The organism is Streptomyces sp. NPDC002643 (assembly GCF_053592555.1).
The window spans coordinates 1-54,872 of the sequence record NZ_JBSFVY010000035.1 but is presented as its reverse complement, the minus strand read 5'-3'; the positions used below and the strand labels follow the sequence as shown (position 1 = coordinate 54,872).

Sequence of the window (54,872 nt, the reverse complement as noted above, 5' to 3'; positions counted from 1 at the left end):
GATCGAGTCCGCGCTGGTGGACCGGCCGGAGGAGCGAGCCGTCGACACACTCCCCGAAGAGGTCTGGAACGCGGTCTACGAGGTCAACCTCAAGGCCGTCTGGCTCGCCACGAAGTTCGCCGCGCCCCATCTGCGGCGCTCCACCCGCGGACCCGCGATCGTCAACACGGCCTCGGTGGCCGGGCTCACCGGCCGTCCCCTGGCACCGGTCTACGGCACCACCAAGGCGGCCGTCATCCACCTCACCAAGGTCACCGCCGTCGATCTGGCACCCGTGCGCTGCAACTGCTTCTGCCCCGGGGTCATCGAAACGCCACTGGCGCGGGGCTTCTTCGAGGCGTCCGGCCAAGGAGACGCCATGGAGCGGGAGGTGACCGCGCCGCAGCTCGTGCGGCGGCTCGGACGGCCGGAGGAGGTGGCGAAGCTGGCCTGCTTCCTGGCTTCCGAAGACGCCGCGTTCATCACCGGCGCCTCGTACGTCATCGACGGCGGGGCGCTCGCGTGGCGCGGGATCGGTGAGTGACCCCTTGGGACACCACGTACATGGCGGCCCCGCGCGGCGGGGGTGTTCACCCCGCATGTCCCGCGCCGGTGGGAAGGGCTCGGTCTGGGTCTGCGCGGTCAGGTGGTCGTCTTCGAGGCCGCCGGGGCACTCGATGCCGGGCCCGTACCGGGGAGAACCCGGCGACCCCGAAGGGCGACCGTGTTCCTGGTCGGTTCGGGCGATCCGGGCTTGAAGGTGGTGAGGGCGCATCGGCACCCTCGACCGGGTCGGCTCGGCGGTGTCCGCGCTGCTGCGCTGCGGCCTGTCCGTCGACGTTCCGTGTGTCTGAGAGAGGGTGTGAGCAGCGGTGAGGGAAGCCCGGCTCTCGGGAAAGGTGGCGCTGGTGACGGGTGCCACCGGGGGCATCGGTGAGGCGATCGTACGGCGGCTGGCGGCCGAGGGGGCGACCGTCGTGGTCACCGACCTCGACGGCGAGCGGTGCGAGACATTCGCCGGTGAACTGCCGGGCGATGCCGTGGGGTTGCGCCTGGACGTCACCGACGAGACGGCCTGGGAGACGGTCGTCGCCCAGGTGACCGACCGCCTGGGCAGCCTGTCGGTGCTGGTCAACAACGCGGGGATCGCGGCGATGGGCACGGTGGAGACCGAGACCCGGGAGACCTGGGACCGGGTGATCGGGGTGACGCAGACCGGGGTCTGGCTCGGCATGAAGCACGGTGGTCCGGCCATCGAGCGCTCCGGCGGCGGCTCCGTCGTCAACATCGCCTCGGTCTTCGGTACGGTCGGCGGTTTCGGCGCCCAGTTCTCGTACCACGCGGCCAAGGGCGCCGTACGGCTGATGACCAAGAACGCCGCGCTGCACTGGGGCGGGCGCGGTGTGCGGGTCAACTCGCTGCACCCCGGCTTCATCGAGACGCCCCTGTCGCGGGAGCTGTGGCGGGGCACGCCACGGCTGACCGCGATGATCGAGGGCACCCCGCTCGGCCGGCTGGGCACGACCGAGGAGGTGGCGGCCGCCGTGGCGTTCCTCGCCTCGGACGACGCGGGTTTCATGACCGGCTCGGAGCTCTACGTCGACGGAGGCTGGACCGCGCGGTGAGACGGCCCCGCCGCTACGCCGACGCCGGTGCCGGGACCGATACGCGGTCGTCGCCGCCCGTGCCGGAGGCGACCCGCGCGTAGCGGTCCACGCCGTCCACCGAGGCGCGGCCGACCAGGCCGCGGGCCACGAGGACGTCCAGATGCGCCGCGGTCTCGTTGACGGCCAGCATCCGGTTGAAGGGGTTCAGGTCCTCGAAGGGCACCTTCCGACGGGTCCAGCCGAGTTCCCGGGCCACGGCGTGTGCGTCGAGGGTGCGCCCACCGAGGACGGCGAGGGTCTCGCCGAGCCGGTCGTCGTGGTGGTCCAGCAGCTCCGCGACCCTGCGGTGGACGCTGTCACCGACGGGTCCGTGCGCGGGCAGCAACCGGGCGTCCGCGAGCGTGGTCATCAGGCGCAGCGAGTCGAGGTAGTCGCCCAGCGGCAGTCCGGGGCCGTCGCCCAGTTCGAAGCCGATGGACGGGGTGATGTGCGGCAGCACATGGTCCCCGGAGAACAGCAGCCCCCGTGCCTCGTCGAGGTAGACCACATGTCCCCTGGTGTGGCCGGGCGTGGGCACGACGCGCAGGGTGCGGGCCCCGAACCGGAGTTCCTCCGCCTCCAGCCAGCGGTCGGGTGCCTCCCACACGGCGGGGTCGAAGCCTCCGTGGTCCATCGCCTCGATACGGTCGGCCAGCTCCCGGGCGCCCGCCCTGCGCAGGGTCCGCAGCGATCCGACGGGCTGGTCGGTGCGCAGTTCGCCGAGCAGTTCCAGGCCGCGCCGCTCGCCGGAGCCGAGGTAGACGCGGGAGCCGAGCAGGCGGCGCAGTTCCACGGCCTGGGTGTAGTGGTCGCGGTGGATGTGGGTGACCAGGACGTGGGTGATCTCGGCGAGGTCGTGGCCGAGGCCGGCCAGGGCGTCCTCCAGCGCCTTGCGGGACTCGGGGATCGACCAGCCGCCGTCGATCAGCACCAGGCCGTCGTCCTCTTCCAGCACGTAGACGTTGACGGCCCGCAGCCCGTCCTCCGGCAGCGGGAGCGGTACGCGGTGCACCCCGGGCCGCACGGTCTGGGCTCCGCCCCGCGCCCACTGTCCACGGTCGAAACGGGTCGTCATACGTCTCCCAGTTCATGTTGTTCGGGGTGCGCCTCTTCTTCGGGGTGCGCGTCGGAGAGCCGCGCGTGCAAGGCGCGTACGAGTTCCCCGGCGCCCCCTCGGTCCAGCTTGCCGACCCTGGTCTGCGGCAACTCGCCCACGGTGAAGGCGAACTCGGGCCACTTCGCCTTGGACAGGCCGGTGCGTTCCAGGTGGGCGGTGATCTCGTCGAGGTGGAGGTCGCCGCTGTCGTCCTCGGGCACGACGAGCACGGCCGGGCGTTCGCCGAGGAGGGGGTCGGGGACGGGGGCCACACACACCCGGGCCACTTTGGGGTGGCTGGCGACGGCGCGTTCGATCTCGGTGATGTCGAGGTTGCGGCCACCTCGGATGATGACGTCCTTCTCCCGGCCCATGACCGTGACGGTGCCGTCGTGGGCGGTCATGAGCAGGTCTCCGGTGGGCAGGAAGCCGTCGGGGGTGAGGGCGGGCGGTTCCACCACGCCGTCGCGGGCGTAACCGAGGAAGAGGGAGGGGCCCCGCACCTGCGCGCGTCCCGTCCCGCCCGGTCCGAGGACGGTTCCGTCCGCGCCGACGGCCCTCAGTTCCGTCCCCGGAAAGGGGCGGCCGTCCCGGCCGAGTCTGATCTCCTCGGGGTCGTCGGGGCGCGGCGAGGTGTGGCCGAGGCATTCGGACATACCGAAGACCCGCAGGATTCTCGTCCCGAGCGAACGCTCGGCGCGGGCGAGTGCGCCCCGGTCCATGGGGCCGCCGCCGACCGTGATCGAACGTACTCCTTCCAGCGCCTTCGACCCGGAGGCCGCCGAGCCCATCTGCAGGGCCATCGTCGGGACGCACATGGTCCACCGGGCGCGGTGTTCGGCCATCCGCACGACGGCGGCACCTGGCTCCCATCGGCCCATCAGCACCAGCGGCCCGGCCAGCATGAGGGACATGCAGACCCCGAAGCAGTACGCGGCGGTGGAGGAGAGCGGGACGACGGCGGCCACCGCGTCGCCCGGGCGCAGGCCGTTGATCTCGCGGGTGCGGGTGCAGGCGTAGCGCAGGGCCGCCTCGGACTGGACGACGCCCTTGGGTCGCCCGGTGGAGCCGGACGTGAAGCCGATGACGGCGCCGCCCTTCCAGCGGGTGACGTCCCTGGGGCCCCGGTCGGACAGTACGGTCCAGCCGTCGAGCGCCTCCGCCTCGCCGCCCGTGGGCAGGTCCCGCGTCCCCTGCCCGTGCCACTCCCGCAGCGCGGACGGCTCGGCGACGACGACGTCGGGCCGGATGTCGTCCAGCGCCGCCCGGAACTCGGCCGCCGTGGTGTGCCGGTTCACCACGGCGAGTACACCGCCGGTCATCCCTGCGGCCAGCGTGGCCGCGACCGTGCGCCAGGAGTTGTCGGCCTGCACCACGAGTGTGCCGCCGGGTGTTCCGTCCGGGGTCATCGCCTCCGCCAGGGCGACGGCGTGGTCGAGGAGGTCCCGGGCGGTGTGGTGGCCGTGGTCGTCGATGACGGCGGTGAAGTCGCCCTCTTCCGCCCGCTGCTGGAACTCCCGCACTGTCTGTCGCATCCCGCCTTGCCGCCTCCTCGCGTCGTCGTGCGCATCCTCGTCGCGCGAACCCCGTGGCCCTGCGTCAGCCCGCGTACATCTCCTGCTCGCCGCCCATGACGGCGATGCGACGGCCCTTCATGTCCCCGACCTGGGCGACGGCCGCCGCCCACTCCGGGCTGTCCAGGGCCTCCCGCAGATCCTCGGCGGTGTCGAAGCCGAGGACGGAGACCCCGTCCCATCCCTCGGAGCGCGGCTCCAGGGCGGCGTCGATCGCGGTGTGCCGCCAGGAGCGCAGTCCGGGCAGTCGGCGGGTCAGTTCGGCGTGCTCGCCCCGCCACCAGTCGATGAACCGCTCATGGGTCCAGTCGGGCGGCCGTGAGGCCAGCAGGACGAGGTTGTACACGGCGCCTCCCAAGGGGATGGAATGGGTCACTCGAACAGGACGGCGGGCGAACGGCCGATGAGCAGCCGACGTACCCTGCCCGACTCGTCGAGCCGCGCCGAGGCCACGAAGGTCGCCTCCGGTACACCGGACCTGCGGACCTCGCCCAGGAAGAGTTCGTCCAGGCCGTCGGCGCTCGCGGTCAGCTGATGGTGGGTGCGTACGCCCCGCTCGCGCTGCGCGAGGTAGCCCTCCATCTCGGCGCGGCCGCCGTGGAAGTCCGTGGCGCCGTCGCCGCCGGTGGAGAAGAGGATGGAGAACGAGAAGTCGTCGCCGATCAAGTCGAGTATCCGGTACGGCTCGTCACTGTCCAGCAGCGCGAACCACGCGCTCAGGAAGGGCGCCGAAGAGCGTGGTGCCGACTCGGGCTCCGGTGTCTGTGTCGCTGTGCCGGGCATCCGCCACCTCCGTCAGGGCCGGTCGACCAGGTGGAAAGCGGGCGTGAAGAAGGACTGGTAACGCGCCATCAGACCGGAGGGCGAGACGACGGCGGCCGACAGGAACGCGCCGGTCGGTGTGCCCGCCTCCACCACGAATCCGTAGGCGGTTTCGAGGTCCTGGTCCACCGAGTACCGCACGATCTCGTGCACCCGGCCCACGGCGCCGGCGCCCCGTCCCGCGATGTACGCGGCGAAGTCGTCCCTCGACTCCCCGGTCTTCTCGCCGTTCGGTACGGCGATGAGGAAGCGGAACCCGGGTTCCAGGAGTTCCAGGGCCTTCTGAGGATCGTGACCGTCCATCCTGGCCATGTACTCGCGCAGCACCATGGTCGATCCTCTCCCACCCTCGGCATTCAACCTGAGTTCAGTTCAGTTTGAATATAGTGCGGGTGCCCCGCCCTCACAAGAGGCGGAGCACGGGCCTACTCCCCGACCATCCGCACCACGCATCCCTCGATCAGTTCACTGATCTCCGGCAGCGGGATCGCCCCGGTCGGGCGGTACCACCGCCATACGCTGACGATCGTGCCGAGCACCGTCAGTCCGAGCATGTGCGCGTCGCGGACCGGGAACGCGCCCTTCGCCATGCCTCGCACCAGCAGGTTCGTCCAGTCCCGCTCCACCATCTGCACCAGCTGCCGTGCCGCGACCCGCTCGGTCTCCTCGCGCTTGGACTTCCGTGGCGTGGCGAGCAGCGACATGTTGGCCTGAAGCACGCGCATCTGCCGGATCTCCTGCTCCGACACCGCGAAGGCCGAACGGACCGCCGCCCGCAACGCCTCGACGGGGTCCGCCGCGTTCGCCGTCGCCTCGGTGAACATGTCGTGGGAACGCTGCAGCTCCAGACGCATGATGGTGAGCAGGCAGTGCGCCTTGGACTCGAAGTAGTGGTAGAGCGCGGTCTGCCCGATACCGACCCGGTCGGCCACGTCCGACCACTTGGTGTTCTCGTATCCGGTCTCGCCGAAGTACTCGACCGCGGCCTCCAGAATGGCCGCCCGCTTGGACCTGGGCCCCTGGTCCGGTTCCACGATCCGCGCCCTCGCCATCGTCTCTCCCCTGCGCTCCGCGACCGGTGCCTGCCACCGATCGGTTGTCTGAGGGTAGACCTACTTGAACTCGGTTATGAACTCACCCGGCGTAGTGCGGATCGCGCCCGGCGAGGAAGGCGGCCACGCCCTCGCGCCCCTCGGCCGAGACAGCGGCGGCGGTCAGGTCCCGGGCCTCCGCGTCGAGGTGAGCGTCGCGTCCCGTGGAGAGGCCCGCCGCCACAAGCCTCCGGGTGGCGCCGAACGCACCGGTGGCTCCCCGGGCGAGCGCCGCCGCGGTCTCCTCGGCCGCCCCGGCCAGTCGGTCGGCGGCGACGACCCGGCTGACCAGACCCATCTCCGCGGCCTCGGGCGCCCTGATCCGCCGGTTGGTCAGCAGCAGGTCCAGTGCCCGCTTGGGGCCGACGAGCCGTGGCAGCGACCAGCTGACGCCGGCGTCCGGGGAGTACCCGATGCCGGTGTACGCGGCGACGAAGGTGGCGTCGGACGCGGCGAGCGTCAGGTCGGCCGCCGTCGCGAGTCCGAGGCCGGCGCCCGCGGCGGCGCCCTGTACGGCCGCCACCAGCGGCGCGTCCAGTCCGGCGAACACCCGCAGAGCGCCGTGCAGCGCGTCCGTGACCTCGGTGAGGTGCGCGGCCAGCCGGTCGCCGGACAGCGCGGCGAACTCCCTCAGGTCGCCCCCGACGCAGAAGGACCGCCCCCGTCCGGTGAGCAGCACCGCCCGCACGCCGTCGGTCCTCTCGCAGGTCCCGGCGGCCGCCAGCAGTCCCCTGGCCATGGCCAGGTCGATCGCGTTGCCCGCCTCGTCGCGGCACATCTCGACGTGGGCCACGCCCGCCTCGTCGACCCGGACGGTGACGCTCATCGTGCCGTCCATCCGCCGTCGACGGTGAGCACATGGCCGGTGCAGTACGAGGAGGCGTCCGAGGCGAGGAAGAGCAGCGCCCCGTCCAGTTCACCCGGTTCACCGCCCCGCCCCAGCATGGTTCCCCGTTCGACCCACCGGCGGGAGCGTTCGTCCGCGAACAGGTCCTCGGTCATCTCCGAGCGGAACCAGCCGGGGGCGAGGGCGTTGACCCGTATCCCCGCAGGGCCCCACTGCCCGGCCAGCTCGCGGGTGAGCCCGGTCAGGCCCGCCTTGGAGGCGGCGTAGGACGCGCCTCCCAGCGGGGCCCCGGCCACCAGGCCCAGGACGGAGGAGACGTTCACGACGGACCGGCCCGGGGCGCCGGCGGACTCGGCCATCAGCCGGGCGAGGTGGAAGGGCGCCACCAGGTTCACCGCGAGCACGGCGGCGAAGTCGTCCGCGGTCTCGTCCTCGGCGCGTACGGCTCCCGCCCGGCCCGCGTTGTTGACCAGCACATCGAAGCGGCCGGTGGCCGCGAGAACGCGTTCCGCGAGCCGTACGCGGTCGGCGTCTCGCGAGACGTCGCAGGCCACCGGGTGGATGCGCGGGTCCTTCTCGGCCAGATCCGTCAGCCGGTCCAGCCGCCGGGCCGCCGCGAACACGGTGGCGCCCGCCTGCGCGAGCACCGTGGCGAAGCGGGCGCCGAGTCCGGACGACGCGCCCGTGACGACGGCGGTACGGCCCCGCAGGGAGAAGATGTCCTCGGCTGCCCCGCTCATCCGTCCACTCCGACGGGGAGGACGGTGGCCCCGCCGTCCAGCACCAGCGTCTGGCCGGTCATCCAGGAGGACGCGTCGGACGCCAGGAACAGTGCGGCGTGCGCCACGTCCTCGACCGTCCCCAGCCGGCGCAGCGGGAGCCTCGCGGTCAGGATCGGCTCCCTGGGCTCCCATACGGCCCTGGCGAGTTCGGTCTTGATGAGGCCGGGGGCGATCGCGTTGACGCGGGCCCTCGGCCCGAGTTCGTAGGCGAGTTGCCGGGTCATGTGCAGCATCGCGGCCTTGGTGGCGTTGTACCAGCCGATGTGGGGGTCGACGATCAGGCCGCCGACGGAGGCGATGTTGACGACCGCGCCGCCGTGCTCCGACATCCAGGCGCGCCAGGCGCAGCGGGTCCAGGCGACCATGCCGTACTGGTTGACGCGTACGGTCTTCTCGGCACGCGGCAGGTCGAGGTCGAGCAGGTCGCCCATGTACGGGTTGGTGGCGGCGTTGTTGACGAGGATGTCGACCCTGCCGAAGCGTGCCATGGTCTCGGCGACGCACGTCTCGGCGTGTTCGGGCTCGCCGGCGTTCGCGACCACCTCGTGGACCTCTCCGTCGCCCTTGAGCCGGAGCAGGTCCGCGCGGGCCTCGGCCAGTCCGTCCGGTTTGCGGGCGGCGATCACCACATGGGCACCCGCCTCCCGGTACGCCCTGGCGATCCCCAGGCCGATCCCGCGCGAGCCGCCGGTGATCAGCGCGACCCGGCCGTGCAGTATCCGTGCCCGGTCCCGCGCCGCGTCCGGCGGCCGTGCTTCCCGCGGTCCCTGTCCGTTCACGTCTGCTCCTTCGGATACTTGGCGAGTTCCCGCCGGGCCACCGTGCGCAGATGGACCTCGTCCGGGCCGTCCGCGATGCGAAGGGCCCTGGTGATCGCGTACAGCCGGGCCAGCACGGTGTCGTCGCTGACGCCCGCCGCGCCATGGGCCTGCACCGCCCGGTCGACCACCCGGTGCGCGACCTCCAGCGCGGCCACCTTGATCGCGGCGACCTCGGTACGGGCGGCGGCGTTCCCCCGGGTGTCCATGAGCCAGGCCGCCTTGAGGACCAGCAGCCGGAGCTGTTCGATCTCGATGCGGCTGCGGGCGATCCACTCGCGGACGACGCCCTGGTCGGAGAGCGGTCCGCCGAAGGCGATCCGGCTCAGGGTCCGGCGGCACATCAGGTCAAGGGCCCGCTCGGCGAAGCCGACGGCGCGCATGGCGTAGTGCATCCGTCCGGGGCCGAGCCGGCCCTGCGCGAGGGCGAAACCCTGTCCCTCGCCTCCGAGGAGATTGCCGACCGGTACCCGCACCTCCTCGAAGAGGACGTCGCCGTGGCCGCAGCGGTCGGTGTAGCCGAACATCGGCAGGTCGCGCAGCACGGTGACGCCGGGGGTGTCGCGGGGGATCAGGAGCATGCTCTGCCGCCGGTATGTCTCCGCGTCCGGGTCGGTCACGCCCATGAGGACGATGAGCCGGCAGTCGGGGTCGAGGATTCCGGAGGTGTACCACTTGTGGCCGTTGACCACGTAGGAGTCGCCGTCGCGGGTGATGCGGGTACGGATGTTGCGTGCGTCGGAGCTTGCCACCTCGGGTTCGGTCATGGCGAAGCAGGACCGGATGTCGGCCGCCAGCAGGGGGCGCAGCCAGCGGTCCTGCTGCTCGGAGGTGCCGTAGAGGGCGAGCAGTTCCATGTTGCCGGTGTCGGGGGCGGAGCAGTTGAACACCTCGGGGCCCATGACGGACCGTCCGGCCAGTTCGGCGAGCGGGGCGTATTCGAGGTTGGTCAGTCCGGCGCCCAGGTCGCCGTGCGCGAGGAAGAGGTTCCACAGGCCCTCCGCGCGGGCCTTCTCCTGCAACTCGCGCATGATGGCGGGCTGTTGATGGGGATCGTCCGCCTCGGCGAGCTGCCGGTCGTAGACCGTCTCCGCCGGAAGGACGTACTCCGCCATGAACGCGCCCATGCGCGCGTGCAGTTCCCGTGTCCTCGGGGAGAGCTCGAAGTCCATGGGTGTGCTCCTTCAGCCGAGGATGTCGCGTGCCGTGCGGATCATCGCGGCGATGGTCGGTGGCAGCCGTTCCTGGTCCGGGTCGTGGTGTCTGCCCTCGCGGTGGCGGCGCAGGTTGTGGCCCATGATCGCGGCCATCTTGGCGCGGGCCAGGGCACGGAACCAGTCGAAGGCGGGCGGTGCCGGCCGGCCGTCGAGGTAGGCGGCCAGCAGTTCGTCCTCGGTGGGCAGGCCCGGTATCTCGCGGCCCAGCCGGGGGAAGTCGCGGTGGTCGGTGAAGAGCAGGAACCAGCCGAGGTCCGTGCGCGGGTCGCCGAAGCCCCAGATCTCCCAGTCGATCACGGCTGCCGGACGCTCACCCACGCAGATCACATTGCCCAGCCGGAAGTCGCCGTGGGTCACGGCAGGCAGCCGGCCCGCCGGCACACTCGCGGCGAGTCGGGTCGTCAACTCCTCGCCGCCCGGCCTGAGTTCCGCCGGTACGGCGCGCATGGTGCGGCTCCAGCGTTCGAGTTCGGCAGCCGGGTCGATGGGTTCCGGCGTCTCAAGGGCGGGTGCCCGGGTCAGGTGCAGAGCGCGCAGGACGCCGGCCAGCGCCAGCATCCGCGTACGGCACAGGCCGGCGTCGAGCCGGTGGTCGTCGAGGACGGGTTCGACCGCCTCCCCGGTGACGAACTCCATGGCGAACCAGGCCGGTTCACGCTCGTCCACGGTGATGACCCCCGGCACGGGCACGGAACCGGCGAGCGCGCTCAGGGCGCGGGCCTGGCGCAGTACGTCGTTGCGGCCGACAGGCCGCTGGCGTGGAGGCACGGCCTTGACGACGTACGAGGCGGTGCCCGCGGTGATGGAGTAGGTGAGGCCCGAATGGCCGCCGGGCAGCGTCTCCAGTTCGCCGAGCGGCTCACCGGGGTGGAGGTCGGCGAGCCGTTCCCGCACCCGCCCGGCCAGTTCGGTCACCTCGGCGAGCGTGCTCAACGCGCGGCCTCCTCTGTCTCCTTGGGCTCTTTGGGTTCCGTGCGCACCCTGGGCTCCCGAGGCAGTCCCAGCACCCGCTCGGCGAGGATGTCGCGCTGGATCTCGTCGCTGCCGCCCGCGATGCCGTAGCCGGGAGCGCCGAGCAGGTGCTCGGTCCAGGCGAAGGTGCCCCACTCCCCCGTGTCCGCGGCGAGGCGCGGCCCGAGCAGCCGCACGACCAGGTCGGTGGTGGCCCTCATGGTCCCGGTGGCGTAGAGCTTGCCGACGGACGCCTCGGCACCGGGCTCACGGCCGGCGACCAGGGCCGCCGTGACACGCAGGCCGATGAGCCGCTGCACCAGGGTGCGGACGAACAGTGCGCCCGCCTGCTGCTGTTCGCCGCCGGTGAGCGGCCGGGGCAGGTGCCGGGCGAGGTCGAGGGCCCGGTCCGCGTTGTCCAGGCCGAGTGTGCCGGAGTCCAGCCGCTCGGCGGCGAGCACGGTGAGCGTCACCCGCCAGCCCTCGCCGACCGGGCCGAGCCGGTCGGTGTCGGGGACGCGGACGTCGTCCAGGTAGACCTCGTTGAAGCTGGACCCGCCGGTCATCTGCCGGATCGGCCGTATCGTGACGCCCGGGGCGTCCATCCGGACCAGGAAGACCGTGATACCGGCGTGTTTGGGCGCGTCCGGGTCGGTGCGGCAGACGGCCACTCCCCAGGTGGCGACGCGCGCGCCGGATGTCCAGACCTTGTGGCCGCGCAGCACCCAGCCCTCGCCGTCCGCGTCACGGACGGCTCTCGTGCGGACGGCGGCGAGGTCGGAGCCGGCCTCGGTCTCGGAGAAGAGCTGGCAGGCGAGTTCGTCGGTACGGAGCATGGGGCGCAGCCAGCGGCGCTTCTGCTCCCGCGTGCCCCAGATGCGGATCGCCGGGGCCACGAGCTGCTGTGTGACGGGGAAGATCTCGGTGCGCCGGGGCACGTCGAAAGCGGCCTCCTCGGCGCGGTACAGCTGCTCGTAGTACGGGGGCAGATCGCGGCCTCCGTACTCCTCGGGCCAGCCGAGGGCACCCCAGCCGTGGTCGTAGCGCGTGCGCTCCCAGGCGCGGATGCGCTCGGTGCGCGCGCGTTCCTCGTCCTCGGTCCAGTTCTCGAACACGGCCACGGAGTCGTCGCCGCTCCCCCACCGCTGTCCCCGTGTGCCTCGGTGGTCCGCCACGCGCGACAGCCAGCGGCGGGCCTCGGTGCGGAACTCCTCGGGCACCGGTTCCGGCTGCGGGTTCGTGCTGTTCATTGAACCCCCTCCCTTCCGTTCAGCGGGTCAGCACGGTGCACGCGCTGACGCCCGGCGCTCCGTAGACATGGGTGAAGCCGGTTCGCGGGTCGCCCGGTACCTGGTGTTCGCCCGCCCGGCCGCGCAACTGCTGGACGATCTCGTGCACCTGGCGCAGCCCGGAGGCGCCGATGGGTTCGCCGTTGGCGATGCAACCGCCGTCCGTGTTGACGGGCAGCACGCCACCGATCGCGGTCCCGCCCGACGCGATCAGCCGTTCCTGCTCGCCGTGCGCGCAGAATCCGCACTCGGCCATGTGCATCACCTCGGCACCGCTCTCGGTGTCCTGGAGCTGGCACACGTCGATGTCCTGCGGGCCGATCCCCGCCTCCTCGAACGCGGCCTTCGCGGCGTCCGTACTGACGCTGGTCGGGATGCCGCCCGGTGCCCAGGGGCTGAACACCTCGAAGGAGCCGAACCGCCTGGTACGGACGACGGCCGCGCGCAGGGCGACCGGGGTGGCGCCGCCGTCCAGTTCGCGGGCGGTCGCGCGGTCGCACAGCACCAGAGCGACCGCGCCCTGCCCCGGTGAGCAGAACATGTAGCGGGTCAGGGGGTCGTTGACCATGCCGGAGGCGAGGATCTCGTCCGCGTCCAGCGGCTTGCGGCGCCAGGCGTACGGATTGCGCGCCCCGTTGGCGTACGCCTTCTCGGCGACCAGGGCGAGGGTGCGGGGGGTGATGCCGTGGTCGTGCATGTACCGCTGGATCTTCATGGCGAAGAACTGGGTGGTCACCATGAGGCCTTCGCTGCCGTACGCCTCGTCCAGTCCCCAGTCGGCGGGGCGCGGGTCGAACGCTCCGCGCGGGTGCTTGTCGAAGCCGACGGCGAGTGCGACGTCCGCCGCGCCGGAGCGGATCGCGTTCACGGCGGACACCAGGGCGCTGCCGCCGGTGGCGCAGCCGTTGCGGACGTTGACGAACGGCAGCCCGGTCAGGCCGAGTCGGGTGACCAGGGTGTCGGCGTTGCCCGCCGCGTCGCTGCCGCCGAACGCCGCACGGACCCGGGACCACGGCAGCCCGGCGTCGGCCAGTGCGGTGTTCACGGCCTCCACCGCCAGTTGCATGCCCGTGGCGGCCGAGCGCCCGAACGGGGTGATGCCGACGCCGCGGATCAGGACGTCGGCGGCGCTCCCGGCGCTCCCGGTGCTCCCGGTGCTCATATCGCCCATGTTGCTCATGTCGTTCATGTCGCGACCCGAGCCGGAGCCGCCGGGCGGGCCCGGGGCACGCCCTCGCCCGCGGTGATGGTGACCGGCATGCCGATCCTCGTGTCCTCGGGCCGCACGCCGTCCAGGACCGCCAGTATCCGCACACCTTCGGGCAGTTCGACGTAACCGACCGTGAACGGCCGGAATCCGCCTTCGGGTACCGCGTACGGCGGCGACTTGGGCGCGTACCGTTGCACGGTCCACGTCCAGAGCGTGCCCGCACGGGACAGGTCGACGGGTTGGGCCAGCCCTCCGCAGCGCGGGCATGCCGGTTCCACGGGGTGGACGGTCACGGCGCACTGGGGGCAGCGGGACGCGCGCAGCGCGCGACCGGGCAGCGCCCCGGACGACCGGCCGGCTGACAGGGGGGCTTCGGGCGACGTGGGCGGCTCATCCAGGGCTTCGGGCGACGCGGGTGACTCACCCGGGGCTTCGGGCACGGCCGTCAGCGCCCCTTCCACTTCGGTTCGCGCTTCTCCAGGAACGCGGAGACGCCCTCGGCGGCGTCCTCGGAGTTGAGCATGACGCCGACGGCCAGATGCTCCATGACCATCAGCGACTGGATGTCCGCGTCCAGGCTCCGGTCGATGGTCATCTTGGTGATCCACATCGTGAACGGGCTCTTGTCGGTGAGCTGCCCGGCGAACTCCGCCACCGTCGCGTCCAGTTCGTCCGCCGGTGCCGAGTCGTTGACGAGGCCGAACTCGGCGGCCTCGACGCCGGTCAGGAGCTTGCCGGTCAGCATGAGTTCCTTGGTCTTGCGGACGCCGATCATCCGGGGCACCCGGTAGATCGGGCCCGCGCCGCCGAACAGCGCGCGGCGGATGTGGAAGTCGCCGATCAGTGCGTCGTCGGCGGCGATGGCGAAGTCGCAGGAGATCATCAGTTCGAAGCCGCCCGCCGTCACATGCCCTTCGAGCACCGCGATCGAGGGAGTCTTCATCGAGTACAGCCGGTCGCAGACCTTCGCCGACAGCACGGCGACATCGATGGCGGTGGAGCTGCCGATGAAGTCGGCCTTGAGGCTGTCGAGGTCGAAGCCGGAGCAGAAGGTGTTGCCGCGGCCGCGCAGGATCAGCACGCGCAGTTCGGGGTCGGCGTCGACCTCGGTGATGATCTCGTCCAGCCGGTTCAGGATCGGCACGGTCACGCAGTTCTTCTTGTGCGGTCGGTTGAGCCAGACACGGGCCACATGGCCGTCTCGCTCGAACTGGATCTCGTCTTCGACAGCCATCCGATCTCTCCTTCAGACTGAACTGAATTCACTTAATTCTCTGCGTCCGCCCGGCACCCTGTCAACAGCTCATACCGAGCGGCCGACCGCCGCCGCCTGCCGCGGACTCAGCTCTGACGTCCGGTGAGGCCTAGGGCCCCGGCCAGGCGCGCGCAGTGGTCGTCCGCCGTGCCGAACAGCGCCTCGTCGGCCCGCGCCCTGCGCACATAGAGATGGGCCGGGTGCTCCCAGGTGAAGCCGATCCCTCCGTGGAGCTGCACATATTCGGCGGTTGCGCGCCGGTAGGCGGTGGAGCACGCCATCGCGGCGGCGCTCGCCGCCACGGGCAGTTGTCCGGCCACCCGGCCCGCAAGGCAGACCGTCGCGTAGCCGGAGGCCGACCTGGCCGCCTCCACCTCGACCAGGAGATCGGCCAGCCGATGCCTGACCGCCTGGAATGACCCGATCGAACGCCCGAACTGAGTTCGATGCGACACGTACTTCAGCACGGCGTCCAGGGCGTGAGCGCAGCCGCCGAGCTGCTCGGCGGCCAGTGCCGTCCGCCCGGCGTCCAGCACCGCGTCGACGATCCCGGGCGCCTGTCCCGCGTCCCCGACCGGTTCGGCGGGCGTCCCTCGGAATCGGATCAGCGCCTGACGGCGCGTGGCGTCCAGCACCCGGCGCGGCGTGCGCTCGCAGCCGCCGGCGTCCGGTGCGCAGGCGAACAGCCGCGGGCCGTCCGGCGCCTGGGCCGCCACCAGGACCAGACCGGCGCCCTCACCGTCGGGTACGAAGTCCGCCTCGCCGCGCAAGCGCCAACCGTCCGGTCCGCGTTCGGCGGTGACCTGCGCGGGATGCAGGAAGCCGGCGACGGTCGCGGTGAGGGTTCCCGCGGCGATACCCGGCAGCCACCGTTCGCACGCCCGCCTGTCGCCACTGCCCAGCAGGCCGTGTCCGGCGAGCACGACGGTCGGGAGCAGGGGTGCGGGACACAGGACTCGGCCGGTTTCCTCCAGCGCCACGGCGAGCTCGTCGAAGGTGTAGCCGGCTCCCCCGAACTCCTCCGGCAGCGCGAGGCCGTGCACGCCGATCTCACCGGCGAGCCGTTCCCACAGCACCTGGTCGTAGCCGCGCGGCCCGTCCGTCTGCTCGCGGACCTCCTCGGGCCCGCATGTCTCCGCCAGGAACTCCCGTAGCACGGCGCGCAGTTGGCGTCGCTCCTCGGACTCCAGCAGCAGCGCCGGATCGACGTCGAACCGGAACATCAGGGCCTCCCGCGTCGCAGTCATGTGGTGTTCCGCGTGCTCCGGTGCGGCCCGTCCGCACCAGAGCCACTGCCCCGGTCTCCGTACCGGAGCCACTGCCCTGGTCTCCGCACGAGGGCCGTTCGCCCTGGTCGCTCGGTCGGGGCCGCCGCGCCGGTCGCCGTACGCGCCAGTCGCCCGCTACGCCGTGAAACGGCCACCGTTGGCGAGCAGCACCGCGCCGACGAGGTTCGCCGCCTCGTCGCTCGCCAGGAACAGCGCGATGTCGGCGATCTCCTCCGGGGTCGCGTACGGGCGCACGCGCGGGTCGGCGAAGCCCTTCCGCAGCGCCTCGGGGGTCTTGGCGGCCATGGCGGTCTCCGTAGGACCGGGGGCCACCGAGTTGACGCGCACACCGAACGCGATGGCCTCCTTCGCGACGGACTGGCTCAGCGCCTGCGCACCGGCCTTCGATGCCGCGTAGTGCGGATAGCCGGTGAGTGCGTCGAAGGCCGCGGAGGAGCCGATGGTGACGACGGCCCCCGACCGGTGGGGCCGCATCGCCCGCAGGGCGGCGCGCAGAACGTGGAAGGTGCCGTCCAGGTTGACCCGCAGGACGCGTCGCCACGCCTCGACGCCGAGGCGCGTGGTCACCTCGGGCGGCCGACCGGCGAGCACCGCGTCGGCCAGCCACTGCTTCACGGTGGGGTCGTCGACGCCCGCCGCGTGCACGACGACATCCAGCCGACCGTGCACCCGCACAACCTCTTCGAATACCTGGTCCACCTGTCCGGCATCCGCGACGTCCAGGGTCGCCGCGCGCCCCCGGTCCAGCTCCCGAGCCACCGACTCGGCCGCCGGGCCGTCGATGTCCGTAGCGACGACGGCCTCGGCGCCCCGCACGGCCAGCCCCCGGGCGACGGCCCGCCCGATGCCGGAGCCCGCGCCGGTGACCAGCGCGACCCGCCCCGCGAAACGGCCGTACTCCGCGACCTCGCCGCCCATCCGAGTCACCGCCCCAACTCAGCTATTGAACTGACTTCATTTTTGCTATGGTGAGCCACATGTCAACAGGCAGTCGTCGGGAGGGCCGGATGCGGGCCGTCCGGTTGACGCACTGGGGCGGCCCGCCCGTGGTCACCGAAGTGGAACGCCCCGTCCCGAGGGGCGAGGAGGTCCTCGTACGGGTCGAGGCAGCCGGGCTGTGCGGCTCCGACCTGCACGTCATCGCCGCGGAGTCGGGTTCCCTGCCCTATCGGACGCCCTTCACCCTCGGGCACGAGGTCGCCGGCCGAGTGGCGCAGACGGGCCCGGACGCCACCGGGCCGCGACTCGGAGAGCGCGTGGTGGTCTATGGCCCCTGGGGCTGCGGACGGTGCGGGAACTGCTCGGCCGGGGCGGAGAACTACTGCGACCGGCGCTCGGCGCTGGACTCGGCCCGCACCGGGACAGGGGCGGGACTCGGGCGCGACGGCGGCCTGGCCGACTACCTGCTCGTACCGTCCGGGCGCCACCTGGTGCCGAGGGGCGACCTCGACCCCACCCAGGCGGCTCCGTTGTCCGACGCCGGACTCACCTCGTACCACGCTGTCGCGGGAGTCCGGTCGGCGCTCGGCGGCGCCGAGGGCGGCGCCGGCGCGAGTGTGGTCGTCATCGGCGTCGGCGGCCTGGGACATCTGGCGGTCCAGATCCTCCGCGCCACCACCTCCGCCCAGGTGCTGGCGGTCGACGTACGGGACGAGGCGATCGCCCTCGCCCTCGACTGCGGCGCTCACTTCGGTACCGTCGTACGGGCGGACACGGTCGACGTCCTGCGGAAGCGGACCAGCGGCGCGGGGGTGGACGTCGTGGTCGACTTCGTCGGCACCTCCGCCACGCTCCGGTTGGGGGTGAGCGCACTGCGGGCGGGCGGAACCCTCGCTCTCGTCGGCAGCGGCGGTGGAGAACTGACGGTCCGCAAGCCGGGCGCACTCCCTCCGGGACTGCGGATATCACTGCCGTTCTGGGGCACCCGGCCGGATCTGGAGCAGGTCATGGCACTCGCGGGCTCCGGGGCCATAAGGGTGGCGACCGATCAGTTCCCGCTGTCCCGCGCCCCGGAAGCGATCGACACGCTCCGTTCCGGCGGGGTACGCGGGCGTGCCGTACTGGTTCCCGACTGACACGCGTGCCGGCGTCTGCTGCCACAAGCCGGCGCGGACTCCGTCAGGATACGGGCGCACAGGCATACCTGATATGAACTGAACTCAGGTTCCTACGAAGCCCAGCCGGCCGGCAGCTCACCACGGTCCGGTCGGCAACCGTGGCACGGATCTGTCCGGCACCCGATACTTGATGCGGCACCCCCGGCCTCGCCGGCTGTCTCGCGGACGTGGGTCGCGTTCGACGCCGCGATCCGCCAGGGCAACGCCCGCGCCAACGCCTCCGGCAACCGACTGCCAGGCCAGGCGTTCCCGCACCGCTCCAGCGTCCCCCTCGACCAGGCCCCGATCGACCATGTCACCGCCGCCGAGTGGGCTGCCCGCCAGCAGCAAATCGACAACAGGAAACTCTGGTCGAGGAATTGAAGCAGGGGGTCGTGGACGGCCGCTCCCCCTGGGCCTGCCGCGGCGAGGCCGAGGCCCAGGCGGCGCGGGAGGACTTGTCGCCGCCTGTCCGACGTGGATCTTCTCCGGCCGTGTCCTCACGCCCGGTACGGATCTGCACCACCAGATCGCCGGTCGCGTGAGGGCCGAGGGACCGAGGTCCCGCCGGTGACGGACGCCATGGCCTCAAGGCCGATCAGTCCGTGCCGAAGAACCGGTAGCGGACCAGGTGCCTGAAGGCGTCCTGGTGAGCCATCAGCCACGACATGTCGTAGAGGCCCTGGTTGACCGTCGACGGGTTCTAGCGGGTGGGCGGGACGAACTCGGGCTGGTCGAGCAGGCGCAACCAGCTTCCGTCAGGCTGGCGCCGGACGACCTGCGCCCGGGCGCCGGCCCCGTCCTTCGGCGGGGTCGAGGTAAGGGCGATGTCGCCGCTGACCAGCGTCGGCAGTGGTTGTTCCGGCTCGAAGCGGGGGCGGTTGGCCAGCACCTTCTCCCACAGCGCACGGATCGCTTCCCGGCCCACCGTCCGGTCGCCGGACGGGTAGGCCATCACCGCATCCTCTTCGTAGAGTGCGGCGACCCCGGCCGCGTCACCGGCGTTGGATCGTTCAACGAACAAGCGGGTGATGTCTTCGGGTCGCATGGCCTTCTCGTATTCCGGCATGGGTTTCTCCTGACGTCGGGCTTCGGTGCTTCCAAGGGTGGTCGGCCACCAATCAGAAGTCCAACAGATGGATCTACTGGCAGCTAGAATTTCGAGTCATGGAGCTGAGGCAGCTGGAGTACTTCGTCGCGGTCGCCGAGGAGCAGAACTTCACCCGGGCGGCCGAGCGGGTGCACATCAGCCAGTCCGGCGTCAGTGCTCAGATCCGCCAGTTGGAGCGTGAACTCGGTGCCGAGCTGTTTGACAGGTCGGCGCGCACCGCCACCCTTACCGTCGCGGGAAGGGCCGCGCTGGAACACGCCCGCGCGGCCCTCGCCGCGGCCGGGGCGGTGGGCCAGGCGGTAGGTGAGGTGACCGACCTGATCCGGGGGCGGCTCACGGTGGGGATGGTCATCGGCTGCACGCTCACGCCGCTGTTCGACGCACTCTCCGCGTTCCACCGGGCGCATCCCGGGGTGGAGATCACGTTGCTGGAGGACAATTCCGACCGGCTCGTCGAAGGGGTGCGCGCCGGCACTGTCGACCTGGCACTTGTCGGGACGGCAACCGCCACCCCCGACGGGTTGGAGGCGCTGACGATCATGAGTGAGCGACTTGTCGTAGCCGTGCCGGCCCGGCACCCATTGGCGAAACAGCGGCGGGTCACTCTGCGCGAACTGCTCACCTATCCGATCGTATGCATGCCACCCGGCACCGGCCTGCGCACAGTATTCGACGGTGCCTGCGCCGCGCAGGGCCTCCAACCCGCGATCGCGTTGCAGGCCAGCGCAGCGGACGCCATTGCCGATCTCGCCGCTCGCGGACTCGGCGTTGCCATCCTCAGCGACTCGATGGCCGCGAGCTATCGCGACCGCATCGTCGCCCGCACCATCGACGACGTGGAAGCACCCGCCCTGCTGGCCCTGATCTTCAGGAGCACGCACAACCCCGCGGTGCGTGAGTTGCTTGTGCACAGCCGACGAGCATTCACCAAGCCCGGCCCTGGATAGCAGGAAAACCTTTTGAAGACCCGATGTGGATCTACTCGGGCCGCGCTCCCCTCCAGCACTTGCGCATCACAGGCGTCATCCCGTGGACCGCGACTCCAGCCTCAGCTCAGGCAGGCACACACGCCCCAGTCAGGCCAGGCAGAGGACGCACGCGACGCAGCCCACCGTGCCCACCGTCCGGCCGACCTCCCATATCCGGCGGCTGAAGACCGAACCAGCAGCGCATGACAAGCAGCCCGGTAACCGCCCCATGCCGGCCGCCGTGCCTATGCGTCGGGGCTGCCGTCCGACGAGCGATACGACTGGAGACGACCTGCGGCGCCTTGCCGGGGCCAGGTCGTGTCCGGCGCCCATGGTGGTATCGGAACCCAGGGGTTGTCGGAGGCGCGGGAGTTGTTGAGCGCGCTGGTCACCCCACGCGGACCCGGTGACCGTGTCGCGGACACCTTCAGGGCCGGGCAGAGCGCACTGATCGCCGCGTCCACCCGGTCCCTGACGGTAGGGGTCAGAAGCTGTACGGGCCGAAACGGCGGCCCCAAGCCACCAGGGCAGCCAGGATCAGCAGGACAGTGCTGAAGGCGATGGCTCCGGGTTCCTTGCGTCGGGCGTGGGTGATCGCGGCAAGCACCATCACCACTTACCAGGCCGGTCGCGGCCAGCGGCGGCAGTACAGGGTGCTATGCCGGTGGCCGCGGGCAGGATCAGCCCGAGGGCGGCGGCGAACTCCACGACGCCGATGAAGACCGTGCCCTGGGAGAGATCGGCCACCCAGGGCAGTTGTTCGGTCAGCTTGTACTTGGTCCGGGTGGACCTCGTGACACCGACCATGACGAACAGAGCGTGTCGAGCCGAGTAATCTTGCCCCCGCTGTCGAGCTCCAGTGCGGTGACACCGTTCAGCTCCCGCCTGCTGTGCACGACCGCCGGATACGCCCCGCAATGCGCGGGAGCTGAACATCATGGCCTCGTTGGTTGTGGCACCGCCCGGTGCGGAGGCTGCGCCGAACCCGATCAGACCATGTCGCTCGGGACGCCCACCAGCCCGCCCGCGACGACCCGGGGGGCTTCGCCTCATCGCACACCGCTAGGCCGACTGTCTGCCCCCGCATCCGCTTCTCGGGCTGTCACTGCTGACTCGTAGCGTCAAACTAGTCCTGGCCAGACCAAAACAGCGCAAGGTAGGCATCAGAGTCGTGGTGGATATGAACACAGCCCCAACGGCCGACATCGCGGAGCGCAAGCGGCGGCTCGTACGCGCCGAACTGGCCGAGGCTGCGGTGACGTTGCTGGCTGATCGGGGATTCGAGGAGACGACGGTCGACCAGATCGCGGCCGCCGTGGTGCTGTCCCGCCGCACGTTCTCCCGCTACTTCCCGTCCAAGGAAGACGTGATCGTGCACATGGTGTCGGGGCCCAGTGCGCGGATGTGCGCGGAACTGCGCGCCCGGCCCGCCGACGAACCGCCCGCAGTAGCACTCCGCCGCGCGCTGTCGCCGAACTCGTTCGACGGCCGTCGCGAGACGAGTGGACCGCTGTCACACAGCCGGTCCCTTCGCCGACCGCTGGCGCGGGGGGCGGCCGGGGTACGGGCGGGGGCTGACCACGTTCTTCATGACGATGGTCGAGTTGAGCCCACGGACGCCGGGGAGCCGGATGAGGACGTTCTCGTAGAGGTGCTGGTAGGAGAGCAGGTCGGCGCTGACCACGCGGATGAGGTAGTCCGGTTCGCCGAACAGCCGCTGGGCCTCGATGACCTCGGGGACCCCGGCCAGTGCCTCGTCGAATTCGTCCACCGCGTCGGGGCGGCTGAGGGTGGCGAAGAGCAGGACCTCGAAGCCGTATCCGAGGGCCGCGGCGTCGACGAGAGCGCTGTATCCACGGATCACGCCGTCCGCCTCCAGCTCCCGGACGCGGCGCTGGCATCGGGACACGCTGAGCCGGACCTTGTCGGCGAGTTCCGTGAAGGTAATTCGCCCCTGCGCCTGCAGTAGGGCAACAATCCGACGATCCACGGCGTCCATATCGGAAATGTTAGCTCCGAAAGCTGATTTTCAGGCAAAGTTCGCGAACTTTTTGCCACCCATCGTGGCTAGCATCCCGCCATGGCTTGCGAAACCACTCTTCTCGACACGAATCAAGCGGACTCCATGGGCGCCTCTCAGGGTTCGGTCTTCGACGAAACCGTCGACCGGAGCGGCTCGAACTCCATGAAGTGGTCCTTCGCCAAGGACTTCCTCACCCCGGACGAGATCGCGGCCGACCCGCTCCCGATGTGGGTCGCCGACACCGACTTCAAGGCGCCCCCGGCCGTGCTCGAAGCCCTCCACGAAGCCGTGGACCACGGCGTCTTCGGGTACCCCGGGGGCGCGACCGAGAGCTACCTCGACGCCGTGACGGGCTGGCAGGCCCGGCGGTTCGGCTGGGAGATACCGCGGGAGTGGGTGCTGCAGACCGCCGGCATCATCACCTCTCTCAAGACCGCGGTCCAGGCGTTCTCCGCGCCCGGTGACTCGGTCCTGATCCAGCCGCCCGTCTACGCGCACTTCCACAACGACGTCCTGCTCAACGGCCGCCACCTCGCCTTCGCTCCCCTGGAGCGCACCGAGGACGGCTACCGCTTCAACGCCCGCACCTTCGAGGCCGCCATCCGTCCGGACACCAAGCTGTTCATCCTCAGCCACCCCCACAACCCGACCGGGAACGTCTGGTCCGAGGACGAGCTGAGGACCATGGGCGAGATCTGCGCCCGGCACGGCGTCCTGGTCGTCTCCGACGAGATCCACCAGGACCTGATCATCAACCCGGACAGGAAACACGTCCCGTTCGCGTCCCTCGGCGAGGAGTTCGCGCAGAACAGCATCACCTGTACGGCCCCGAGCAAGACGTTCAACCTCCCGGGACTCCAGAGCGCGAATCTCTTCGTGCCCGACCGCAGGCTGCGCGAGGAACTGGCCCGGCAGTACGAGCGCAACCTGTTCCCCCTGGTCAATGTGCTGGGCATGGTCGCGGCCGAGGCGGCGTACACCCACGGTGAGCCCTGGCTCGAAGAGCAGCTCGCCTATCTGCGCGGCAACCACGCCCACTTCGCGCAGGCGGTCAACAGTGCCACCTCGAAGGTGCGTGTGCTGCCCGCCGATTCCCTCTACCTGGCGTGGATGGACTGCACGGGTCTCGGCATGGACGCGGCGTCCCTCGACAAGTTCATGCTCACCAAGGCGCGTCTGTGGCTGGACAAGGGCCAGAAGTTCGGCATCGAGGGCCACGGCTATATGCGCGTGAACCTGGGCTGCCCGCGCTCCACCGTCGACGAGGCGATTCGGCGGCTGACCACGGCCGTCGAGGGCCTGTGAGCGAGCGAACGCCGGTTCGCTTTCCGATTCCTCACCCCCATGGGCGCCTCCGGTGATCAGTTACTGACGAGTGTCACCGAGGCTCCTCTCACCCCACCGCAGGTAGCCGCCGCAGCCCTCTGGCCGCGCCGCACCCGCACGTACCCGCTGCCTGCCTGACCTCCGACAGGGTCCGGCAGCCGATCGAGCCGGTCCACCACACCTGCGAGGGCCGGCTTCTCGTGGCAGCCCGCACCTGCCGTCCATGCGCCGACGACGCCATCCGCGTCCCGGCGTGTCCTCCCACCCCAGCCGCGATCCGGCTCGACCACGCCCTCTTTCGCTGGTCGTCGGGCCCCGACGACCAGTCACCAGCGAGCGAACTGATCCGTCCCCAGGAGGCAAAGCGATGGCAAGCGTCAACCCCGAGGCGTACGAGAAGGAAAGCCTCAAACGCGATCTCAAGAGCCGGCACATCCAGATGATCGCCATCGGCGGCGCGATCGGAACGGGCCTGTTCTACGGCTCCGGTTGGGCCGTCAAGACGGCGGGCCCGGCGATCATCCTGACCTACGTCGTCGCATCGGTGGCGATCTACTTCATCATGCGGGCGCTGGGCGAGATGTCCGTGGAGGAGCCGGTCTCCGGGGCCTATATCTCCTACGCGAACCGCTACATCCACCGCTTCGCCGGCTTCCTCAACGGCTGGAACGCCTTCGTCTTCCTCCTCGCCACCAGCGCCGCCGAACTCAACGCCCTGGGACGCTACGCCCAGTACTGGTTCCCCGGTCTGCCGATCTGGGTGACCGCGGCGGCCGCCGTCACCGTGATGTTCGTCGTCAACATCATCGGCGTGAAGTTCTACGGCGAGGCCGAGTTCTGGTTCGCCGTGATCAAGGTCGTGGCGATCGTCGCGATGATCCTCTTCGGCGTGGCCATGGTCGTCTTGGGGGTCGGCAACCACGGCGAGCCGATCGGTCTGGGCCATCTGGTCGACCACGGCGGCTTCTTCCCCCACGGTCTGAGCGGAGTGGTCCTGGCCATGGTGATGGTCGCCTTCTCCTTCGGCGGTGTGGAGAACCTCGGGCTCGCCGCCGGTGAGGCGAAGGACATCGCCAAGAGCATGCCGAAGGCGGTCAACGCGACCTTCTGGAGACTGCTGATCTTCTACGTCGGTGCCATCGCCGTTCTCGTCACCGTCTTCCCGTGGACCCAACTGGACGGAGAGGGCAGCCCGTTCGTCACGGTCTTCACCAAGATCGGTATCCCGGCGGCCGCGACCATCATGAACCTGGTCGTGATCACCGCCGTGCTGTCGGCGGTGAACGCGAGCGTGTTCACCAACAGCCGCACCTTCTACAACCTGTCGCTGCAGGGCAACGCGCCGAAGTTCCTCGGGACCGTCAACGACCGAAACGTTCCGTCCAAGGCGATCGGCCTCGTGTTCGTCACGGTGTTCGGGAGCGTCCTGCTCAACGCCCTGATGCCCAACCAGGTCTTCGAGATCTTCTCCTCGGTCACCGTCTACGGCCTCGCATGTGCCTGGGCCTCCATCACGATCAGCCACCTGCGGTTCCGCAGGATCAGGATGCGGAACGGCCAGGAGGACCAGATCCGCTACAAGATGCCGTTCTTCCCCTACGGCAACTACCTCGCCCTGGTGTTCATCGCCACGGTCCTGGTCTGCATCGCCGTCCTGCCGGACACGCGTACCTCCCTGCTGGTCTCCGGCGGCTGGGTGCTGCTGGTCTTCATCGCCTACACGGTTCACACGAGAGCCGCCAAGAACCGGTCGAAGCCGTCCCCGGTCGGGATCGAGAGCACACCTCTCGGGTGAACGTCCGCCGCTGAGGCGCGGGCCCGTCCCCGGTCGGCACCGGGAACGGGCCCGACGTACTGGTGCCCGGTGCCGCCCCGTCGACGGCCCGCCCGTCAGGGCCGCGAGGGACGTCGTACACGGCCGGTCGCGGCGTGGGCCGGAGGGCTTCCGGCGGGCTCGCTTCCACTAGACTTGAAGAGTTCTTCAATTTGCTAGTTTCCTTGTCAGCCAAGTCGTAGGGGAGGTGGTCCTCGGTGGGCGGGTTCACCGAGGCCGCACTGGAGCGGGTACGCGAAGCGCGTTCCGCGCTGTCGGTGGCTCTGGAGGCCGAGGACGCGTATGAGGTGGCCGTGGCGCGGGACGAGTTGGACGACGCGCTGCGGGTGGCGCGTCGGCACGGCATCGACGTCGACGCGGACATGACGGCGGACGAGGGGTGATCGGGATGCCGGTTCCGCTGTACGAGGCGAAGGCCGAGCTCTTCCGGATGCTCGGCCACCCGGTACGTATCCGGGTGCTGGAGCTGTTGCAGGACGGCCCGAAGCCGGTGCGTGATCTGCTGGCCGCGATAGAGGTCGAGCCGTCGAACCTGTCGCAGCAGCTGGCGGTGCTGCGTCGCTCCGGGATCGTCACCGCCACCCGTACCGGCTCGACGGTGGTGTACGAGCTGGCCGGCGGCGACGTCGCCGAGTTGCTGGCCGCCGCCCGGCGGATTCTGTCCGTGCTGCTGGCCGGACGGCAGGACCTGCTCGACGAACTGCGCCGAACGGAACCGGCACGGTGAGCGGCGGTGCCCGCCGGTTCCGGATGCCGTGGCACCGAGGCAGGCCCGCGGCGGCTGTCGAGCATGTACAGCCGTGGAACTGCGCTCCCGGCTGGCCGACTTCGCCAAGGCGGGCAGGGCCGGGCTGGTCCGCGCGGGGCGGGGGCTGCCGGTGGTGTTCGGACGGGCCGCCAGGAAGGCGGGGCTGCCCCTGGTGACGGTACTGCCGTCGGACAACGGCGTGCCCGCGTGGCTCGCCGAACCCGATCGGAAGGCGGCCGGGGAGCTGCTGTTGCTGTCGGGCCAGGTGCGGCTGGTGGAATACGACCCCGGTGACCGCACCTCATGCGTCACCGCCGACGAGAGCCTGCTGCGCACCTGCGCCCGTGTGCTGGCGATCTGGGACGGATCGCCGTCGAACGGCCGGGACCGGACGGCGCACCTGGTGGCCTTCGCCCGCAGCCACGGACTCGATGTCGAGGTGTTCTGGCCCCGTGGCGCCGAGCACGAGCCCGCCTGCGGGGTGCCGTCCTGACCGCTCACCCCATTCCTTCCGCTCCGGGTGCCCGCGTGGTCGAGCCGGTGACCGGCTGCCGTCTCGTCCGCTGAGGCGGCATCGGGGCACCACCTCGCTGCCTCAGAGGTCGTTGCCCGCGTACGACAGGTTGAAGCTCTTGTTGGTCAGCGGGAAGTCCGGGACGATCGTGTCGGTCAGGGCTACGGGCAGGGCGGGCCAGTTGAAGAAGGACGGGTCGACCGGCTTGACGCGGGCCAGGGTGCCGTCGGGGGCGAGTTCGACGCGGGTGGCGATGGTGCCGCGCCAGCCCTCCACCAGACCGACGCCGGTGCGAGGTCCCGTGCCGGGCTGAGCGGGGGACGCTCCCAGGAGGGTTCGCGGAGCGGTGAGTCCCTCGGACAGTTGCTCGATCAGCGCGAGGGAGGTGTCGATCTCCTCGGCGCGGACCAGGAAGCGGGCGAGGACGTCGCCGCTGTCGTGCACGGGTACGTCGAGCTGCGCGCCGTAGTCGGTGAAGGGATGTGCGATGCGGGCGTCATCCGCGAGACCGCTGGCCCGGGCGACGTAGCCGAGGCACCCGATCTCCCGGGCAGCGTCTGTGTTCAGGACCGCGGTGCCGGTGAAGCGGTCACGGACGGTCGAGTGGCCGAGGGCGAGATCGGTGATCTCGCGGATGTCCTCGCCGATCGCTTTCAGCCTCCGGGAGTCGGGCAGTGCCCGTAGGGCCGCGCCGCCCGGGACGACGCCGCCGCGCAGCAGTCGGTGCCCGGTGACCTCCCGGTTCAGGCGCAGGAGCCGCTCGCGCACGCGCTGGGCATGGGCGTTGAGGATGCCGTGGCCCACGTCGTTGCAGAGCATGCCGAGGTCGGCGACGTGGTTGTGCATCCGCTCCAGTTCGAGGAGGAGGGCGCGGGCACGCCGGGCCTCGGGCGGGACCTCGGTGCCGGTGGCCTCCTCGACGGCCAGACAGTACGCGAGGGCATGCCCGACGGCCGTGTCGCCGCTGATCCGTTCGGCGAGCGGGAGTCCGGCCGCGACCGAGCGACCCTGGAAGAGCTTTTCCACCCCCCTATGGACGAACCACAGGCGGGCCTTGAGCTTGAGGATGGTCTCGCCGACGACGGAGAAGCGGAAGTGGCCCGGCTCGATCAGGCCCGCGTGGACGGGACCGACGGGAATCTCGTACACGCCGTCGCCCTCCACTTCGAGGAAGGGGTACGGGCCTTCCTGCTCGCCGAAGGGCGGCGGGGGTCCGGCGTCGGGACGCATCGGGTACCAGCCGCGCGGCCAGTGGAAGTGGCGTACGAGCCGGCGCGGCAGCGGGTGGTCGAGGGGGACGACGCCGAACAGGTCGCGCATCTCGCGCTCGAACCGGCCTGCGGGGAAGGAGAGATGGGCGAGCGTGGGCACCTCGGGCCGGTCGGGGTCGAGGCGCACCTGGAGTTCGACTCGTGTGTCGGGCGGACCGGCCACGAAGAGATGGACGACGCGGACGGCGTCCGGGTCGTGGTGGGCGGCGACCAGGGCGAGGCGGTGCCCGGCACGCAGCAACTCCTCCGTTCTCTTGGCGAGTTCCGCGGTGTGGATGTCGTGCACCGTGCGCATGGCTCACGGCCCTCCGATGGTGTCCGCAGCGGTGTGCAGCAGGTCGGTCAGCGGACCGAGGGCCACGCCCGGGGCCGCGCAGGCCAGCAGACCGAGGATCAGGGGCCAGAGTGCCGACGGGCTCTCGTCGGTCGTATGGCCGTCGGGTGCGGGCCCGAGCAGCATCCGGCCCGTGCGGGCGACGAGCGCGGCGAACGCCAGAAGGACCAGCAGGAGAGCCACGGCGACGGGCCATCCCATCCCCTCGGCGAAGCCGGCGCGTGCGATGGCCACTTCCGAGGCGAAGAGGCTGAAGGGCGGAAAAGCCAGGAGTGCCACGACCGCGAGCCCGAACACCCCTGCCAGGCCCGGAACTTGAGCGAGCAGGCCGCGTACGCTCCCGATCTGGGAAGTCCCCCGCACGTGCAGGATGCGCCCGGAGGCGCAGAAGGCGACGGACTTGGCCAGCCCGTGCCCGGCGATGTGCAGCAGCACGGCGGACAGAGCGAGCGGGCTGCCGATCGCCGCGCCGAGGGCGATCAGGCTCATGTGCTCCATGCTGGAGTAGGCCAGCATGCGTTTGTAGTCGCGCTGGGCCAGCAGCAGGGCGACGGCCAGCGCGAGGGTGAGCAGGGCGATACCGGCCAGCAGGACCCGGGTGAAGTCCGTGCCCAGCGCGACGTCGGCGATGACCCGGTAGCGCAGGATCGCCGCGAAGGCGACCGACAGCAGCACCCCGGACATCAGCGCGGAGACCGGCGCGGGTGCCTGGCTGTGGGCGTCGGGCAGCCAGGCGTGCAGCGGGACGAGGCCGGCCTTGGCGCCGAAGCCGAGGACGACGAGGGTGATGCCGAGCCGGGTGACCGCCGGGTCGAGGCGGTCGGCGCGGGCGATGAGGGTGGGCCAGTCCAGCGCCCATGCCTCGGCGATGCCTGCCTGCCTGGCGGCGTAGTAGATCAGGACGGTTCCCAGGAAGGCGAGCGCGATTCCGGCGGAGCAGATCACCACGTACTTCCAGGCCGCCTCCACCGACGTACGGGTGCGGCGGTGGCCGACGAGGAAGGCGGTGACGATGGTGGTGGCCTCGATGGCGACCCACAGCACGCCGAGGTTGGCGGTGAGCACGGCCAGGGTCATGGCGGCGAGGAAGGCGTGGACGAGGGCGTGGTAGTGCGCTGCCGCACGGCCGGTGGTTCGTTCGCCCGCCAGGTGGGCGGGGGCCGAGGCGCAGGCGACGAGCGCGACCGCGCCGATGACCAGCAGCATCCAGGCGGTCAGCGCGTCAGCGCGCAGTAGTCCGGAGTACGCGGCCGTCGGGCCGTCGTCGACGACGGTCACCGCGAGCAGGCTCCCGCACAAAAGGATCACGGCGGGCGGGACGAGTCCCGCCCAGGCCGACGCATACCGCCTCGGGGGTGTCCCGCCTTCGGGTCCCTCCGCCACCAGGACGGAGCCCGAACCTCGTACCGCGGGCGCGACGGCGGCGGGTGCCGGTCGGCGTGTGCGCAGTCCCGTCAGGGCGTACACCCCGGCAGCGGCCAGCGGCACGGCGGTGGGCGCTGTGAGCAGCAGCGCGGAAGCGGCGGGCCCTTCTGACAGACGCAGCATCAGTCGTGCAGCTCCCGCAGGTCGTCGATGTCGGTGGTGCCGAACGCCGCCCGCATCCGGGTGGTGAGGATCTGCAGGACGAGCACGGCCAGCAACACGTCGAAGGAGACCCCGAGTTCGACGATGAGCGGTACTCCGGAGGCGGCCAGGAAGGCGGTGGCGGTGATGCCGTTGTCCAGCAGCAGGAAGCCGACCACCTGGGCGAGGGCACGCCTGCGGGTCACCAGTACGAAGAACCCGATCAGGACGACCGCCGTCCCCACCGGCAGGGCACGGGTGGCAGGCGTCGGATTCAGCTCGGTCAGGGGCCGGCTCACCACGTAGGCCAGCAGGGTCAGCAGTGCCGCGGTCAGCAGCGAGGCCGCGACATTGACCAGCGGCTGGGTCTCCCGCGTCTCGGCATCCTCGGTGCCGTGGCGCCGGCGGTCCTCCGTGGGGGCAAGCAGAGCGCGACGCATCAGATAGGGCAGCACCCCGGCGCGCAGGACCCCGATGCCCAGGCCGACGCCGACCAGGTCCCACCGCTCCTCGTGCACGCCGAGGAGCACGGCGATGGCGGCCAGCGCGACGCCTTGGAGGGCGAAGACCCGTACGATCGCGGCGAGTTCGCGCCGCCACAGCACGATCACCGCCGCGAGCAGGAAGGCACCGCAGGCCAGGTCGAGGAGCTGGGTGAACAGGCCCTCGCTCATGACTCACCCCCCAGGAAGAACGAAGCGGTCACCGCGAGCAGCGCCAGCAGGAAGGACCCGGCGAGCAGTTCGGGCACCCGGAACAGCCGGACCTTCGCCCAGAACACCTCGGCCGCCGCCAGCACGGCGCCCAGCACGGCCAACTTCACCGCGAACAGCGCGAGCGCCAGCAGCAGGGCGGTCCATGAGGCGCTGGTGGCGATCCCCCAGGGTGCGAACAGAGAGGACAGCAGCCCCAGCAGCAGGGTGAGCCGCATCTGGGCGCCGAGTTCGACGAGGGCCAGGTCGGGTCCGGCGTACTCCAGCACCATCGCCTCGTGGATCATCGTCAGTTCGAGATGGGTGGAGGGGTTGTCCACCGGAATCCGCCCGGTCTCCGCCAACACCGCCACCGCGAGCGCGGCCGTGGCCAGCAGACCGGCCGGGGAGGCGAGCCGGGCCGGGTCGTGCACCGCGCCGGAGACGATCGCGGGCAGGTTGGTCGTCCCGGCCGGTATCGACAGAGCGAACACCGACAGCAGGATCGTCGGCTCCACCAGCGCCGCCACCGTCATCTCCCGGGAGGCGCCCATCCCGCCGAACGCGGTGCCGGTGTCCAGCCCTGCCAGGGCCAGGGCCAGGGTGCCCAGCGCGATCAGCGCCACGACGACGATCAGGTCGGCGTGCGGGCCGACCGGCGTGTCCGTCGACAGCAGGGGCACGAGCCCGGTGGCGACCACGGTGGTGGCCACCAGCACCACCGGGGCGGCCCGGAACGCGGGCCCGGTCCCCACTGGAGTGATCGGCTCCTTGCGCAGCAGTTTCCGCGTGTCCCGCCACGGCTGCAGCACGCCGGCGCCGGCCCGCCCTTCGATGCGGGCCCGCACCTGCCGCATCCACCCGGTCAGCAGCGGAGCCCCCGCGCCGACCACCACGACCTGGCCTGCCACGGCCACATATCCGATTCCGTTCATCACCAGCCCACCGCCAGCACCGACAGCAGCACGACCAGGCCGACGAAGCCGTAGCCGAGATAGAGATGGACGCTGCCTCCCGCGAGCCGCCGCGCCGCCCGGCCCGCGCCGGCGAGAGCGGTCAGCACCGGTTCGTACAGCCGGTGCTCGATCCGGTCGGGTACCCGCCGCTGGAAGCGCACCCGCTCCACCAGGTACGCCGACTCCCGGACCGGTGTGACGTCCACGTCCTGTTCGGGTGCGAGAACGTCGTCGAAAACCCGCTGCAGCGGCTCGGCGAACGAGGTCGCCGTGTACGCCATGCGCGGCGTCGGCGCCCCACCGCCGCAGTCCCACAGCCGTGCGTTCGCCCGCCGCCGACGGCGCCGGTACAGCCGGGGCAGACCGGCGGCCGGCATCAGGGCGGCGGTCAGGGCTGCCGTGATCCACAACGGCGACAGCGAGGCCGAGATGTCGGCGAGCCGCACCTTCAGCCCACCACCCGAGACCGCCCCGCTGCCCGGCAGGCCGACCGCGCCCACGGCGCGGTCCAGACCGTCGCCCAGCAGCCCGGGCACCAACGCCAGGGCGGCACACAGCACTCCGAGCAGTCCCATACCGGCGAGCATCAGCGGCGGCGCCTCCTTCGCCTCGGCCGCCCGCTCGCTGCGGGGCCGGGCGAAGAAGCCCGTCCCGAGCGCCTTGACGAACACCGCCGCCGCGACCCCTGCGGACAGCGCGATCAACGCCACCGACAGCGGCAGGATGACCGCGACCGCGACGCCGGGTACCTGCAGCCCGTGGATGAGGGACTGCAACAGCAGCCACTCGCTGATGAACCCGTTGCCCGGCGGCAGCGCCACGGCCCCCAGCCCGGCGAGCGCGAAGAGCCCCGCGGTGGCGGGCATACGCGCCCGCAGCCCACCGAGCAGGTCCAGGTCCCGCAGGCCGGTGGCCCGCAGTACCGACCCCGCGGTACAGAACAGCAGGGCCTTGAACGCGGAGTGGTTGACCACGTGCAGCAGGGCCGCCGCCAGCGCCAGAGCGGCCAGTGGTCGGTCGCCGTGGGCGGCGAACAGCCCGGAGGCGCCCACTCCGATGAGTACGAGCCCCATGTTCTCGCTCGTCGAGTACGCCAGCAGCCGCTTCAGGTCCGAAGCCATGGCGGCCTGAAGAATGCCGTACACCGCGCTGGTCCCGCCCACCGCCATCAGCCCCAGCCACCACCACGCCGGGCCGCCGCCCAGCAGATCGAGGCCGGTGCGGACGAGCCCGTAGACGCCGAGGTTGACCATGGCGGCGCTCATCAGCGCCGAAACGGGAGACGGTGCTTCGGGATGCGCGCGGGGCAGCCAGGCGTGCAGGGGCACGGCGCCCGCCTTCGATGTGAACCCGGCCGCCACCAGCACGAACACCAGGCCGCGCACCGTCGGCGACACGGCGTCCGCGCCTGCCCGCAGGGCGGCGAAGGTCTCCCCGCCCGCCTGGGCGGCGAACAGCGCCAGCCCGGCCAGCAGCACCACGAGACCCAGGTGGGTCATCACCGCGTACCAGGTGCCCGCCTGCCGCACCGACTCCCGCTGCCGGTGCTCGGCCAGCACCAGCAGCAACGACGTGAGCGCCATCGACTCCCACAGCGCCAGGAACGTGGACACCGATGCCGCCACGGGGACCAGTACCAGCGTGAGCGCGAACAGCGGCAGCACCGTCTGCGCCGTGCGCGAGCCGAGCCCGTGCGGGCCGTGCCCGGAGGCGTAGCCGATGCCGTACACCGCGACCGCGACCACGACGGCCCCCGCCACCGCCATGAACAGTCCCGCCAGCGCATCCACCGCCAGATACGCCCCCGCCAGCGGCAGTACACCGGGGAGCGTGTCCGCCCAGCGGCTTCCTCCCAGCGCGGCCACACCCGCCGCACCACCGGCCACCCCCACACCCGCGGTCAACACCCCGACCACCGGCACCCGCACCCGCTCCGCCGGCACGAGTCCGGCCAGCACGCCCGCCGCGCCGAGCCCTGTGGCCGTCGCGAGGGCGGCCGGCACCATGCTCATCTCCCGGTCACCCTCCTGAGCGCCGCCACGATCGCCTCCGGCTCCGGCGGGCACCCGGGCACCGCCAGATCCACCGGTACGACATCGGATACGGCGCCCTCGACGCCGTACCCGCCCGCGAACTCCCCGCAGTTGATCGCGCAGTCCCCCACCGCGACCACCAGCCGCGGCTCACCCATCGCCGCCACCGTGCGCCGCAACGGCTCGGCCATGTTCCGCGTCACCGGGCCGGTCACCAGGGCCACGTCCGCGTGCCGGGGGGAGGCCACGAGCCGTGCCCCGTACCGCTCGGCGTCGTACACCGGGTTGAAGGCGGCGGCGATCTCGATCTCGCAGCCGTTGCAGGAGCCGGCGTCCACGCACCGCACCTGCACCGAGCCGCCCAACTCCCGTGCTCCCGGCGGGGCTTCGCCCTCCGGGCGTGGAGGGGCGGGCTCGGCCACCCGCCCGGTCTCTCGGATCTTGCGCAACAGGCCCATGAACCCCTCCCTGACGCGGCGAGGACTCTCTGCTTCGTGTGTGGCTATCGAGATGCCCGAACCCCGAGTTACAGCACTTTCCTGATGTTTTGCCCAGTTTTATCGGTCTTTGCCGGACGAGAACTTCCTTGCCTCCGACTGCGCTGCCCGCAGGTCGGCGAGTATCTCGGCCTGTCCGGCCAGGACGCCCGACAGAATGGTCCGCGCCACCCGAAGCAGCTCGGCCACGTGCGGGCTGGTCAGCGAGTAGTACACGGTCGAGCCCTCCTTGCGGGTCACGACCAGGTTCGCCCGGCGCAACACGGCCAACTGCTGGGACAGGTGCGCCGGTTCGATGCCCACCTCGGGCAGCATCTCCGCGACCGCACGCTCATGCTCGCTGAGCAGTTCCAGGACCCGGATACGCGCGGGATGGCCGAGCGTCTTGAAGAACTCGGCCTTCAGTTGGTAGAGCGGCGTGGTCACCATGCCGCCCCCTCCCCGGCAGGGCACCACGCCCGTACCCGTCCCACCCGCCCGGCTCGTGCGCATCGCGTCCACTCACCCGTCCCAGACATGCGAATCACCCTCACGCGCGACACCGCCCGGACCGGGGCCGCACTGCGAACCGGGCGGCCCGGAGATCCCGCGACGCCAACGAGACGACGACCAGTGCTGACCTCAGGAATTGCTAACATTAGCAATTCCACACTTCTTGCGAGGAGGCTTAGTGAGAATCACCCCGCTGCGTGGTGCCGGCGTCGCCTGGCTCAAGTGCCCCAACTGCCGTCTCAAGTGCCGCCCCAGCGCCGTGGGTCCGGACGGACACTGTCCGCGCTGTGGCGATGTCCGCATGGTCAAGTTGTCGTTCGGCGGCCGGGCCCTCAGGTCCGCGCCGGAGGCCGACCGCAGCTGAGCCGCTCCCCCACCGCGCGGGCGACCAGGGCGGTTGGCGGTTCCCGGCGGGAGGCGTGTCGTACGGTCGGGCTGCCTGGCCGTGCCCTTGGACAAGGCTCGTCATCGCCGCTCCCGAGGTTGACGCGGGAGAGCTCCGGCTCATTCAGCGCACCGTCGGACGCCCCGGTGACGTCTGCGCGCGATGGGCCGCGAGGAGTCGGCGCAAGGCGTCGACACTCTCCTCAGTGCGGCCCGGTGCGCCGGACGTGACCTGGTGGAAGACCAGGCCGTCCAGGGCCGCGAAGACGATCTCCGTCATCTCCTGCGACACGTCGAAACAGGCCAGTGCCTCGCGGACGGCATCGCGGTACGCGTCGTACAGCAGGTCGACGTGGCGCCGCAGCTCCGGCCGCCGACCGGATTCGAGCTTCAACTCGTACTGGAACGCCTGAATGTCGGGGTCGGCCGCGATGAAGTCGGCCAGGGTCGCTGCGAAGTCCTCCAGCCTTCCGCTGGCGGGCACCAGTGAGGACGTCTCGATGCTGCGTGTGACGCACCACCGCAGCGCCTCTTCGAGCAGCGTGTCGCGCGAACCGAAGTGGTGGGCGACCAGCCCGTGCGTGACCCCGGCTTCGGCGGCGACGGCACGGTAGGTCAGCTTTCGCAGGCCGCCACGGGCCACCACCCTGACGGCCGCTTCCAGGAGCGCCCCCCGCCCTTCGCCGTAACCGGGCCGGGCGTCGTGGCCGGCCTCACCGCCCGTCTCTGCCGCGGCAGTCACTCACCCTCCCCTTCGCTTGTCGGCCTGCCCTCGGATCTGAATCTATCCTATTGACAAGTTATCCAGATGGATAGATTCTCGCTGCAGCGCACGCCTCCTCTCTCCACTGGAGTCCCCATGGCCATCCCCGAAGGACTGAGCACCACCCCGTTCGCTCCCCGCTACGCGGACCGAGTCGAGGAGTGGATCGACATCTACGGCAACGCCGTACCACTGGCCATCGGTGATCCGGCCGAGGAGTACGAGGCCATCCGCACCGCCGTCGGGGCCTCGGAGTACTCGATGCTCTACAAGTGGCATGTCGAAGGCGAGGAGGCGGTCGCCACCGTCGACGCCGTCTTCTCGCGCGGCGTCAAGGGGCTGGGCGCCGGACGCATCGCCTACGGCGTCGTGGTCGACGCCGACGGGATGATGCTGGACGACGTGACCGTGGCCGTCCTCGCGCCCGACCACGTCGTCGTCACCGGCGGCAACCCGGCCACCTCGCGGTCGCTGGCCGCTCACGCGCCCGCCGGGACCACGGTCACCGAACGCCGCGACGAGTCCGCCGTCCTCACCCTGCAGGGCCCGCGCAGCCGCGACGTCCTCCAGCGCCTCACCCGCGTCGACGTGTCCAACGCCGCGTTCCCCTACTACACCTTCCTGCGCGACGCCCTCGTCGCCGGCATCCCCGCACAGGTGAGCCGGCTCGGGTTCACCGCCGAGCTCGGCTACGAGATCCAGGTCCCGCGCGAGCGGGCGCTCGCGCTGTGGGACGCGGTCTTCGAGGCGGGCGCGGACCTGGGGATCAGGGCCTTCGGCGCGATCGCCCTGCTGACCTGCCGCACCGAGGCCGGCATGATCATGGGCGAGCTGGAGTACGACCACACGGTCACCCCGTTCGAGTGCCGGATGGGCTGGGCGCTGGACTTCGACAAGGGCCCCTTCCAGGGCCGGGACGCGCTGCTGGCCAAGAAGGACAGCGCGACCGGCCGTGTGGTCAGCGTCGTCGTGGACGCCGCGCCGGAGGCCGCCGAGGGCGCCCGGCTGGAGCTGGACGGCCGTGACATCGGCTACGTGACGATGGCGCTGCCCTCGCCCGTCCTCGATGGCGCCACCCTCGGTCTGGCCCGGGTGCACCGCGACGCCGTGAAGTCCGGTACCGCGCTGACCGCCGTCGCCGCCGACGGCTCCAAGGCCGACGCCACGGTCCGGCCCACCCCCGTGTACGACCCCGAGCGCGCCCGCGTGCGGGCCTGACCCGACGGAGTTCCTGACGTGCAACGCTTCATTCTCACGCTCCGCTGCCCCGACCAGCCGGGCATCGTCCACGCACTCGCCGCGGGCGTCGCGGAGGCCAAGGGCAACATTCTGGAGAGTGCCCAGTTCTCCGATCCCGGCACCGGCGTCTTCACCATCCGTGTGTGCCTGGAGACACCCGAGGCCGACACGGAGGGCCTGCGGGACGCGCTCACCCTGCGCCTGGCCCGTTTCGACCCCCTCCTGACCGTCCGGCCCGAGGAGCAGCGCCGCCGGGTGCTGCTGATGGTGTCGAAGTTCGACCACTGCCTGGTCGACCTGCTCTACCGCTGGGACCTCGGCGAACTGCCCGTCGACATCCCGCTGATCGTCTCCAACCACCCCGACCTGGCGCCGGTCGCGCAGCGGTACGGCATCCCCTTCGTCCACCTCCCCGTCACCCGCGCCACCAAGCCCGAGGCGGAGGCCGAGCTGCTGCGGCTGGTCGCCGAGCACCAGGCCGACTTCGTGGTGCTCGCCCGCTACATGCAGGTCCTCTCCGACGACCTGTGCCGCAAGCTGTCCGGGAGGGTCATCAACATCCACCATTCGTTCCTGCCGGGCTTCAAGGGCGCGAAGCCCTACCACCAGGCCCACGAGCGGGGCGTCAAACTCATCGGCGCCACCGCCCACTTCGTCACCGCCGACCTGGACGAGGGGCCGATCATCGAGCAGGACGTCGTCCGCGTCGGCCACCGCCACACCGCACCGGAGCTGGTCGCGATCGGCCGGGACGTCGAGCGTGTCGTCCTGGCCCGGGCGGTCCGGCTGCACGCGGAGGACCGCGTCGTCCTCACCGGCTCCCGCACCGTCGTCTTCTCCTGACAGCCGCACCGAGAGGCTTGTGTGACATGACCACCGCGATGCTGCTCGACGGGAAGGCCGCGGCAGCCGAAACCAAGCGTGAACTCGCCACGCGGGTGGAGGTGTTGAAGAGCCGGGGCGTCGCCCCGGGGCTGGGCACCATTCTGGTCGGCGACGACCCGGCCAGCCGCTCCTACGTCGGCGGCAAGCACCGCGACTGCGCCCAGGTCGGTATCGCGTCGATCCGGGTGGAGCTGCCCGCCACCGCGACCCAGGCCGAGGTCGAGGCCGCCGTGCTCAGGCTCAACGCCGACCCGGCGTGCACCGGTTTCATCGTCCAGCTGCCGCTGCCGGCCCACATCGACACCCACGCCGTGCTGGAGTCCATCGACCCGGCCAAGGACGCCGACGGGCTGCACCCCGCCAACCTGGGCCGGCTCGTGCTGGGCATACCGGCGCCGCTTCCCTGTACCCCGCGCGGCATCATCGACCTGCTGCGCCGCAACCGCGTGCCCATCACCGGACAGCAGTTCTGCGTCATCGGCTGCGGGCTCACCGTGGGCCGCCCACTCGGTCTGATGCTGACCCGCAGCACCGAGCACGCCACGGTGACCCTGTGCCACGAGGCCACTCAGGACATCGCTGCCCACGCACGAGTCGCCGACGTGGTGGTGGCCGCGGCCGGCGTGGCCCATCTGGTCAGGCCCGACTGGATCAAGCCGGGCGCCACCGTCCTGTCCGTGGGCATCACCCGGACCGTCGAGGGCATCCTCGGGGACGTCCACCCGGACGTCGACCAGGTCGCCGGCTCGTTCGCGCCGCCGGTCGGCGGGGTGGGGCCGATGACCCGTGCCATGCTGCTGACCAACATCGTCGAGGCGGCGGAGCGCGGCTGAACGCCGGTGTACGGCGTGGGGGCCGGCCCGCGAGGCCGTGCCCCCACGCCCTTTGCGCGGCCGTCCGGCTGGAGAGCCGTACGCGTGCCTCCACGCGACGGGAACAGTCGGTTCATGGCTGTGTCAGCGTCTGGTGTGGGCGGCCTGGACCAGTGCGTCGAGCAGGCCCTGCTGGGCCGGGTTCTGGTCCGCGGTGTCCTCGGGATGCCATTGCACCGCCGTGAACCACCCTGGGTGTCCGGGCAGTTCGAGCCCTTCCACCGTGCCGTCGGCGGCCCGCGCGGTGACCTTGAGCCCGGCGCCGACGCGGTGGACTCGCTGGTGGTGGTAGCAGGAAGCCTCCGTCTTCTCGGCGCCGGTGGCCTGTTCGAGCAGGGTGCCTCGCTCGATCGCGACCGGGTGCACGATGTGCCGGTGTTCGCGTTCGGCGCCGCCCATGTCCTGTTCCAGGCTGCCGCCGAGGGCGACGTTCACCACTTGCAGACCGCGGCAGATCGCCAGCAGGGGCAGCCCCAAGTCCAGTGTCCGGCGGGCTACTTCGAGGTCGAACACGTCCTGGAGGTCGTCGACGTCATAGACGCTGTCATGGGTGTCGGTGGCTCCGTAGCGGTGCGGGGCCAGGTCGCCGCCGCCCGGGAGCAGTACGCCGTCGAAGCGGACGAGACGCTCGGCCACGTCGGCTGCGGCCGGATCGGCGGGGTGGATGCTCACCGGCTCTCCCCCGGCCCGCCACACGGCCTCGACCAGCGCGCGGGCGTTCACCTCGGCGGCGTAGCGGAGCGCGGACGTGGTGGCGGCGAACCGGGCCGGAATCGCGATCAGGGGTCGCGTGTGCGTGCGGGTCACAGCTGTATCCAGGTGGTCTTCAGTTCGGTGTACTTCTCGATGGCGTGGGTGGACTTGTCGCGGCCGTTGCCCGACTGCTTCATGCCGCCGAAGGGCACGGTCAGGTCGCCCTCCTCGTAGCAGTTGACCCAGACCGTGCCGGCCTTGAGTGCGCGCGAGACCTTGTGGGCGGTGGACAGGTCGGAGGTCCACAGGCCGGCGGCGAGGCCGTATTCGGTGGCGTTGGCGAGCCGTACCGCCTCGTCGAGGTCGTCGAAGGCCAGGACGGACAGGACGGGGCCGAAGATCTCCTCGCGGGCCAGCCGCATGCCGGGGTCGACCCGGTCGAACACGGTGGGCCGCAGGTAGCTGCCGCCGGTCTCGGCCAGGGCCCGGCCCCCGCCCGCGCGCAGCCGGGCGCCCTCGTCCAGGCCGGAGGCGACATGCTCCAGGACCCTGCCGAGGTGGCCCTCGCCGACCAGCGCGCCCATCTCGGTGGCCGGGTCGAGCGGGTCGCCGACCCGCAGCTCGCGCGCCCGTGCGACGACGGCTTCCGTGACCTGTTCGGCGATGGACGAGTGGACCAGCAGCCGGGAGGGCGCGGTGCACATCTCGCCCTGGTTGAAGAAGATGCCCCAGGCCGCGGTCGCCGCCGCTTTCTGAAGGTCCGGGGCGTCGGGCAGCACGATGTTGGGTGACTTGCCGCCGAGTTCGAGCCAGACGCGCTTGAGGTTGGAGTCGGCGGCGTAGCGCAGGAAGTGGCGGCCGACGGCGGTGGAGCCGGTGAAGGCCAGGACATCGACGCCCGGGTGGAGGCCGAGCGCCCGGCCGGCCACCGGCCCGTCGCCGGTCACGACGTTGAGGACGCCCGGCGGCAGTCCGGCGTCGGTGGCGACGCGGCCGAGCAGGAGGGCGGACAGCGGGGAGGACTCCGACGGCTTCAGAACGACCGTGCAGCCGGCGGCGAGCGCGGGAGCGATTTTCCAACTCGCCAACGTGAGCGGGAAGTTCCACGGCACGACGGCGCCGACGACACCGGTCGGCTCCCGGGTGATCAAGGCGAGGGCGTCCGGCGCGGTGTGGGGGGACTCGTCGGTGAGTTTGTCGGCGAGCTGCCCGTACCAGCGGAAGGTGTTGATCGCGGCGCGCAGCTCGATGGCGTACGCGTCCGTGATCGGTTTGCCCATCTCCAGGCTCACGGTCAGCGCCAGTTCCTCGCGCCGTTCCTCCAGCAGTTCGGCGATCCGCAGCAGGACCCGGCCGCGCTCGGCGGGCGCCAGGTGCGGCCATGGCCCTGTGTCGAAGGCGCGGCGCGCCGCCGCGACGGCGAGATCGACCTCCGCCTCCCGTGCGTCGGCGACCTGGACCAGGGGCTGTCCGTCGCGCGGGGAGATCACGGCGAACGATCCACCGTCACCGGCTTCGCCGCGGCCGTCGATGTGGTGCTGCGTGGGCAGATCGAGTCCCTTGGCGCGGCGCAGCAGTTCCTCATGGGTGGCGTTCAGCACGCGCTCTCCCTCTCCGTTTCATTCGGTGACAAGCGACTCACGTTGTTCGGCAAAGGCCCGATACGGCCGGGGCACAGGCTCCGGCCGTATCGGTGGGGGCTCACGGTGTTCAGTCGGCGGTCGCCCCCCTGGACCGCGTCAGCCGGGCGGCGACGACGCCGAGGATCAGCACCACGGGAACGGTGAGCTGGAGCCATATGGCCGTGGTCCGATCACCGCCGATGAGCGTCGTGAAGTTGGCGATGATGAGCCAGATGGCACCCGCGATGCCGAGCGCGCCCAGCACGGGGGCGATCAGGGTGTTCCAGAGGCGAGTGTCGGCGCCGGAGCGGCGGAAGAACACGACGACCGAGACCGAGGTCAGGAAGTACAGCAGCATGATGCCGAGGACGGCGACCCCGCTGAACCAGGAGAAGAGGGTCAGTACCGGGTCCTTGCCCAGGACCGCGAACGGCACCACCAGCAGCACGGCGATGACGGTCTGCACGGTGCCCGCCACCCAGGGCGAGTGCCGTCTGTTGGTGGCGGTCAGTCCGCGCGGCAGGAGCCCTTCGCGACCGAGGGAGAACAGGTAGCGGTTGGCGGAGTTGTGGAAGGCGAGGAGGCCGGCGAAGAGGGAGGTGGCCAGCAGGATCGGCAGCACGTCGTCGACCCAGCCGCCGAACTGGGCGGCGATCGGCGCGAAGACGAAGGCCGTGGCGTCGCCGCTCTCCAGGGCCTTGCCCGCCTGGGCCGCGGCCTGGGACGCGCCGTGCGCGGAGATCAGCATCCATGAGGTGAAGGCGAAGAAACCGGTGACCACCGCGACGGAGAGGTAGGTGGCCCGGGGGACGGTCTTGCGGGGTTCGCGGGCTTCCTCACCGTAGATGGCGGTGGCCTCGAAGCCGAACATCGACGCCACGGCGAACATCAGCGCCACGCCGGGAGCGCCCTGGAGTGCGGCGGACGGCGAGAAGCTGTCCGTGAGGCCGAGCCCCTCGGGGCCACCGCCCTTGAAGAGGGTCACGACGGCGAAGACGATGAGGATGCTGAACTCGGCCAGTACGAAGACGGCGAGGACCTTGGCGCCCATCTCGACGCCCGAGGCGCCCAGGACCTGCACGATCGCCATGGTGACCAGCGCCCAGACCCACCACGCCACATGGGCCCCGGTGTGGTACTCGACCAGACCGCTCACGATGGCTCCGTACAGCCCGTACATGCACGCCTGGACGGCGCAGTAGGCGAAGAGCGCGACGGCGGCGCTGCCGGAGCCGGTCGAGCGGCCGAGTCCTTTGCCGATGTACGTGTAGAAGGCGCCGGCGTCCACCACGTGGCGGCCCATGGCGACGAAGCCCACGGAGAACAGCAGGATGACGACGCCGGCCGCGAGGTAGGCGGCGGGAGCACCCGCGCCGTTGCCGATGGCGACGGCGATGGGCACGGCCCCCGCGATGCCCGTCAGCGGCGCCTGAGCCGAGAGAACGAAGAAGAGGATGCCCAGGACACCGAGAGAATCGGACTTGAGCCTGCCTGCCATGGATGCATCATGAGCGGTCTGCGGGGGAACCGCGGTCTGACTGTCCACTCGAATCACCTGCCGGGGACGGGGAGGGGCGAGAGTTTGTTTTGAGCCAAACGAGTTGCCTCATAGTGGGCTGGAACTATCCGTTTGGCAAGGGGTGTCGGGGAGATCCTTTTGCGGCCGCGGAGGTATGAGCCGCGTCCCGTCTACTCGTGCACCGTGATGGCCTGGAGCGGACAGACCTCGGCGGCCTCGTACAGCTCTTCGGCGCTCTCCTCGTCCACGTCGGCCTCGTAGACGTCGGTCGCCCGCGACCGCAGGGTCAGGCGTCCCTCGTCGTCCAGCGCGAACAGGTCGGGGGCCGCGTACACGCACTGGCCGTGGTCCTGGCACTTCTTGAGGTCGACTTCGACCTTCATGACGGCTCCTGTCTCTCGAAGGGGGCGGGGGGTCACAGGAAACGGACGGGGAGGTGGGTGATGGTGCGCAGGAACTCGGTGTGGGCGTAGGCGGGCTCGCCCGCCAACTCGACGCCGGAGAACCGGTTGACGATCGAACTGAAGACGATGTCGGCTTCGGCGCGGGCCAGGACCTGGCCGGCGCAGCCGTGCATGCCGGAGCCGAAGGCCAGGTGCTGGCTTGCGGCGACCGGGCGGGTGTGGTCGAAGGTGTCGGGGTCGGCGAACACCTCGGGGTCGCGGTTGGCGGAGGCGATGAGCAGGGCCAGCGCCTCCCCGGCCGGAACGGTGACGTCGCCGATGACCGTGTCCTGCGTGGTCAGGCGCACCACCATCGACTCGGGTGTGTCGATCCGCAGGATCTCGTTGATGATGCCCGGCCGGGACTCCGGCTCGTCCCGGTAGGCGGCGAACAGCTCGGGCCGCCGCGCCATCAGCCAGATGCCGTGGTTGATCAGGTGCTTGACGTCGAGATGGCCCACGGCGAAGAACAGGAAGATGGTGTGGACGACTTCTTCCTCGGTCATCCTGCCCTCCTCCCGCGCGGCGATGAAGGCGTCGATCAGACCCTCGCCGGGGTGGGCGCGCTTGTCGGCCACGAGCCGGCGGATGTGCTCGGCGAACCAGGCGAACGCCTCCGTGGTGGCGCGGGCCTCCTCGTCGTTGCCGCCGGGGCCGAGGCTCAGCCCGATCTCGTAGGTCTTGCGCTGGATGGCGTCCATCTCGGTCGGCTCGATGCCGAAGATGTGGCAGGTGGTGTCGAAGGTGCACTTCAGGGAGAGGCCGTCGGCCGCGTCCAGGGTGCCGTCGCCCTTCTCGACCTCGTCGAGCACGGCCTCCACCGAGGCCCGCATCACCTTGGACCACTCCTCGACGGCCTTGGGCGTGAACCAGCGGTTGGTGATCCGCCGCAGCCGCGTGTGGTCGGGGGCGTCCTTGCCGAGCATGGTGTGGTGGATCGGGGCGGCCGGCCCGAAGTCGAGCTGCTGCACGCTGAGGGTGGGGTTGCGGATCAGCCGGGCGACGTCCTCGTAGCGGGAGACGACGTACAGGCCGACCGGATGCCGGTAGACGGGGTGCTCCTGCCGCAGCCGCGCGTAGTACGGGTAGGGGTCCGCACGGAAGCCGGGGTCGCGGAAGGGCAGCAGATCCTCGGCGGCGGACGCGGGTCCGGCGGTGGTGACGGTCATGTCGTGGCACTCCTCGTATCGGGCGCGAGGCGGAGGGGGAGCTGGGGAGTGGGAGAGGGGGGCGACCGATGGGCCCTGTACGGGGGCGGCCAATGGCCCTGTACCGCGAGAATTATCCACTCGGATAATTTCGTCAATACTTCGCGGCCCGGTAATCAACTCTTTACACCGCCGGAAACAGCCGAGTCCCCGTCGCCGTGCGACGGGGACTCGGCCTGACCTGCGGTTACGGCAGGGACTGCCGCATGGGCGACTACTCTGCGTCTCCCTGCCGCCGGGTCAGCAGCGACCGCAGCTCCTTCAGCGCGGCCTCGGTGACGTCCGGCTCGTCGAGGACCAGCTGGTGCAGTACGAGACCCTCCAGGGCGGCGAAGACAAGCCGGGTCAGGGCGGGGCTGGTGCCTTCGGGCAGGCTGCGGGACAGTTCCCTCTCCGTGGCGCCGAAGTACTCGGCGTACAGCGCGCGGATCTGCGGCAGCAGCTCGGGCCTGCGCCGGGATTCGAGCATGAGCTCGTACTGGAACGTCTGCAGGGCCGGCTCGCGGGTGACCATGTCCGCCAGTCCCGCCGCGAAGTCAGCGATGTCGCCCGTGCCGGGTTCCAGGGAACTCGTACTGGCGCTGGTGCGCACCGCGTGTTCGAGGGCGGCCTCGATCAGCGCGTCCCGCGAACCGAAGTGGTGCACCACGAGCCCGTGCGTGACACCCGCCTCCTCCGCGACGGCGCGATAGGTGAGCTTGCGCAGTCCGCCCCGGGCCACCACGCGCACGGCCGCGTTGAGCAGGGCCTCACGGCCGGTCCCGTAGTCCACGCGCTTGCGGGGCTTGGCGGGTGGCTTCTCGGAGGAATCGCTCATGAACGCGACCCTACCCGTACGTCGGGACCGGCAGACCGCGTACGTCGGGACGGGCAGGCCGCCGCAAGGGTGTCATCGCTTGGGCGGGCGGATGCCGCGGAACTCCCAGTCGCCGCCGAGCGCGGTGGACAGTACCTCCTCCGATTCGGTGGGCTGGGCGCCGACATCGGTACGGACGGGGGTGGGGCCGGTGACGACGTGGTTGGTGAGCCGGCCGAGGCCCTCGACCTCGACCTCGACGACGTCACCGGGCTGGACGGGGCGGGAGTTGGCGGGGGTGCCGGACAGGAGAACGTCGCCCGGGCAGAGGGTGATGGTGCGGGCGATGTCGGCGACGAGGTAGTGCATGTCCCACTTCATCTCGTCGGTCGTACCGTCCTGGACCACCTTGCCGTTGACGTAGGTGCGCAGGCTCTTGCCGTGGAAGTCCCAGTCGGTGACCAGGCCGGGGCCGAGCGGGCAGAGCGTGTCGGAGCCCTTCACCCGGAGCATGGAACCGGCGTCGGTGTCGCGGAAGTCGTGCAGGCCGTAGTCGTTGGCGATGGTGTATCCGGCGATGTACTCGCCCGCTTCGGCCGGGGAGATGTTGCGCGCGGTCTTCCCGATGACGATGGCGACCTCGCCCTCGTAGTTGAGCCACTTGCAGCCCTCGGGGCGGACGATGGCGCCCTTGTGGGAGTTGAGGGCCGAGGTCGGTTTGTGGAAGTAGGTGGGCGTGTCGGGGAGTTCGATCCGGAACTCGTCGACGCGGCTGCGGTGGTTGAGGTGGACCGCGATCACCTTGGAGGGGACGACCGGGGGCAGGTGCTGTGCCTCCTCGGTCTTGACGCGGCGGCCGTCCCCGGCGACGAGTTCGTCCCCGTCGACGGTGACCTGGACGGCGGCGCCGTCCAGCAGGATGCGGCGGTACTCAGGCATGGGTGGTCTCCGGGGACGTCGTGGTCGGGCTGGCGGTCCAGCCGCCCTCGGGGCGGTCGAACCAGAGGTGCACCTGGCCGGTGCCGATGGAGTTCTCGTACTCGCCGTACTGGCGGGCCTTGGCGACGCAGGCGCGCTCGCCGAGGGCGCCGGCCATCATCAGGTAGTGGAAGAACTTGGCCTCCGGCTTGTACTTCCAGAACTCGTCCATGGTGTCGAGGACCTTGTCGTGGCGGCCCTCCTTGAACCAGGCGATGCGTTCGAAGTCCGCCGCGCGGGCCTCGGGCGTGAAGATGTGCGCCGGGTCGCTGGCCTCGTGGTCGCGCAGCTCGCGCAGCGGCCAGAAGGTGTGTGAGAGGGCCCCCGACGCGATCAGCAGGACCCGCCGCCCGGGGGTGGCGGCGATGCCGTCGGCCAGGGCGCGGCCGAGGCGCAGGTGGTCCTCCATGTCGCCGGTCTGGCAGACGCCGATGGTCACCCACCGCTTGTCGGGCAGGCCCTCGCCGAGAAACTTCCAGAGGTTGATGGTGGCGTAGTAGATCGGCAGGTGGTCGTCGTCGATCGGGGTGATCCACGTGCCGTGCTTGTCTGCGAACTTCGCGATGTTCTCGGCCAGTTCGGGATCACCGGGGAAGTCGTACGGCATCCGGCACATCCCGCGCGGCAGTTCCTCGGAGGTGAACAGGCCGGCGCGGCGGGCTTGCGCGGTGACGACGAACTCGACGGTGGTGGCCCAGTGGGAGTCGAGGACGACGACGGTGTCGTATCCGCCGGCGGCATCGCGCGCGAAGACGTCCTCGCGCAGCTGGTTCAGGCCGGTGACGAGGGTGATCTCCTTGCCCTCGTTGAGCTCCAGCCGGTCCTGCTCGGGGAGCACGATGGTGGGGACGTGGGCGAGCAGGCCCGCCCCGACGATCTCACCCATGGTTCTTCCATCCGTTCGGTGCGGTCACGGTGTTCTTGACGTCGCAGTAGAAGTCGAAGCTCCAGGTGCCGCCCTCGCGGCCGACGCCGGAGAGCCGGGACCCGCCGAAGGGGGCCCGCAGATCGCGGACGAAGAAGCAGTTCACCCACACCGTGCCCGCGACCAGCCGCGCGGTGACGCGCTCGGCGCGCTCCCGGTCGCCGGTGGCCACGGTGGCGGCCAGCCCGAAGCGGGTGCCGTTGGCCAGCCGGACGGCCTCGTCCTCGTCCGTGAAGGTCTGCAGCGTCAGGACCGGGCCGAAGACCTCCTCCTGCACGATCTCCGAGTCCTGGGCGACATCGGTGAGCAGGGTGGGCGCGTAGTACTGGCCGTCCTCGCGGTGGCCGCCGATGACGGCACGGGCCCCGGCGGCGAGCGCCCGCTGCACGAAACCGTCGATCTTCTCCAGCTGGCGGAAGTGAATGTTGGGCCCGATGTCCGTGGCCTCGTCGCGCGGATCGCCCTGCTTCAGCGCGCTCGCCTTCTCGACGAACCGGCGCGTGAACTCCTCCGCGACCGGCTCCTCGACCAGCAGCCGGGTGCCCGCGAGGCACACCTGGCCGGCGTTGTCGTACTGCTCCACCGCCAGGTCGACGGCGAGGTCCAGGTCCGCGTCGGCGAACACCAACAGCGGTGACTTGCCGCCGAGTTCGAGACTGAGCGGCGTCAGGTTCGCGGCGGCCGACGCGGCGATCCGCTTGGCCGTGGGCACCGAGCCGGTGAAGCTGATGCGGCGCACGTCGGGATGCGAGGTGAGCGCGTCGCCGATCTCGGAGCCATAGCCCTGGACGACGTTGAGGACACCTGCCGGGAGCCCGGCCTCGGCGGCGATGTCGGCCAGCAGGGAAGCGGTCAGCGGCGACCACTCGGCGGGCTTGAGCACGACCGTGTTCCCGGCGGCGAGGGCCGGCGCGACCTTCCAGGTGGCCAGCATGAGCGGGGCGTTCCACGGGGTGATCAGGACGCAGGGGCCGGCCGGGTCCCAGCTGACGCGGTTGGTGTGGCCGCGGCCCGCGGCGGAGCCGCTCGTGTATGTCGTGAAGTCCTCGTGCTCCAGCTTCAGCAACCAGTCGGCGAAGAAGCGGAAGTTGTGGGCGACACGGGGCATCACGCCGCGCCGGTGTGAGCGCAGGAGAGCGCCGTTGTCGGTGGTCTCGACGATGGCGAGCTCTTCGATCCGCTTCTCGACACCATCGGCGATGGCGTGCAGGATGCGGGCGCGTTCGGCGCGGGAGGTGGCCGCCCAGGCGGGGAACGCGGCCTTCGCGGCGGCCATGGCGGCGGCCGCCTCCATGGCCGTGCCCCGGGAGATGTCGCCGATCGTGCCGCCGTCGATGGGTGAGACGTCCGGGAACGTCCGCGCCGAGGCGACGCGCTCGCCGCCGATCCAGTGCCGGGTGTCGACGGCTACCCCGGCCACGGTGATGGTGTGTTCGCTCATGCTCTGCTCCTGGCGGTCTCGCGAGGTGGTGGGGGCTACTCGGCGCCGGAGGTGCCGGCTTCCAGCAGTCGGCCGCCGTCCCAGACGACGCCGACCTGGCGGTAGTAGGCGGCGATCGGCTCGCGGATCTCCAGGCGGGCCAGTTCTTCGGTGGGCGCCTCGAACAGCTCCAGCTCGGCGTCGCCGCGCCATGCCTGTCCCGCCTCGAAGGACGCGGCGCCCGACTCGATCAGCTCGTCCAGGGCGAGGCCCTTGCCCTTCTCGATGGAGGGCAGCCAGCGGTGGTGGGCCATCGGGTGGGCGTTGACGAAGCCGTTCGTCTGCGACGGCTCGCGCAGGGTGACCACGGTGTGGGCGAGGCGCCGGTCGGCGGCGGCGAGCGTGGCGCCGAAACGGGCCCCCGCCTCGATGCGCGGCGCGGGGCCGTACGGGTGCGGGCGGGTCTGGTGGATCGAACCGAGCTTCTTCGGATAGCCCTGGTGCAGCCCGCGCGCGATGGCGAAGTCCTTGTCGACCCAGATGTGGACGCAGCGCGAGTAGGTCTGTCCCTTGTACTGGCAGCGGACGACCGCGAACGCCTCCTTGTACTGGGAGAGCACGGGATCGAGCAGTTCCTCGCCGGACGCCGAGCAGGACTGCCAGTCGGCCCAGATCAGCGCCACCGCGCCCGGGTCCTCATCGGCCAGCTCCAGTGGCTCGGGAAGCAGTTCACGCACCCGCGAGGGGTCCGTGCGGTACTCGACGGTGAGCAGGTCCCCGGAGTACCGCCAGGGCGGTGAGGGGATCAGCGACGAGGCTCCGCTCGCCGTCTTGGGGAAGAGGAATCCACGGACGGTGGTCATGATCAGCAAAGTCCTTCAGGCGGTGAGGGCGGGCTGCTTGAGCAGTTCGGAGCGGTATCGGGAGGCGGCGGCCGCCGCGGCCTGACCGCCGAGGGCGACGACACCGGCCAGCCGGCCGCCGGCGTGGTAGCCGACGACGACCTCACCGTCGAGGTCGCCTTCCAGGACCCGCACGTCCTCCTTGCCGAGTACCGGTGCGCCGAAGGACTGCAGGCGGAAGTCGTGCTGGTCGCTCCAGAAGGTGGGCAGCGGCGCGAACGGGGGCAGGTCGTGGCCGGTGCCGGTCAGCTGGGCGAGGAGGGTCTTCGCGGCGTGCTTGGCGGTGTCCGTGGGGATGCTCCAGTGCTCCACACGGCGCGGTACGCCGTCGTAGCGGGCGTTGGGGAAGCGGGCGACGTCGCCGACGGCCACCACGTCGGGCCGTCCGCCGACGCGCAGGTGCTCGTCGGTGAGCACGCCGTCGCCCAGGTCGAGGCCGTTGCCGTCCAGCCACTCGGTGTTGGCGACCGAGCCGACCGACTCGACCACCACGTCGGCGGGCAGGACGGTGCCGTCGCCGAGGGCGACGCCGGTGACGTGGTCGTCGCCGGTGAAGCCGGTCACGCCCGTGCCGAGGGCGAAGCGCACACCGCGTTCTTCGTGCCGCTTCAGCAGGGCCCGGGCGAGGAGTTCGCCGAGGGGGCCGACCATCGGCAGGGGCAGCGGGTCGACGACGGTCACTTGCTGGGCGCCCAGGGCGACGGCGGTGGCGGCGACCTCGCAGCCGATGAAGCCGCCTCCGACGACGACCACCCGGGCTCCGGGCCTGGTGAGGGCCTGCCGCAGGCCCTGCGCGTCGTCGATGGTGCGGACCGTGTGCCGGCCCGCGAGCGGGCCGGGGCAGCGCAGGCGCCGGGGCCGCATTCCGGTGGCGACGACCAGACCGTCGTACGAGAGGGCCTCGCCGTCGTCGAACTCGACGACGTTCTCCACGAGTCGCGCGGCGACGACCTTGGTGCCCAGCCACCACTCGGCGTCGGCCACGCTAGCCCGCGGGCGGAAGGCGAGGGATTCGAAGGGTGCCTTGCCGGCCAGGACCTCTTTGGACAGGGGCGGCCGGTTGTAGGGCATGTGCGGCTCGTCACCGACGAGCGTGATGGCTCCGGTCCAGCCGGCGGCCCGCAGTTGCTCGGCCGCGCGCAGGCCGGCCATGGAGGCGCCGGCCACGACGACGCGTGCACTCCTCGACGTCATGGTCAGTCCTCGATACGGATGGCCTGGAGCGGGCACACGTCGGCGGCTTCCTCGACCTCGTCGCGCAGCGCGTCGTCGGGGTCGGGGACGTAGGCCAGATGGCCGCTGTCGTCCATGGAGAAGACATCGGGGGCGGCGAAGACGCACTGGCCGTGGTCCTGGCACTTGTTCATGTCGACGACGACCTTCATGGCAGGTCCTCCTGAAAGTGAGGGCGTCGGAGCGGGGGCGAGGGGAGGAAGAGGGGCCCGACCGTCGTCGATGGCATCGCGGTCGGCCGGGCCCCGGCCAAGGGCCCGGCGACTGACCGGACCCCTACTCATTTGGCTTCAAACAACATAGGAAGCCGCCCACCCCTGGTCAATACCTATCCATGCGGATAATTTTTTTCCAGCCCCCTCTTGCGGGGTGCCCGCAGCCCCCATACCGTTTGGCCTCAAACAAGCCGGTCCATGCGCCCCTACCCGCACCGGCCCTCCGACCTCTTTCGCCACCCACACCCCAGCGCCCGAGGAGACATCGGTGAGCGCAGCCCCAACCCCCAGCCTCCGTCAGCACATGCAGCGGCTCGCCGCCGAGGGCATCGACGTGGTGCGCGTGACCTATCCCGATCTCATCGGCACCGACCGCGCACGCGACATCCTGCTGGACCATCTGCCCTCGGCCTGCGACCACGGCCTGGCCTTCTGCCGCGCCGTTTACCACACCAGCCCGCAGGGCGACGTGGTCCCCGTCTCCGGCGGTCTCGACGCCGGTCTGCCCGACATCGCGGTGCGACCGGACCTGGACACCCTGCTCCCCCTCCCCTGGGAGCCCGGTGTCGCCTCCTGCCTGGCCGACGTCACCGACCCGGCCACCGGCCTGCCCGCGCCCGAGTCCCCCCGCGATCTGCTGCGTGCCGTCCTCGCCCGGTGTGCCGAGCACGGCCTGCGTCCGGTGGTCGGCCCCGAACTGGAGTACTTCCTCTGCGACGAGGACCCTGCCTCCCCCGGCGGCTGGAAGCGCTATACGGGCGCCACCGGCGTCGTCTACACGGCGGGCCTGCGCGCCGACAGCGACAACCACCTGCTGCGCACGCTGCGCCTGCTGCGGGACATGAACATCGGCGTGACCAGCGGAAACCACGAATTCGAGGGCGGCCAGTTCGAGATCAACCTCACCCACTCCGACGCCCTGTCCGCCGCGGACCGCGCCTTCCGCTTCAAGTCCGCGGTCAAGGAGCTGGCCCGGAAGGAGGGGAAACTCGCCACCTTCATGGCCAAGCCGTTCAACGACGCGGGAGGCTCCGGATTCCACCTCCACCTGTCATGCGACAGCTCCGACGAGGAAGGCGCCGGGAATGCCTTCGACGATCCCGCCGGGCCGTACGGGCTGTCCGCCGCCGCCCGCCACGCCGTCGCCGGTATCCTCGCCCACGCCCCGGCCCTGGCCGCGCTGGCGAACCCGACCGTCAACTCCTCCAAGCGTTTCGGCCCGGACACCCTCGCCCCCTGGCTGATCGACTGGGGCCTGGACAACCGCAGCGCCATGGTCCGCATCCCGCCCGAGCGCGGCTCCGGGGCCCGGCTCGAACTGCGCCTCGGTGACGCCAGCGCCAACCCGTATCTGCTGATCGCGGGCACGATCGCCGCCGCGCTGCTCGGGATTCTGGCCGGCGAGGAGCCCCCCGCCCCGCTGGAGGGGTACGGCTACGACACCGCCAGGGCGGCCGTGCTGCCCATGAGCCTGCCGGCCGCGCTGGACGCCCTGGAAGCGGACACGGAACTGACCGACGTCCTCGGCAAGGACTTCACCGCCTCCTTCCTCACCTACAAGCGCAACGAAATCGAACGCTTCCAACGGCACGTCACCGACTGGGAGTTCACCGAGTACGCCTACCATCTGTGACGACTGGGAGCCACGCGATGACGACCGAGACCCCGACCGCCGCCGTGCACGAACCGATGCCGCTGGCGGACGTCAACCTCGCCGACCTGGACAACTTCACCGACGGCGTCACCCCGTGGCGCATGTTCCACACCCTGCGCCACCAGGACCCGGTGCACTGGCAGCCCGAGGACGCCCCCAACTCCGGTTTCTGGGCGGTGACCCGGCACGCCGACATCGCCCGTGTCGACCGCGACGCCGAGACCTTCACCTCGACGAAGTTCGTCAATCTCGAAGAGGTGGACGAGGACCAGATCAAGAGGCGCGCCTCCATTCTGGAGCTGGACGGTGTCCGCCACCGCGCCCTGCGCAGTCTGCTCCAGCGGCAGTTCGGCGCGAGCGTCATCAACAGCTACACCTATTTCCTGCGCGGCCTGACGGCCACCACGCTGGACGCGGCGCTGGCCAAGGGGACCTTCGACTTCGTCAAGGAGGTCTCCGCCGACTTCCCCATCAACGTCCTGGCCCGGCTCCTCGACGTGCCGCCGGAGGACAACCAGCAGCTCATCGACTGGGGCAACCGGATCATCGGCAACACCGACCCCGACTACGCCGACGTCCTGCTGGACAGCGCGGAGAGCGAGCAGTACCGGCACCTGCCCTTCCGCTCGCCCGCTTCGGTGGAGGTCTTCGAGTACGGCCGTGAGCTGGCCCGGCAGCGGCGCGGCGGCGACGGCACCGACCTGGTGTCGAAGCTGGTGAACACCACTCCGAGGGACGGTGTGCCGCTCTCGCCGCAGGACTTCGACAACTACTTCCTGCTCCTCGTCGTCGCCGGCAACGAGACCACCCGGCACACCATCACCCACTCCATGCTGGCCCTCCTCCAGCACCCCGAGCAGCTCGCCCGTCTCCAGGAGGACCCGTCCCTGATCCCGGTGGCGGTCGAGGAGTTCCTGCGCTGGGCCTCCCCCGTCTACCACTTCCGCCGCACCGCGAGCCGTGACGTCGAACTCGGCGGCAAGCAGATCAAGGAGGGCGACAAGGTCGTCATGTGGTACGCCTCCGGCAACCGCGACGAGGCGGCCTTCGGCAACCCCTACGACTTCGACGTCACCCGCGCCGACAACGACCACGTCACCTTCGGCAAGGGCAGCCCGCACCTTTGCCTGGGCAACCTGCTCGCGCGGACCGAGATCCGCATCATGTTCGAGGAACTGATCCCGCGCCTCGCCGACATCCGGCTCGCCGGGGACGTCCCCCGCGTCCGCTCGAACTTCGTCAACGGCATCAAGAGACTGCCGGTCGAGGTGTCCCTCGCCTGAACAGCACCGGGCGCGGAGCCCGGACGGAGGCATGCCGCCCGGGGACGCAGCCACCTCCTTTGATCATCCTGGGCACGACCACGCCGCGGGGTGTCCCTCTCTCTCTCTCCCCCCCCGGCAAACCGAACGGCCCGTTCTCTCGCGACGACTCACGTAGCGATGCCTACGGCAGCGTGCAGTCCTTCACGATCTTCGCCGAGCCGTCCTTGGCGTTGTGCTCCATCAACACGATGACGCGACGGGCACCGTGGATCAGGTCCATCGCACCGCCCATGCCCTTGACCATCTTCCCCGGGGTGTTCCAGTTGGCCAGATCACCGGCTTGGGAAACCTGCATGGCGCCGAGGACAGCGACATCGATGTGCCCGCCACGGATCATCCCGAACGAGAGGGCCGAGTCGAAGAACGCCCCGCCGGGCAGAACCGTGACGGTCTCCTTACCCGCGTTGATGAGATCGGGGTCGATCTCCGCCTCGTCCGGATAGGGGCCCGTGCCCAGAATGCCGTTCTCGCTGTGAAGGACGACGTTGACTTTGGGAGGGAGGAAATTCGGGATACGGGTGGGCAGCCCGATGCCGAGACTGACATAGGAACCGTCGGTGAGTTCCGCTGCCGCTCGGGCAGCCATCTGGTCTCGATTCCAGGTCATCAGTTGTCACTACCAGAATGAGTGGGGCGCCCAGTTCGCTTCTCGACACGCTTGGTGGTGCCGTCGACCGGCCCGATGACCCGGTTGACGAACACACCAGGCAGGTGAACCTCTTCGGGCCGGATGACCCCGGGCTCCACAAGCTCCTCGACCTCGGCAATCGTCACCCGTCCGGCCATGGCCGCCAGGGCAATCCGCCATCGGCAACCTGAGTGCCCACGCCGGCGGGGGTATAGAACGCGGGAATGCCACAGCCGCCCGCGCGTAGCCGTTCAGCCAGTGTGCCTTGGGGGATGAGCTCGACCTCCAACTCGCCCGCGAGGTACTGGCGGGCGAACTCCTTGCTCTCCCCCACATAGGAACCGGTGACGCGGGCGATACGACCGGTCGCCAGCAGGATGCCGAGCCCCGCATCGTCCACTCCGCAGTTGTTGGACACGACCTGAAGGCCGCGAGCCCCTTGCCGGTAAAGAGCGTCAATAAGTGTCTCAGGTATGCCACACAGGCCGAAGCCTCCCACAGCCAGGGATGCACCGTCGGGTATGTCGGACACCGCCTGGGCGGCCGAATCGATCACCTTGTCCACAGTGTCGTGGTTCCTCAGGGAATCCTGTAAGTCGTGCCCGCGCCAAGAGGGGGGCGCTCCACCTTTCTGCGAGCGGACGTGATCGACGCCCGGCATGGCGTGCCCGTCAGGCAACCCCGGTCGCGTCCGAAGGGGTGGGGATGCGACCGGGGTCCTGATCCGCTCGGGCAACGGCGCTGATCTAAGGCGTCGTCTCATTTGGTGAGTCTGCGGTAGCAGATGAGGCTGCAGGCGATGGCGGTGAAGGCCAGGAAGTGTTCGGCCTTGCGTTCGTAG

55 protein-coding genes and 3 pseudogenes (1 of these 58 running past the window's edge) are annotated in these 54,872 nt (G+C 70.8%); 15 read left to right on the top strand and 43 right to left on the bottom strand.

The window, feature by feature from the left end:
* Both ACWD4G_RS37245 and ACWD4G_RS37240 read left to right on the top strand, forming a co-directional pair.
* A protein-coding gene (locus ACWD4G_RS37245; protein WP_451301589.1) for an SDR family NAD(P)-dependent oxidoreductase crosses the window boundary here: on the top strand, window positions 1-523 show its 3' portion. Its footprint begins 287 nt before the window's first position; only the last 523 of its 810 coding nucleotides appear in the window; the start codon falls outside the window, past its left edge; its stop codon occupies window positions 521-523.
* Between the two features lie 328 nt (window positions 524-851).
* On the top strand, window positions 852-1,604 hold the full coding sequence (locus ACWD4G_RS37240) for an SDR family NAD(P)-dependent oxidoreductase (RefSeq protein ID WP_451301587.1): 753 nt from the start codon (window positions 852-854) through the stop codon (window positions 1,602-1,604).
* A gap of 13 nt (window positions 1,605-1,617) precedes the next feature.
* Here ACWD4G_RS37240 and ACWD4G_RS37235 read toward each other — a convergent pair whose 3' ends face one another.
* The 17 genes from ACWD4G_RS37235 to ACWD4G_RS37155 all read right to left on the bottom strand — a co-directional run bounded on the left by ACWD4G_RS37235 (window position 1,618) and on the right by ACWD4G_RS37155 (window position 16,784).
* On the bottom strand, window positions 1,618-2,700 hold the full coding sequence (locus ACWD4G_RS37235) for an MBL fold metallo-hydrolase (RefSeq protein ID WP_451301585.1): 1,083 nt from the start codon (window positions 2,698-2,700) through the stop codon (window positions 1,618-1,620).
* Window positions 2,697-4,256, bottom strand: a complete 1,560-nt coding sequence (locus ACWD4G_RS37230; RefSeq protein WP_451301583.1) for a class I adenylate-forming enzyme family protein — start codon at window positions 4,254-4,256, stop codon at window positions 2,697-2,699. The genes ACWD4G_RS37235 and ACWD4G_RS37230 overlap by 4 nt, the downstream gene beginning before the upstream one ends.
* A gap of 64 nt (window positions 4,257-4,320) precedes the next feature.
* Window positions 4,321-4,641 (bottom strand): EthD family reductase, encoded by a 321-nt coding sequence (locus ACWD4G_RS37225; protein ID WP_451301581.1) that lies wholly within the window; start codon window positions 4,639-4,641, stop codon window positions 4,321-4,323.
* 26 nt (window positions 4,642-4,667) lie between these two features.
* Entirely contained in the window at window positions 4,668-5,078 is a 411-nt protein-coding gene (locus ACWD4G_RS37220; protein WP_451301579.1) for a nuclear transport factor 2 family protein, read from the bottom strand.
* Between the two features lie 12 nt (window positions 5,079-5,090).
* Window positions 5,091-5,447, bottom strand: coding sequence for a nuclear transport factor 2 family protein (locus ACWD4G_RS37215; RefSeq protein WP_451301577.1), 357 nt, complete (start codon window positions 5,445-5,447; stop codon window positions 5,091-5,093).
* Between the two features lie 95 nt (window positions 5,448-5,542).
* Window positions 5,543-6,169 carry a TetR/AcrR family transcriptional regulator gene (locus ACWD4G_RS37210; protein WP_451301575.1) on the bottom strand — a complete coding sequence of 209 codons (627 nt, stop codon included), beginning with the start codon at window positions 6,167-6,169 and terminating at the stop codon, window positions 5,543-5,545.
* Window positions 6,170-6,251: 82 nt separating this feature from the next.
* Window positions 6,252-7,034, bottom strand: coding sequence for an enoyl-CoA hydratase/isomerase family protein (locus tag ACWD4G_RS37205; protein ID WP_451301573.1), 783 nt, complete (start codon window positions 7,032-7,034; stop codon window positions 6,252-6,254).
* Window positions 7,031-7,795, bottom strand: coding sequence for an SDR family NAD(P)-dependent oxidoreductase (locus tag ACWD4G_RS37200; protein ID WP_451301571.1), 765 nt, complete (start codon window positions 7,793-7,795; stop codon window positions 7,031-7,033). Before ACWD4G_RS37200 ends, ACWD4G_RS37205 begins: the two co-directional genes overlap by 4 nt.
* Window positions 7,792-8,556 (bottom strand): SDR family oxidoreductase, encoded by a 765-nt coding sequence (locus tag ACWD4G_RS37195; RefSeq protein ID WP_451301648.1) that lies wholly within the window; start codon window positions 8,554-8,556, stop codon window positions 7,792-7,794. Before ACWD4G_RS37195 ends, ACWD4G_RS37200 begins: the two co-directional genes overlap by 4 nt.
* Window positions 8,557-8,612: 56 nt before the next feature.
* On the bottom strand, window positions 8,613-9,827 hold the full coding sequence (locus ACWD4G_RS37190) for an acyl-CoA dehydrogenase family protein (RefSeq protein WP_451301569.1): 1,215 nt from the start codon (window positions 9,825-9,827) through the stop codon (window positions 8,613-8,615).
* Window positions 9,828-9,839: 12 nt separating this feature from the next.
* Window positions 9,840-10,805: a phosphotransferase family protein gene (locus tag ACWD4G_RS37185; RefSeq protein WP_451301567.1), complete on the bottom strand. Its 966-nt coding sequence runs from the start codon at window positions 10,803-10,805 to the stop codon at window positions 9,840-9,842.
* Window positions 10,802-12,073, bottom strand: coding sequence for an acyl-CoA dehydrogenase family protein (locus ACWD4G_RS37180; RefSeq protein WP_451301565.1), 1,272 nt, complete (start codon window positions 12,071-12,073; stop codon window positions 10,802-10,804). The genes ACWD4G_RS37185 and ACWD4G_RS37180 overlap by 4 nt, the downstream gene beginning before the upstream one ends.
* Window positions 12,074-12,092: 19 nt before the next feature.
* Entirely contained in the window at window positions 12,093-13,292 is a 1,200-nt protein-coding gene (locus ACWD4G_RS37175; protein WP_451301646.1) for a thiolase family protein, read from the bottom strand.
* A 5-nt stretch (window positions 13,293-13,297) separates the two neighbouring features.
* Window positions 13,298-13,600, bottom strand: a complete 303-nt coding sequence (locus ACWD4G_RS37170) for a Zn-ribbon domain-containing OB-fold protein (RefSeq protein WP_451301563.1) — start codon at window positions 13,598-13,600, stop codon at window positions 13,298-13,300.
* A 167-nt stretch (window positions 13,601-13,767) separates the two neighbouring features.
* A complete protein-coding gene (locus ACWD4G_RS37165; RefSeq protein WP_451301561.1) occupies window positions 13,768-14,556 on the bottom strand; it encodes an enoyl-CoA hydratase/isomerase family protein in 789 nt (262 codons plus the stop codon).
* 107 nt (window positions 14,557-14,663) lie between these two features.
* Entirely contained in the window at window positions 14,664-15,824 is a 1,161-nt protein-coding gene (locus ACWD4G_RS37160) for an acyl-CoA dehydrogenase family protein (RefSeq protein WP_451301559.1), read from the bottom strand.
* A gap of 156 nt (window positions 15,825-15,980) precedes the next feature.
* On the bottom strand, window positions 15,981-16,784 hold the full coding sequence (locus ACWD4G_RS37155) for an SDR family NAD(P)-dependent oxidoreductase (protein WP_451301557.1): 804 nt from the start codon (window positions 16,782-16,784) through the stop codon (window positions 15,981-15,983).
* 59 nt (window positions 16,785-16,843) lie between these two features.
* Between ACWD4G_RS37155 and ACWD4G_RS37150 the strand changes: the two genes are divergently transcribed.
* Window positions 16,844-17,941, top strand: a complete 1,098-nt coding sequence (locus ACWD4G_RS37150; protein WP_451301555.1) for an alcohol dehydrogenase catalytic domain-containing protein — start codon at window positions 16,844-16,846, stop codon at window positions 17,939-17,941.
* A gap of 724 nt (window positions 17,942-18,665) precedes the next feature.
* Here ACWD4G_RS37150 and ACWD4G_RS37145 read toward each other — a convergent pair.
* Window positions 18,666-19,031, bottom strand: coding sequence for a YybH family protein (locus tag ACWD4G_RS37145; protein ID WP_451301553.1), 366 nt, complete (start codon window positions 19,029-19,031; stop codon window positions 18,666-18,668).
* Between the two features lie 98 nt (window positions 19,032-19,129).
* On the opposite strand from ACWD4G_RS37145, the gene ACWD4G_RS37140 reads away from it, so the two are divergent.
* Window positions 19,130-20,020, top strand: coding sequence for a LysR family transcriptional regulator (locus ACWD4G_RS37140; RefSeq protein ID WP_451301551.1), 891 nt, complete (start codon window positions 19,130-19,132; stop codon window positions 20,018-20,020).
* Window positions 20,021-20,525: 505 nt separating this feature from the next.
* Here the strand turns inward: ACWD4G_RS37140 and ACWD4G_RS37135 are convergent.
* Both ACWD4G_RS37135 and ACWD4G_RS37130 read right to left on the bottom strand, forming a co-directional pair.
* Window positions 20,526-20,651, bottom strand: coding sequence for a hypothetical protein (locus ACWD4G_RS37135; RefSeq protein ID WP_451301549.1), 126 nt, complete (start codon window positions 20,649-20,651; stop codon window positions 20,526-20,528).
* Window positions 20,651-20,848, bottom strand: coding sequence for a hypothetical protein (locus tag ACWD4G_RS37130; protein ID WP_451301652.1), 198 nt, complete (start codon window positions 20,846-20,848; stop codon window positions 20,651-20,653). The genes ACWD4G_RS37135 and ACWD4G_RS37130 overlap by 1 nt, the downstream gene beginning before the upstream one ends.
* Before the next feature lie 373 nt (window positions 20,849-21,221).
* Between ACWD4G_RS37130 and ACWD4G_RS37125 the strand changes: the two are divergent.
* Window positions 21,222-21,401: pseudogene (locus ACWD4G_RS37125) on the top strand (TetR family transcriptional regulator); the annotation flags it as partial.
* A 153-nt stretch (window positions 21,402-21,554) separates the two neighbouring features.
* Here the strand turns inward: ACWD4G_RS37125 and ACWD4G_RS37120 are convergent.
* Complete coding sequence (locus ACWD4G_RS37120; protein WP_451301547.1) at window positions 21,555-22,040, bottom strand: Lrp/AsnC family transcriptional regulator; 486 nt, start codon at window positions 22,038-22,040, stop codon at window positions 21,555-21,557.
* Window positions 22,041-22,121: 81 nt separating this feature from the next.
* On the opposite strand from ACWD4G_RS37120, the gene ACWD4G_RS37115 reads away from it, so the two are divergent.
* The 5 genes from ACWD4G_RS37115 (at window position 22,122) to ACWD4G_RS37095 (ending at window position 26,465) form a co-directional block, all read left to right on the top strand.
* Entirely contained in the window at window positions 22,122-23,369 is a 1,248-nt protein-coding gene (locus ACWD4G_RS37115; protein ID WP_451301545.1) for a MalY/PatB family protein, read from the top strand.
* A gap of 388 nt (window positions 23,370-23,757) precedes the next feature.
* Window positions 23,758-25,185, top strand: a complete 1,428-nt coding sequence (locus ACWD4G_RS37110) for an amino acid permease (RefSeq protein WP_451301543.1) — start codon at window positions 23,758-23,760, stop codon at window positions 25,183-25,185.
* A gap of 236 nt (window positions 25,186-25,421) precedes the next feature.
* Window positions 25,422-25,607, top strand: a complete 186-nt coding sequence (locus ACWD4G_RS37105) for a hypothetical protein (protein ID WP_451301541.1) — start codon at window positions 25,422-25,424, stop codon at window positions 25,605-25,607.
* Window positions 25,608-25,612: 5 nt separating this feature from the next.
* Complete coding sequence (locus ACWD4G_RS37100; protein ID WP_451301539.1) at window positions 25,613-25,951, top strand: ArsR/SmtB family transcription factor; 339 nt, start codon at window positions 25,613-25,615, stop codon at window positions 25,949-25,951.
* A gap of 73 nt (window positions 25,952-26,024) precedes the next feature.
* Entirely contained in the window at window positions 26,025-26,465 is a 441-nt protein-coding gene (locus tag ACWD4G_RS37095) for a hypothetical protein (protein ID WP_451301537.1), read from the top strand.
* Window positions 26,466-26,567: 102 nt separating this feature from the next.
* Here ACWD4G_RS37095 and ACWD4G_RS37090 read toward each other — a convergent pair whose 3' ends face one another.
* From ACWD4G_RS37090 to ACWD4G_RS37055, 8 genes are all read right to left on the bottom strand, one after another.
* A complete protein-coding gene (locus ACWD4G_RS37090) occupies window positions 26,568-28,052 on the bottom strand; it encodes a hydrogenase large subunit (protein WP_451301535.1) in 1,485 nt (494 codons plus the stop codon).
* A 3-nt stretch (window positions 28,053-28,055) separates the two neighbouring features.
* Window positions 28,056-29,639 carry a proton-conducting transporter transmembrane domain-containing protein gene (locus tag ACWD4G_RS37085; protein ID WP_451301533.1) on the bottom strand — a complete coding sequence of 528 codons (1,584 nt, stop codon included), beginning with the start codon at window positions 29,637-29,639 and terminating at the stop codon, window positions 28,056-28,058.
* Complete coding sequence (locus ACWD4G_RS37080) at window positions 29,639-30,331, bottom strand: hypothetical protein (protein WP_451301531.1); 693 nt, start codon at window positions 30,329-30,331, stop codon at window positions 29,639-29,641. Before ACWD4G_RS37080 ends, ACWD4G_RS37085 begins: the two co-directional genes overlap by 1 nt.
* Window positions 30,328-31,284 (bottom strand): respiratory chain complex I subunit 1 family protein, encoded by a 957-nt coding sequence (locus ACWD4G_RS37075; RefSeq protein WP_451301529.1) that lies wholly within the window; start codon window positions 31,282-31,284, stop codon window positions 30,328-30,330. Before ACWD4G_RS37075 ends, ACWD4G_RS37080 begins: the two co-directional genes overlap by 4 nt.
* Entirely contained in the window at window positions 31,284-33,317 is a 2,034-nt protein-coding gene (locus tag ACWD4G_RS37070) for a proton-conducting transporter transmembrane domain-containing protein (RefSeq protein WP_451301527.1), read from the bottom strand. Before ACWD4G_RS37070 ends, ACWD4G_RS37075 begins: the two co-directional genes overlap by 1 nt.
* Window positions 33,314-33,796 (bottom strand): NADH-quinone oxidoreductase subunit B family protein, encoded by a 483-nt coding sequence (locus tag ACWD4G_RS37065; RefSeq protein WP_451301525.1) that lies wholly within the window; start codon window positions 33,794-33,796, stop codon window positions 33,314-33,316. Before ACWD4G_RS37065 ends, ACWD4G_RS37070 begins: the two co-directional genes overlap by 4 nt.
* A 99-nt stretch (window positions 33,797-33,895) precedes the next feature.
* Complete coding sequence (locus tag ACWD4G_RS37060) at window positions 33,896-34,261, bottom strand: ArsR/SmtB family transcription factor (RefSeq protein WP_451301644.1); 366 nt, start codon at window positions 34,259-34,261, stop codon at window positions 33,896-33,898.
* 574 nt (window positions 34,262-34,835) lie between these two features.
* Entirely contained in the window at window positions 34,836-35,453 is a 618-nt protein-coding gene (locus tag ACWD4G_RS37055) for a TetR/AcrR family transcriptional regulator (protein WP_451301523.1), read from the bottom strand.
* Between the two features lie 117 nt (window positions 35,454-35,570).
* On the opposite strand from ACWD4G_RS37055, the gene ACWD4G_RS37050 reads away from it, so the two are divergent.
* The 3 genes from ACWD4G_RS37050 to ACWD4G_RS37040 are packed head-to-tail and all read left to right on the top strand — an operon-like array spanning window position 35,571 to window position 38,431.
* Window positions 35,571-36,692 (top strand): aminomethyltransferase family protein, encoded by a 1,122-nt coding sequence (locus ACWD4G_RS37050; RefSeq protein ID WP_451301521.1) that lies wholly within the window; start codon window positions 35,571-35,573, stop codon window positions 36,690-36,692.
* A gap of 18 nt (window positions 36,693-36,710) precedes the next feature.
* Complete coding sequence (gene purU, locus ACWD4G_RS37045) at window positions 36,711-37,556, top strand: formyltetrahydrofolate deformylase (RefSeq protein ID WP_451301519.1); 846 nt, start codon at window positions 36,711-36,713, stop codon at window positions 37,554-37,556.
* A 26-nt stretch (window positions 37,557-37,582) separates the two neighbouring features.
* A complete protein-coding gene (locus ACWD4G_RS37040; RefSeq protein WP_451301517.1) occupies window positions 37,583-38,431 on the top strand; it encodes a bifunctional methylenetetrahydrofolate dehydrogenase/methenyltetrahydrofolate cyclohydrolase in 849 nt (282 codons plus the stop codon).
* A 123-nt stretch (window positions 38,432-38,554) separates the two neighbouring features.
* Here the strand turns inward: ACWD4G_RS37040 and ACWD4G_RS37035 are convergent, their stop codons facing one another.
* The 12 genes from ACWD4G_RS37035 to ACWD4G_RS36980 all read right to left on the bottom strand — a co-directional run bounded on the left by ACWD4G_RS37035 (window position 38,555) and on the right by ACWD4G_RS36980 (window position 50,361).
* Complete coding sequence (locus tag ACWD4G_RS37035) at window positions 38,555-39,277, bottom strand: gamma-glutamyl-gamma-aminobutyrate hydrolase family protein (protein ID WP_451301515.1); 723 nt, start codon at window positions 39,275-39,277, stop codon at window positions 38,555-38,557.
* Window positions 39,274-40,764 (bottom strand): aldehyde dehydrogenase, encoded by a 1,491-nt coding sequence (locus ACWD4G_RS37030; protein ID WP_451301513.1) that lies wholly within the window; start codon window positions 40,762-40,764, stop codon window positions 39,274-39,276. Before ACWD4G_RS37030 ends, ACWD4G_RS37035 begins: the two co-directional genes overlap by 4 nt.
* Window positions 40,765-40,873: 109 nt before the next feature.
* Window positions 40,874-42,331, bottom strand: coding sequence for an APC family permease (locus ACWD4G_RS37025; protein WP_451301511.1), 1,458 nt, complete (start codon window positions 42,329-42,331; stop codon window positions 40,874-40,876).
* Window positions 42,332-42,474: 143 nt separating this feature from the next.
* Complete coding sequence (locus tag ACWD4G_RS37020) at window positions 42,475-42,687, bottom strand: ferredoxin (RefSeq protein WP_451301509.1); 213 nt, start codon at window positions 42,685-42,687, stop codon at window positions 42,475-42,477.
* Window positions 42,688-42,719: 32 nt separating this feature from the next.
* Complete coding sequence (locus ACWD4G_RS37015; RefSeq protein WP_451301507.1) at window positions 42,720-43,916, bottom strand: cytochrome P450; 1,197 nt, start codon at window positions 43,914-43,916, stop codon at window positions 42,720-42,722.
* 253 nt (window positions 43,917-44,169) lie between these two features.
* Complete coding sequence (locus ACWD4G_RS37010) at window positions 44,170-44,772, bottom strand: TetR/AcrR family transcriptional regulator (RefSeq protein ID WP_451301505.1); 603 nt, start codon at window positions 44,770-44,772, stop codon at window positions 44,170-44,172.
* Between the two features lie 72 nt (window positions 44,773-44,844).
* Entirely contained in the window at window positions 44,845-45,690 is an 846-nt protein-coding gene (locus tag ACWD4G_RS37005; RefSeq protein ID WP_451301503.1) for a fumarylacetoacetate hydrolase family protein, read from the bottom strand.
* Entirely contained in the window at window positions 45,683-46,615 is a 933-nt protein-coding gene (locus ACWD4G_RS37000) for a 3,4-dihydroxyphenylacetate 2,3-dioxygenase (protein ID WP_451301501.1), read from the bottom strand. Before ACWD4G_RS37000 ends, ACWD4G_RS37005 begins: the two co-directional genes overlap by 8 nt.
* Window positions 46,608-48,095, bottom strand: a complete 1,488-nt coding sequence (locus tag ACWD4G_RS36995; RefSeq protein ID WP_451301499.1) for an aldehyde dehydrogenase — start codon at window positions 48,093-48,095, stop codon at window positions 46,608-46,610. Before ACWD4G_RS36995 ends, ACWD4G_RS37000 begins: the two co-directional genes overlap by 8 nt.
* A gap of 35 nt (window positions 48,096-48,130) precedes the next feature.
* Window positions 48,131-48,937, bottom strand: a complete 807-nt coding sequence (locus ACWD4G_RS36990) for an acetoacetate decarboxylase family protein (protein ID WP_451301498.1) — start codon at window positions 48,935-48,937, stop codon at window positions 48,131-48,133.
* 15 nt (window positions 48,938-48,952) lie between these two features.
* Complete coding sequence (locus tag ACWD4G_RS36985; protein ID WP_451301496.1) at window positions 48,953-50,170, bottom strand: NAD(P)/FAD-dependent oxidoreductase; 1,218 nt, start codon at window positions 50,168-50,170, stop codon at window positions 48,953-48,955.
* A gap of 2 nt (window positions 50,171-50,172) precedes the next feature.
* A complete protein-coding gene (locus ACWD4G_RS36980; protein ID WP_210582041.1) occupies window positions 50,173-50,361 on the bottom strand; it encodes a ferredoxin in 189 nt (62 codons plus the stop codon).
* Window positions 50,362-50,728: 367 nt separating this feature from the next.
* On the opposite strand from ACWD4G_RS36980, the gene ACWD4G_RS36975 reads away from it, so the two are divergent.
* The gene (locus tag ACWD4G_RS36975) at window positions 50,729-52,057 is read left to right on the top strand and encodes a glutamine synthetase family protein (RefSeq protein WP_451301642.1); all 1,329 of its coding nucleotides are present in this window, start codon (window positions 50,729-50,731) and stop codon (window positions 52,055-52,057) included.
* Window positions 52,058-52,074: 17 nt separating this feature from the next.
* Window positions 52,075-53,361 (top strand): cytochrome P450, encoded by a 1,287-nt coding sequence (locus ACWD4G_RS36970; RefSeq protein WP_451301494.1) that lies wholly within the window; start codon window positions 52,075-52,077, stop codon window positions 53,359-53,361.
* 166 nt (window positions 53,362-53,527) lie between these two features.
* Here the strand turns inward: ACWD4G_RS36970 and ACWD4G_RS36965 are convergent.
* Window positions 53,528-54,010: pseudogene (locus ACWD4G_RS36965) on the bottom strand (3-oxoacid CoA-transferase subunit B); the annotation flags it as partial.
* Window positions 54,010-54,596: pseudogene (locus ACWD4G_RS36960) on the bottom strand (CoA transferase subunit A). The pseudogenes ACWD4G_RS36965 and ACWD4G_RS36960, both read right to left, overlap by 1 nt.
* Window positions 54,597-54,872: the final 276 nt, after the last annotated feature.

Bases quoted from the DNA above. Each gene is read 5' to 3' on its own strand.
- ACWD4G_RS37205 (WP_451301573.1), bottom strand. From the start codon at position 7,034: ATGAGCGTCACCGTCCGGGTCGACGAGGCGGGCGTGGCCCACGTCGAG.
- ACWD4G_RS37140 (WP_451301551.1), top strand. From the start codon at position 19,130: ATGGAGCTGAGGCAGCTGGAGTACTTCGTCGCGGTCGCCGAGGAGCAG.
- ACWD4G_RS37155 (WP_451301557.1), bottom strand. From the start codon at position 16,784: ATGGGCGGCGAGGTCGCGGAGTACGGCCGTTTCGCGGGGCGGGTCGCG.
- ACWD4G_RS37200 (WP_451301571.1), bottom strand. From the start codon at position 7,795: ATGAGCGGGGCAGCCGAGGACATCTTCTCCCTGCGGGGCCGTACCGCC.
- ACWD4G_RS37130 (WP_451301652.1), bottom strand. From the start codon at position 20,848: ATGGTCGGTGTCACGAGGTCCACCCGGACCAAGTACAAGCTGACCGAA.
- ACWD4G_RS37150 (WP_451301555.1), top strand. From the start codon at position 16,844: ATGTCAACAGGCAGTCGTCGGGAGGGCCGGATGCGGGCCGTCCGGTTG.
- ACWD4G_RS37020 (WP_451301509.1), bottom strand. From the start codon at position 42,687: ATGAAGGTCGAAGTCGACCTCAAGAAGTGCCAGGACCACGGCCAGTGC.
- ACWD4G_RS37080 (WP_451301531.1), bottom strand. From the start codon at position 30,331: ATGAGCGAGGGCCTGTTCACCCAGCTCCTCGACCTGGCCTGCGGTGCC.
- ACWD4G_RS37040 (WP_451301517.1), top strand. From the start codon at position 37,583: ATGACCACCGCGATGCTGCTCGACGGGAAGGCCGCGGCAGCCGAAACC.
- ACWD4G_RS37120 (WP_451301547.1), bottom strand. From the start codon at position 22,040: ATGGACGCCGTGGATCGTCGGATTGTTGCCCTACTGCAGGCGCAGGGG.
- ACWD4G_RS37145 (WP_451301553.1), bottom strand. From the start codon at position 19,031: ATGCCGGAATACGAGAAGGCCATGCGACCCGAAGACATCACCCGCTTG.
- ACWD4G_RS37115 (WP_451301545.1), top strand. From the start codon at position 22,122: ATGGCTTGCGAAACCACTCTTCTCGACACGAATCAAGCGGACTCCATG.
- ACWD4G_RS37165 (WP_451301561.1), bottom strand. From the start codon at position 14,556: ATGGCTGTCGAAGACGAGATCCAGTTCGAGCGAGACGGCCATGTGGCC.
- ACWD4G_RS37210 (WP_451301575.1), bottom strand. From the start codon at position 6,169: ATGGCGAGGGCGCGGATCGTGGAACCGGACCAGGGGCCCAGGTCCAAG.
- ACWD4G_RS37180 (WP_451301565.1), bottom strand. From the start codon at position 12,073: ATGAACAGCACGAACCCGCAGCCGGAACCGGTGCCCGAGGAGTTCCGC.
- ACWD4G_RS37235 (WP_451301585.1), bottom strand. From the start codon at position 2,700: ATGACGACCCGTTTCGACCGTGGACAGTGGGCGCGGGGCGGAGCCCAG.
- ACWD4G_RS36990 (WP_451301498.1), bottom strand. From the start codon at position 48,937: ATGACCACCGTCCGTGGATTCCTCTTCCCCAAGACGGCGAGCGGAGCC.
- ACWD4G_RS37005 (WP_451301503.1), bottom strand. From the start codon at position 45,690: ATGCCTGAGTACCGCCGCATCCTGCTGGACGGCGCCGCCGTCCAGGTC.
- ACWD4G_RS37220 (WP_451301579.1), bottom strand. From the start codon at position 5,078: ATGCCCGGCACAGCGACACAGACACCGGAGCCCGAGTCGGCACCACGC.
- ACWD4G_RS37065 (WP_451301525.1), bottom strand. From the start codon at position 33,796: ATGGGCCTGTTGCGCAAGATCCGAGAGACCGGGCGGGTGGCCGAGCCC.
- ACWD4G_RS36970 (WP_451301494.1), top strand. From the start codon at position 52,075: ATGACGACCGAGACCCCGACCGCCGCCGTGCACGAACCGATGCCGCTG.
- ACWD4G_RS37050 (WP_451301521.1), top strand. From the start codon at position 35,571: ATGGCCATCCCCGAAGGACTGAGCACCACCCCGTTCGCTCCCCGCTAC.
- ACWD4G_RS37175 (WP_451301646.1), bottom strand. From the start codon at position 13,292: ATGAGCAACATGGGCGATATGAGCACCGGGAGCACCGGGAGCGCCGGG.
- ACWD4G_RS36980 (WP_210582041.1), bottom strand. From the start codon at position 50,361: ATGAAGGTCGTCGTCGACATGAACAAGTGCCAGGACCACGGCCAGTGC.
- ACWD4G_RS37215 (WP_451301577.1), bottom strand. From the start codon at position 5,447: ATGGTGCTGCGCGAGTACATGGCCAGGATGGACGGTCACGATCCTCAG.
- ACWD4G_RS37070 (WP_451301527.1), bottom strand. From the start codon at position 33,317: ATGAGCATGGTGCCGGCCGCCCTCGCGACGGCCACAGGGCTCGGCGCG.
- ACWD4G_RS37190 (WP_451301569.1), bottom strand. From the start codon at position 9,827: ATGGACTTCGAGCTCTCCCCGAGGACACGGGAACTGCACGCGCGCATG.
- ACWD4G_RS37135 (WP_451301549.1), bottom strand. From the start codon at position 20,651: ATGGTGCTTGCCGCGATCACCCACGCCCGACGCAAGGAACCCGGAGCC.
- ACWD4G_RS37160 (WP_451301559.1), bottom strand. From the start codon at position 15,824: ATGACTGCGACGCGGGAGGCCCTGATGTTCCGGTTCGACGTCGATCCG.
- ACWD4G_RS37075 (WP_451301529.1), bottom strand. From the start codon at position 31,284: ATGAACGGAATCGGATATGTGGCCGTGGCAGGCCAGGTCGTGGTGGTC.
- ACWD4G_RS37230 (WP_451301583.1), bottom strand. From the start codon at position 4,256: ATGCGACAGACAGTGCGGGAGTTCCAGCAGCGGGCGGAAGAGGGCGAC.
- ACWD4G_RS37015 (WP_451301507.1), bottom strand. From the start codon at position 43,916: ATGACCGTCACCACCGCCGGACCCGCGTCCGCCGCCGAGGATCTGCTG.
- ACWD4G_RS37100 (WP_451301539.1), top strand. From the start codon at position 25,613: ATGCCGGTTCCGCTGTACGAGGCGAAGGCCGAGCTCTTCCGGATGCTC.
- ACWD4G_RS37110 (WP_451301543.1), top strand. From the start codon at position 23,758: ATGGCAAGCGTCAACCCCGAGGCGTACGAGAAGGAAAGCCTCAAACGC.
- ACWD4G_RS36985 (WP_451301496.1), bottom strand. From the start codon at position 50,170: ATGACGTCGAGGAGTGCACGCGTCGTCGTGGCCGGCGCCTCCATGGCC.
- ACWD4G_RS37085 (WP_451301533.1), bottom strand. From the start codon at position 29,639: ATGCTGCGTCTGTCAGAAGGGCCCGCCGCTTCCGCGCTGCTGCTCACA.
- ACWD4G_RS37090 (WP_451301535.1), bottom strand. From the start codon at position 28,052: ATGCGCACGGTGCACGACATCCACACCGCGGAACTCGCCAAGAGAACG.
- ACWD4G_RS37000 (WP_451301501.1), bottom strand. From the start codon at position 46,615: ATGGGTGAGATCGTCGGGGCGGGCCTGCTCGCCCACGTCCCCACCATC.
- ACWD4G_RS36975 (WP_451301642.1), top strand. From the start codon at position 50,729: ATGCAGCGGCTCGCCGCCGAGGGCATCGACGTGGTGCGCGTGACCTAT.
- ACWD4G_RS37010 (WP_451301505.1), bottom strand. From the start codon at position 44,772: ATGAGCGATTCCTCCGAGAAGCCACCCGCCAAGCCCCGCAAGCGCGTG.
- ACWD4G_RS36995 (WP_451301499.1), bottom strand. From the start codon at position 48,095: ATGAGCGAACACACCATCACCGTGGCCGGGGTAGCCGTCGACACCCGG.